The organism is Ramlibacter alkalitolerans, assembly GCF_016722765.1.
GTDB lineage: Bacteria > Pseudomonadota > Gammaproteobacteria > Burkholderiales > Burkholderiaceae_C > Ramlibacter > Ramlibacter alkalitolerans.
Map to the genome: position 1 here is coordinate 37,501 of NZ_JAEQND010000016.1, position 53,350 is coordinate 90,850.

Annotated in this window: 59 protein-coding genes (2 of these 59 running past the window's edge); 27 read left to right on the forward strand and 32 right to left on the reverse strand. The window is 70.4% G+C overall.

Annotated elements, in window-relative coordinates; translation table 11 throughout:
• From JI746_RS23960 to JI746_RS23980, 5 genes are all read left to right on the forward strand, one after another.
• Positions 1–957 carry the 3' portion of a hypothetical protein gene (locus tag JI746_RS23960; protein ID WP_201692814.1) on the forward strand. Its footprint begins 120 nt before the window's first position, so only the last 957 of its 1,077 coding nucleotides appear in the window; its start codon lies off the left edge, out of view; the stop codon is at positions 955–957.
• 83 nt (positions 958–1,040) lie between these two features.
• Positions 1,041–3,047, forward strand: a complete 2,007-nt coding sequence (ftsH, locus tag JI746_RS23965; protein ID WP_201692815.1) for an ATP-dependent zinc metalloprotease FtsH — start codon at positions 1,041–1,043, stop codon at positions 3,045–3,047.
• Positions 3,048–3,059: 12 nt separating this feature from the next.
• A complete protein-coding gene (gene lhpI / locus JI746_RS23970; protein WP_201692816.1) occupies positions 3,060–3,998 on the forward strand; it encodes a bifunctional Delta(1)-pyrroline-2-carboxylate/Delta(1)-piperideine-2-carboxylate reductase in 939 nt (312 codons plus the stop codon).
• A 138-nt stretch (positions 3,999–4,136) separates the two neighbouring features.
• Entirely contained in the window at positions 4,137–4,655 is a 519-nt protein-coding gene (locus JI746_RS23975; RefSeq protein WP_201692817.1) for a hypothetical protein, read from the forward strand.
• Between the two features lie 167 nt (positions 4,656–4,822).
• Positions 4,823–5,344: a hypothetical protein gene (locus JI746_RS23980; RefSeq protein ID WP_201692818.1), complete on the forward strand. Its 522-nt coding sequence runs from the start codon at positions 4,823–4,825 to the stop codon at positions 5,342–5,344.
• Between the two features lie 19 nt (positions 5,345–5,363).
• Here the strand turns inward: JI746_RS23980 and JI746_RS23985 are convergent, their stop codons facing one another.
• The 9 genes from JI746_RS23985 to JI746_RS24025 all read right to left on the reverse strand — a co-directional run bounded on the left by JI746_RS23985 (position 5,364) and on the right by JI746_RS24025 (position 13,882).
• Positions 5,364–6,131 (reverse strand): LOG family protein, encoded by a 768-nt coding sequence (locus JI746_RS23985; RefSeq protein WP_201692819.1) that lies wholly within the window; start codon positions 6,129–6,131, stop codon positions 5,364–5,366.
• Between the two features lie 3 nt (positions 6,132–6,134).
• Positions 6,135–7,115 carry an MBL fold metallo-hydrolase gene (locus tag JI746_RS23990; RefSeq protein ID WP_201692820.1) on the reverse strand — a complete coding sequence of 327 codons (981 nt, stop codon included), beginning with the start codon at positions 7,113–7,115 and terminating at the stop codon, positions 6,135–6,137.
• A complete protein-coding gene (locus JI746_RS23995; protein WP_201692821.1) occupies positions 7,112–8,356 on the reverse strand; it encodes a CoA transferase in 1,245 nt (414 codons plus the stop codon). Before JI746_RS23995 ends, JI746_RS23990 begins: the two co-directional genes overlap by 4 nt.
• A gap of 7 nt (positions 8,357–8,363) precedes the next feature.
• The gene (locus JI746_RS24000; RefSeq protein WP_201692822.1) at positions 8,364–9,407 is read right to left on the reverse strand and encodes an NAD(P)H-dependent flavin oxidoreductase; all 1,044 of its coding nucleotides are present in this window, start codon (positions 9,405–9,407) and stop codon (positions 8,364–8,366) included.
• A gap of 82 nt (positions 9,408–9,489) precedes the next feature.
• Positions 9,490–10,194 carry a TetR/AcrR family transcriptional regulator gene (locus tag JI746_RS24005; protein WP_201692823.1) on the reverse strand — a complete coding sequence of 235 codons (705 nt, stop codon included), beginning with the start codon at positions 10,192–10,194 and terminating at the stop codon, positions 9,490–9,492.
• A 10-nt stretch (positions 10,195–10,204) separates the two neighbouring features.
• Positions 10,205–11,383 carry an acyl-CoA dehydrogenase family protein gene (locus JI746_RS24010; protein WP_201692824.1) on the reverse strand — a complete coding sequence of 393 codons (1,179 nt, stop codon included), beginning with the start codon at positions 11,381–11,383 and terminating at the stop codon, positions 10,205–10,207.
• A gap of 11 nt (positions 11,384–11,394) precedes the next feature.
• Positions 11,395–12,165, reverse strand: coding sequence for an enoyl-CoA hydratase/isomerase family protein (locus tag JI746_RS24015; RefSeq protein WP_201692825.1), 771 nt, complete (start codon positions 12,163–12,165; stop codon positions 11,395–11,397).
• Between the two features lie 10 nt (positions 12,166–12,175).
• Entirely contained in the window at positions 12,176–12,994 is an 819-nt protein-coding gene (locus JI746_RS24020; RefSeq protein ID WP_201692826.1) for an enoyl-CoA hydratase family protein, read from the reverse strand.
• Between the two features lie 138 nt (positions 12,995–13,132).
• Positions 13,133–13,882 (reverse strand): SDR family NAD(P)-dependent oxidoreductase, encoded by a 750-nt coding sequence (locus tag JI746_RS24025; protein WP_201692827.1) that lies wholly within the window; start codon positions 13,880–13,882, stop codon positions 13,133–13,135.
• A 279-nt stretch (positions 13,883–14,161) separates the two neighbouring features.
• On the opposite strand from JI746_RS24025, the gene JI746_RS28275 reads away from it, so the two are divergent.
• The 5 genes from JI746_RS28275 to JI746_RS24050 are packed head-to-tail and all read left to right on the forward strand — an operon-like array spanning position 14,162 to position 19,834.
• Positions 14,162–15,238, forward strand: coding sequence for a CgeB family protein (locus JI746_RS28275; protein WP_201692828.1), 1,077 nt, complete (start codon positions 14,162–14,164; stop codon positions 15,236–15,238).
• A gap of 26 nt (positions 15,239–15,264) precedes the next feature.
• On the forward strand, positions 15,265–16,932 hold the full coding sequence (locus JI746_RS24035) for a TIGR04290 family methyltransferase (RefSeq protein WP_201692829.1): 1,668 nt from the start codon (positions 15,265–15,267) through the stop codon (positions 16,930–16,932).
• 4 nt (positions 16,933–16,936) lie between these two features.
• Positions 16,937–17,788: a PIG-L deacetylase family protein gene (locus tag JI746_RS24040; protein ID WP_201692830.1), complete on the forward strand. Its 852-nt coding sequence runs from the start codon at positions 16,937–16,939 to the stop codon at positions 17,786–17,788.
• Positions 17,785–18,855, forward strand: a complete 1,071-nt coding sequence (locus JI746_RS24045; protein WP_201692831.1) for a glycosyltransferase — start codon at positions 17,785–17,787, stop codon at positions 18,853–18,855. Before JI746_RS24040 ends, JI746_RS24045 begins: the two co-directional genes overlap by 4 nt.
• On the forward strand, positions 18,794–19,834 hold the full coding sequence (locus JI746_RS24050; protein WP_201692832.1) for a GNAT family N-acetyltransferase: 1,041 nt from the start codon (positions 18,794–18,796) through the stop codon (positions 19,832–19,834). The genes JI746_RS24045 and JI746_RS24050 overlap by 62 nt, the downstream gene beginning before the upstream one ends.
• 123 nt (positions 19,835–19,957) lie before the next feature.
• Here the strand turns inward: JI746_RS24050 and JI746_RS24055 are convergent, their stop codons facing one another.
• The 6 genes from JI746_RS24055 to JI746_RS24080 all read right to left on the reverse strand — a co-directional run bounded on the left by JI746_RS24055 (position 19,958) and on the right by JI746_RS24080 (position 24,887).
• Entirely contained in the window at positions 19,958–21,328 is a 1,371-nt protein-coding gene (locus tag JI746_RS24055; RefSeq protein ID WP_201692833.1) for a phosphomannomutase/phosphoglucomutase, read from the reverse strand.
• 65 nt (positions 21,329–21,393) lie between these two features.
• On the reverse strand, positions 21,394–22,356 hold the full coding sequence (locus JI746_RS24060) for a Bug family tripartite tricarboxylate transporter substrate binding protein (protein ID WP_201692834.1): 963 nt from the start codon (positions 22,354–22,356) through the stop codon (positions 21,394–21,396).
• Between the two features lie 154 nt (positions 22,357–22,510).
• Positions 22,511–23,290: a helix-turn-helix domain-containing protein gene (locus JI746_RS24065; protein WP_201692835.1), complete on the reverse strand. Its 780-nt coding sequence runs from the start codon at positions 23,288–23,290 to the stop codon at positions 22,511–22,513.
• 37 nt (positions 23,291–23,327) lie between these two features.
• Positions 23,328–23,717: a response regulator gene (locus JI746_RS24070; RefSeq protein ID WP_201692836.1), complete on the reverse strand. Its 390-nt coding sequence runs from the start codon at positions 23,715–23,717 to the stop codon at positions 23,328–23,330.
• A 181-nt stretch (positions 23,718–23,898) separates the two neighbouring features.
• Positions 23,899–24,150, reverse strand: a complete 252-nt coding sequence (locus JI746_RS24075) for a hypothetical protein (protein ID WP_201692837.1) — start codon at positions 24,148–24,150, stop codon at positions 23,899–23,901.
• A gap of 122 nt (positions 24,151–24,272) precedes the next feature.
• Positions 24,273–24,887: a YbhB/YbcL family Raf kinase inhibitor-like protein gene (locus JI746_RS24080; protein ID WP_201692838.1), complete on the reverse strand. Its 615-nt coding sequence runs from the start codon at positions 24,885–24,887 to the stop codon at positions 24,273–24,275.
• A gap of 44 nt (positions 24,888–24,931) precedes the next feature.
• On the opposite strand from JI746_RS24080, the gene JI746_RS24085 reads away from it, so the two are divergent.
• Genes JI746_RS24085 through JI746_RS24095 form a run of 3 tightly spaced genes read left to right on the forward strand, consistent with a single transcriptional unit; the run spans position 24,932 to position 28,753 of the window.
• Positions 24,932–25,540: a 2Fe-2S iron-sulfur cluster-binding protein gene (locus tag JI746_RS24085; RefSeq protein ID WP_236600101.1), complete on the forward strand. Its 609-nt coding sequence runs from the start codon at positions 24,932–24,934 to the stop codon at positions 25,538–25,540.
• Positions 25,537–26,523, forward strand: coding sequence for an FAD binding domain-containing protein (locus JI746_RS24090; protein ID WP_201692840.1), 987 nt, complete (start codon positions 25,537–25,539; stop codon positions 26,521–26,523). The genes JI746_RS24085 and JI746_RS24090 overlap by 4 nt, the downstream gene beginning before the upstream one ends.
• A gap of 10 nt (positions 26,524–26,533) precedes the next feature.
• Complete coding sequence (locus JI746_RS24095; protein ID WP_201692841.1) at positions 26,534–28,753, forward strand: xanthine dehydrogenase family protein molybdopterin-binding subunit; 2,220 nt, start codon at positions 26,534–26,536, stop codon at positions 28,751–28,753.
• A 22-nt stretch (positions 28,754–28,775) separates the two neighbouring features.
• On the opposite strand, the gene JI746_RS24100 is transcribed toward JI746_RS24095, so the two are convergent.
• Positions 28,776–29,387 carry a DNA-binding response regulator gene (locus JI746_RS24100; protein ID WP_201692842.1) on the reverse strand — a complete coding sequence of 204 codons (612 nt, stop codon included), beginning with the start codon at positions 29,385–29,387 and terminating at the stop codon, positions 28,776–28,778.
• 102 nt (positions 29,388–29,489) lie between these two features.
• Positions 29,490–29,894, reverse strand: a complete 405-nt coding sequence (locus JI746_RS24105; protein WP_201692843.1) for a hypothetical protein — start codon at positions 29,892–29,894, stop codon at positions 29,490–29,492.
• 130 nt (positions 29,895–30,024) lie between these two features.
• Between JI746_RS24105 and JI746_RS28095 the strand changes: the two genes are divergently transcribed.
• The 3 genes from JI746_RS28095 to JI746_RS24115 all read left to right on the forward strand — a co-directional run bounded on the left by JI746_RS28095 (position 30,025) and on the right by JI746_RS24115 (position 32,876).
• A complete protein-coding gene (locus JI746_RS28095; protein ID WP_269129498.1) occupies positions 30,025–30,156 on the forward strand; it encodes a hypothetical protein in 132 nt (43 codons plus the stop codon).
• A 178-nt stretch (positions 30,157–30,334) separates the two neighbouring features.
• Positions 30,335–31,597, forward strand: coding sequence for a glucose-1-phosphate adenylyltransferase (gene glgC / locus JI746_RS24110; RefSeq protein ID WP_201692912.1), 1,263 nt, complete (start codon positions 30,335–30,337; stop codon positions 31,595–31,597).
• A gap of 43 nt (positions 31,598–31,640) precedes the next feature.
• On the forward strand, positions 31,641–32,876 hold the full coding sequence (locus JI746_RS24115) for a multidrug effflux MFS transporter (protein ID WP_201692844.1): 1,236 nt from the start codon (positions 31,641–31,643) through the stop codon (positions 32,874–32,876).
• A gap of 16 nt (positions 32,877–32,892) precedes the next feature.
• On the opposite strand, the gene JI746_RS24120 is transcribed toward JI746_RS24115, so the two are convergent.
• From JI746_RS24120 to orn, 3 genes are all read right to left on the reverse strand, one after another.
• Positions 32,893–33,927: an acyltransferase family protein gene (locus tag JI746_RS24120; protein WP_201692845.1), complete on the reverse strand. Its 1,035-nt coding sequence runs from the start codon at positions 33,925–33,927 to the stop codon at positions 32,893–32,895.
• Positions 33,928–34,016: 89 nt separating this feature from the next.
• A complete protein-coding gene (locus tag JI746_RS24125) occupies positions 34,017–35,528 on the reverse strand; it encodes a DEAD/DEAH box helicase (protein WP_236600089.1) in 1,512 nt (503 codons plus the stop codon).
• A gap of 231 nt (positions 35,529–35,759) precedes the next feature.
• Positions 35,760–36,353, reverse strand: coding sequence for an oligoribonuclease (gene orn, locus JI746_RS24130; protein WP_408004125.1), 594 nt, complete (start codon positions 36,351–36,353; stop codon positions 35,760–35,762).
• Between the two features lie 27 nt (positions 36,354–36,380).
• Between orn and JI746_RS24135 the strand changes: the two genes are divergently transcribed.
• The 3 genes from JI746_RS24135 to trxC are packed head-to-tail and all read left to right on the forward strand — an operon-like array spanning position 36,381 to position 39,094.
• Positions 36,381–37,649 (forward strand): M48 family metallopeptidase, encoded by a 1,269-nt coding sequence (locus tag JI746_RS24135; protein WP_201692848.1) that lies wholly within the window; start codon positions 36,381–36,383, stop codon positions 37,647–37,649.
• Between the two features lie 9 nt (positions 37,650–37,658).
• On the forward strand, positions 37,659–38,582 hold the full coding sequence (rsgA, locus tag JI746_RS24140; protein ID WP_201692849.1) for a ribosome small subunit-dependent GTPase A: 924 nt from the start codon (positions 37,659–37,661) through the stop codon (positions 38,580–38,582).
• Positions 38,583–38,641: 59 nt separating this feature from the next.
• Positions 38,642–39,094, forward strand: a complete 453-nt coding sequence (trxC, locus tag JI746_RS24145; protein WP_201692850.1) for a thioredoxin TrxC — start codon at positions 38,642–38,644, stop codon at positions 39,092–39,094.
• Between the two features lie 131 nt (positions 39,095–39,225).
• Here the strand turns inward: trxC and JI746_RS24150 are convergent, their stop codons facing one another.
• The 6 genes from JI746_RS24150 to rpsP all read right to left on the reverse strand — a co-directional run bounded on the left by JI746_RS24150 (position 39,226) and on the right by rpsP (position 43,210).
• Complete coding sequence (locus tag JI746_RS24150; protein WP_201692851.1) at positions 39,226–40,224, reverse strand: CobD/CbiB family protein; 999 nt, start codon at positions 40,222–40,224, stop codon at positions 39,226–39,228.
• 35 nt (positions 40,225–40,259) lie between these two features.
• Entirely contained in the window at positions 40,260–40,982 is a 723-nt protein-coding gene (locus JI746_RS24155; protein ID WP_201692852.1) for a CoA pyrophosphatase, read from the reverse strand.
• A 72-nt stretch (positions 40,983–41,054) separates the two neighbouring features.
• A complete protein-coding gene (rplS, locus tag JI746_RS24160) occupies positions 41,055–41,435 on the reverse strand; it encodes a 50S ribosomal protein L19 (RefSeq protein ID WP_201692853.1) in 381 nt (126 codons plus the stop codon).
• 131 nt (positions 41,436–41,566) lie between these two features.
• Positions 41,567–42,310: a tRNA (guanosine(37)-N1)-methyltransferase TrmD gene (gene trmD / locus JI746_RS24165; RefSeq protein ID WP_201692854.1), complete on the reverse strand. Its 744-nt coding sequence runs from the start codon at positions 42,308–42,310 to the stop codon at positions 41,567–41,569.
• A gap of 7 nt (positions 42,311–42,317) precedes the next feature.
• On the reverse strand, positions 42,318–42,914 hold the full coding sequence (gene rimM, locus JI746_RS24170; RefSeq protein WP_236600090.1) for a ribosome maturation factor RimM: 597 nt from the start codon (positions 42,912–42,914) through the stop codon (positions 42,318–42,320).
• Positions 42,915–42,922: 8 nt separating this feature from the next.
• Complete coding sequence (rpsP, locus tag JI746_RS24175) at positions 42,923–43,210, reverse strand: 30S ribosomal protein S16 (protein ID WP_201692855.1); 288 nt, start codon at positions 43,208–43,210, stop codon at positions 42,923–42,925.
• Between the two features lie 131 nt (positions 43,211–43,341).
• Here rpsP and JI746_RS24180 point away from each other — a divergent pair, with 131 nt between their 5' ends.
• Complete coding sequence (locus JI746_RS24180) at positions 43,342–43,875, forward strand: GNAT family N-acetyltransferase (RefSeq protein ID WP_201692856.1); 534 nt, start codon at positions 43,342–43,344, stop codon at positions 43,873–43,875.
• Positions 43,872–44,318, forward strand: coding sequence for a TM2 domain-containing protein (locus tag JI746_RS24185; protein ID WP_201692857.1), 447 nt, complete (start codon positions 43,872–43,874; stop codon positions 44,316–44,318). Before JI746_RS24180 ends, JI746_RS24185 begins: the two co-directional genes overlap by 4 nt.
• A gap of 65 nt (positions 44,319–44,383) precedes the next feature.
• Here JI746_RS24185 and JI746_RS24190 read toward each other — a convergent pair whose 3' ends face one another.
• The 3 genes from JI746_RS24190 to JI746_RS24200 all read right to left on the reverse strand — a co-directional run bounded on the left by JI746_RS24190 (position 44,384) and on the right by JI746_RS24200 (position 46,499).
• Positions 44,384–45,394 (reverse strand): inorganic phosphate transporter, encoded by a 1,011-nt coding sequence (locus tag JI746_RS24190; RefSeq protein ID WP_201692858.1) that lies wholly within the window; start codon positions 45,392–45,394, stop codon positions 44,384–44,386.
• A gap of 11 nt (positions 45,395–45,405) precedes the next feature.
• Entirely contained in the window at positions 45,406–46,053 is a 648-nt protein-coding gene (locus JI746_RS24195) for a DUF47 domain-containing protein (RefSeq protein WP_201692859.1), read from the reverse strand.
• Positions 46,054–46,127: 74 nt separating this feature from the next.
• Positions 46,128–46,499, reverse strand: coding sequence for a DMT family protein (locus JI746_RS24200; RefSeq protein WP_201692860.1), 372 nt, complete (start codon positions 46,497–46,499; stop codon positions 46,128–46,130).
• Between JI746_RS24200 and JI746_RS24205 the strand changes: the two genes are divergently transcribed.
• Genes JI746_RS24205 through bktB form a run of 4 tightly spaced genes read left to right on the forward strand, consistent with a single transcriptional unit; the run spans position 46,483 to position 49,776 of the window.
• Complete coding sequence (locus tag JI746_RS24205) at positions 46,483–47,136, forward strand: pseudouridine synthase (RefSeq protein WP_330893066.1); 654 nt, start codon at positions 46,483–46,485, stop codon at positions 47,134–47,136. The genes JI746_RS24200 and JI746_RS24205 overlap by 17 nt on opposite strands.
• 34 nt (positions 47,137–47,170) lie before the next feature.
• Positions 47,171–47,788, forward strand: coding sequence for a dioxygenase family protein (locus JI746_RS24210; protein WP_201692862.1), 618 nt, complete (start codon positions 47,171–47,173; stop codon positions 47,786–47,788).
• A 6-nt stretch (positions 47,789–47,794) separates the two neighbouring features.
• The gene (locus JI746_RS24215) at positions 47,795–48,541 is read left to right on the forward strand and encodes an SDR family NAD(P)-dependent oxidoreductase (RefSeq protein ID WP_201692863.1); all 747 of its coding nucleotides are present in this window, start codon (positions 47,795–47,797) and stop codon (positions 48,539–48,541) included.
• A gap of 50 nt (positions 48,542–48,591) precedes the next feature.
• Positions 48,592–49,776, forward strand: coding sequence for a beta-ketothiolase BktB (gene bktB, locus JI746_RS24220; protein WP_201692864.1), 1,185 nt, complete (start codon positions 48,592–48,594; stop codon positions 49,774–49,776).
• A gap of 140 nt (positions 49,777–49,916) precedes the next feature.
• Here bktB and JI746_RS24225 read toward each other — a convergent pair whose 3' ends face one another.
• A complete protein-coding gene (locus JI746_RS24225; RefSeq protein WP_201692865.1) occupies positions 49,917–50,645 on the reverse strand; it encodes a 2OG-Fe dioxygenase family protein in 729 nt (242 codons plus the stop codon).
• Positions 50,646–50,731: 86 nt separating this feature from the next.
• Here JI746_RS24225 and JI746_RS24230 point away from each other — a divergent pair, with 86 nt between their 5' ends.
• Positions 50,732–51,202 (forward strand): bacteriohemerythrin, encoded by a 471-nt coding sequence (locus JI746_RS24230; RefSeq protein WP_201692866.1) that lies wholly within the window; start codon positions 50,732–50,734, stop codon positions 51,200–51,202.
• A 111-nt stretch (positions 51,203–51,313) separates the two neighbouring features.
• On the opposite strand, the gene JI746_RS24235 is transcribed toward JI746_RS24230, so the two are convergent.
• Positions 51,314–52,219 carry an SDR family NAD(P)-dependent oxidoreductase gene (locus JI746_RS24235; protein WP_201692867.1) on the reverse strand — a complete coding sequence of 302 codons (906 nt, stop codon included), beginning with the start codon at positions 52,217–52,219 and terminating at the stop codon, positions 51,314–51,316.
• A 205-nt stretch (positions 52,220–52,424) separates the two neighbouring features.
• On the opposite strand from JI746_RS24235, the gene JI746_RS24240 reads away from it, so the two are divergent.
• Positions 52,425–53,084: a hypothetical protein gene (locus JI746_RS24240; protein ID WP_201692868.1), complete on the forward strand. Its 660-nt coding sequence runs from the start codon at positions 52,425–52,427 to the stop codon at positions 53,082–53,084.
• 60 nt (positions 53,085–53,144) lie between these two features.
• Here the strand turns inward: JI746_RS24240 and infA are convergent, their stop codons facing one another.
• On the reverse strand, positions 53,145–53,350 hold the 3' portion of the coding sequence (gene infA / locus JI746_RS24245; protein ID WP_201692869.1) for a translation initiation factor IF-1. 55 nt of this gene lie beyond the right edge of the window; only the last 206 of its 261 coding nucleotides appear in the window; its start codon lies off the right edge, out of view — the gene reads right to left on this strand; its stop codon occupies positions 53,145–53,147.

Here is a 53,350-nt window from a genome sequence, read left to right on the forward strand (position 1 = left end):
GAAGGCACGATCGTGCGCTTCCCCGTCAAGGGCCGGGAAGGGCTGGTGGAGATCGCCTCGCGCGACCTGCCCGGCCTCCTGCAGGCCGCCACGCCCGACCAGGTGCAGCCGGAAAGCTTCGACCTGGCGGTGCTGGGCATGCAGGAATCCCAGTACGGCGAGCCCGGCGTGCGCGGCCTGATGCAGCGCATCGCCCAGGCCCGCATTCCCTGCCTGGCGATCATGAACATGCCGCCGCTGCCCTACCTGCGGCGCATCGCGCGCGTGCAGGCGGACCTGCTGAAGGACTGCTACACCGATCCGGAGCTGTGGGCTGCCTTCGACCCGGAACTGGTGACGCTCGCCAGCCCGGATCCGCAGGCCTTCCGCCCGGTGGGCGAGCCGAAGAACGTGCTGCAGGTCGGCCTGCCCACCAACTTCAAGGCGGCGCGTTTCAGCGGCGAGGCGGCCACTCGCCTGCTGCGCCGGCTGGAAGCCGACATCGAGGACGCGCGCTTCGCCGTCGGCGGCGAAGTCCTCGACATCCCGGTGAAGCTGAAGGTGCACGAGTCGCTGTTCGTGCCGCTCGCCAAGTGGCCGATGCTGATGACCGGCAACTACCGCTGCATCCGCCCGCACGGGATGATCGCCATCCAGGAGGCCGTGCACGGCGATATCGAGCGCTCGCGGGCGATCTACGCCTGGGTGGCGGACCTGTGCTGCCGCCTCGGCGCCGACCCGGCCGACCTGGTGCCCTTCGAGAAGTACGCGCAGGCCGCGGCTTCGCTGAAGAAGCCCTCGTCCGCCGCCCGTGCGCTCGACGCCGGCGCGCAGAACATCGAGCGCGTCGACGCGCTGGTGCGCCGCCTCGCCGTGCAGCTTGGCCTGGCGAACCGCGACCTGCAGGAGGTCGTGGGCCTGATCGACGCCCGCCTGGCCGGCAACCGCCTGGCGCGCGAAGAGCGCATCGCAGCGTAGGCGACCTTCGCGCCCGACCGGAAAGCCGCCCGCGGGCGGCTTTCGCGCGTCATGATGGGGGCTCGTCCGCATCGAACACCCGCATGAACGGATTCAAGCTGCCCCCCAAGACGCCCCCGTCGGGCGTGCGCCCGCCGCCCACGCGCATGCCGCCGCGCAAGGTGTGGGGCTTGTTTGCCCTGATCCTGCTCGTCAACTACCTGGTGATGAGCTACCTGTATCCGGCCGGCGATGCGCCGGTGACGGTGCCCTACACCGCCTTTCGCGACCAGGCGGGCAAGGGCAACGTGGCGGCGATCTACAGCCGCGGCACGGCGATCGAGGGCCGCTTCAAGGCGCCCGTCACCTGGCCGCCGGAGGAGATGCGCCAGCAGAAGCTGCCGCCGCAGGCGCCCGCGGCGGAACGCGCCCAGGCCCGCCTGCCCGCGCGCCAGGCGACCATGTTCACCACCGAGCTGCCCGCCTTCTTCGACCGCGATCTCGAACCCTTCCTGATCTCGCACGGCGTGGAGATCAGCGCGGTGCCGATCCAGCAGGGCAGCGGCTGGTCCACCCTCCTGTTCGGCTTCGGCCCCGCGATCCTGCTGATCGCCTTCTACGTCTGGATGTACCGGCGCGCCGCGGGGCAAGGCGGCGGCGGTGGCATGGGCGGCATCTTCGGCATGGGCCGCAGCCGCGCAAAGCGCTACGACGCGGCCGATGCGGAGAACCGCGTCACCTTCAACGACGTCGCCGGCATCGACGAGGCCGAGAACGAACTGGTGGAGATCGTCGACTTCCTCAAGGCGCCGGAGAAGTACACCCGCCTGGGCGGCACCGCGCCCAAGGGCGTGCTGCTGATCGGCTCCCCCGGCACCGGCAAGACGCTGCTGGCCAAGGCGGTGGCGGGCGAGGCCGGCGTGCCCTTCTTCTCCATGAGCGCGTCCGAGTTCGTCGAGATGATCGTCGGCGTGGGCGCGGCCCGCGTGCGCGACCTGTTCAAGCAGGCGCGCGAGAACGCGCCGGCCATCATCTTCATCGACGAGATCGACGCCATCGGCCGCGCCCGCGGCCAGATGTCGATCGGCGGCGCGAGCGAGCAGGAACACACGCTGCAGCAGATCCTCACGGAGATGGACGGCTTCAGCGGGCGCGAGGGCATCATCGTGCTGGCCGCCACCAACCAGCCCGACGTGCTCGATCGCGCGCTGCTGCGGCCCGGCCGCTTCGACCGCCGCGTGGTCGTCAACCTGCCCGACAAGTCCGGCCGCAAGGCGATCCTCGAAGTGCACGTGCGCAAGGTGCCGCTGGACGACGACGTGAGCCTGGAGGAACTGGCGCAGGCCACGCCCGGCTTCTCCGGCGCCGACCTGAAGAACCTGGTGAACGAGGCGGCGCTGCTGGCCGCGCGCCGCAACGAGGCCGCGGTGCACCACAAGGACTTCCTCGATTCGCTGGAGAAGATCGTGCTGGGCCCGGAGCGGCCGCTGCTGCTGGGCCCCGACGACCGCGAGCGCATCGCCTACCACGAGAGCGGGCACGCGCTGCTCGGCATCCTGGTGCCGGGGGCCGATCCGGTGCACCGCGTGAGCATCGTGCCGCGCGGGCAGGCGCTGGGCGTGACCTACCAGCGCCCGCAGACCGACCGCTACAACTACCCCGAGGACTACCTGCGTGCCCGCATCATCGGCATGCTGGGCGGCCGCGCCGCCGAGGAAGTGGTGTACGGCACCCGCACCACCGGCGCGGAGAACGACATCGAGCAGGCCAGCAACATGGCGCGCAACATGGTCACGCGCTGGGGCATGAGCGATGCCGTCGGCATGGTGCAGCTCGCGCCGCCGCAGAACGCCTACCTGGGCACCGGCGGCGCCTTCATGGGCGAGAAGCCCTTCAGCGAGCAGACCGCGAGCCTGGTCGACGCCGAAGTGCAGCGGATCATCAACGAGTGCCATGGCGAGGCCAAGCGCCTGCTGCACCAGAACCGGCGCGCCCTCGACGCGCTGGTGCAGGCCCTGCTGAACAAGGAGACCTTGTCCGAGCAGGAGATCCTGGACGCCACCGGCCTGGCCCGCGCACCCGACCTGGAGACGCGGCCGCTCAAGGCATGATCGTGCGCACCCATGCGCATCTACGATGCCTCCGCCACCGCGGCCGCCCTGCCCTACGAGCGGCTCGTCCCCGCCCTCGAGGCGATGTTCGCGCGCGGCTGCGAGGTGCCCACGCGCCACGTCCATGAATTGGGGTCAGATTCCAATTTCCTCACCTCGCTGATCATGCCGGCGTGGCTGCCGGGCCGCTACTACGGCATCAAGACGATCAACATCGCGCCGGGCAATGCGAAGCGCGGCCTGCCCGGCCTGCATGCGACCTACCTGCTCTACGACGGCAGCACCGGCGTGCCGCTCGCGCTGATGGATGGCGACGTCATCACGGCGCGTCGCACCGCCGCAGCATCGGCGCTGGCCGCGCGCTGGCTGGCCCGCGCCGATGCGCGCCGGCTGCTGGTGGTGGGCGCCGGCCGCGTGGCGCGCGAACTGCCGGCGGCCTACCGTGCCGTGCGTGAACTCGCCGAGGTGCGCGTGTGGGCGCGCTCCCGGGGCAGTGCCGGGATGCTGGCGCAAGCCTGGGCCGACCAGGGCCTGCCCGCGCACGCCGTCACCGACCTCGCCGCCGCCTGTGCGGAGGCAGACATCGTGAGCTGCGCCACGCTGGCCACCGCGCCGGTGGTGCAAGGCGCCTGGCTCGCGCGCGGCTCGCACCTGGACCTGATCGGCAGTTTCACCCCCGCGATGCGCGAGGCGGATGACGCCTGCTTCGCCGGTGCCTCGCTGTACGTCGACACCGCGGAGGCGCTGAAGAAAAGCGGCGAGCTGCTGGGTCCCCTGCAGCGCGGCGTGATCGCGGCCGCCGACGTGCGCGGCACGCTGGAGACTCTGGCGCACGCGGAGGCGACGGGACGGACGCGCGACGATGAACGCACGGTCTTCAAGTCCGTCGGCAGCGCGCTGGAAGACCTCGCGGCGGCGATCCTGGTGTACGAGGCCGCGAGCGCGACCTGAGCGGCGCCGACGCAGGCAACGCAAAACGTTCCCCGGCGCGGCGCTCCGCGCGAAGCGCGCCGAATTCACGGGATTAGTAACCGCGAAGCGGCGCAACACGCTGCTGCAGGCGCCGCCCCCGCGGCCTAGTCTGCGCGCATGGCACGCCACTCCCGCCCCCGGCCCAGCACCGACGACTGGAAGACCGCCCACTGGCCCTACACCATGCCGGCTCCGGACGCCCGCGAGGGCGGCCCGTCGCTGTGGGAACAGTGGCGCGAGGCGGAGCGCGGCTTCGAACTCGGCTTCGCGCCCACGCAACCCTCGCAGGCCGCTGCCATGGAGTGCGCCAGCAGCCCGCCGCCTCCACCGTCCGCGCCCGCCTTGCACCCACTCACCGCGGAAGTGCTCGTGGTCGCGGCACGCCACAACAACCGCGTCTGCCCCCGGCCCGGCGCCTGGGCGCTCCTGTACGAAACCCTGGGCGGCGCACGCTCGCACGACCTGCGGCCGCCGCCCGTGCAGCCGGCGCGATGGGCCGAACTGTCGTCGCTGGAGAAGCGCCTGTACTTTCGCGAGCACATCGAATGGGCTGCGCGGCACCGGCGCCTGAAGCCCGTGGCGCTGTTCATGGAGCGGCTCGCCGAAGCCGACTGGCTGCACATGGGCGAGGCTTAGGACGCCACCCAGGAAGCTGACGCGCAAGGCTGATTGTCAGCCGCGCGAGCACCCGATCGGTGCGGATGTGTCGGATCGTGACGCGCACGCCTTCCAGGGCGGTCCGCGCATCATTCCATTGCAGGTCTTACAGATGACTTGCCCGCCTGCGGCCTTACCCTTGGTGCATGGCACGTCAGCGCGAAACACGGGAGAAAACCAGCTCCGCCGGAGCGGAGAGCTGGTCGTCCCGCCTGCCCGTGCCCGAAGCCCAGGAAGGGGGCGACTCGGCCTGGGAACTCTGGCACGAGGCCTCGCTGCGGCTCGACCTCGCCTTCGCGCCCACCGAGCCCTCCGACCTCGCCGAGCTGCGCACCGGAAGCGGCATGGGCGAAGTCGTCGTCACCGAAGCGCGCCCCCACCTGCTCACCGCCCACACGCTGATGATCCTGGCGCGCCGCAACAATCGTGTCTGCCCGCATCCGCGGCGCTGGGCCGAGCTCTACGAGCTGCTCGGAGGCCAGCACCGGCAGGACCTGCCGGCGCCGCCCCTGCAGGCCTGGCTGTGGCCGCAGCTGTCCGGCCTGCAGAAGCGCCTGCGCTTTCGCGAGCACGTGGAGTGGGCCGAGCGGCACGGCTGCCTGGAGCAGCTGGCGCGCTTCATCCACCGGCTGGACGAAGCCGAGTGGGTGCACATGGGCGAGGCCTAGGCGCCCGCGCCGTCAACCCTCACTCGGGCGTGCGCGAGTGCGCGATCGCGGGCGCGCCGCCGTCACCTTCGCTGTCGATGCCGGCCTGCAGCAATGAAAGCGCCGTGACGGGGTCGTCGGCGTACTGCAGCAGCTCGAGGTCGGCGGCGGCGATCATTCCGTGCCGCACCAGCGCTTCGAGGTTGATCACTTCCTTCCAGTAAGCGGACCCGAACAGCACCATCGGGATGCGGCGCTCGATCTTGCGCGTCTGCATCAGCGTCAGGATCTCCGTCAGCTCGTCGAGCGTGCCGAAGCCACCGGGGAACACCACCAGCGCGCGCATCAGGTGGGCGAACCACAGCTTGCGCATGAAGAAGTAGTGGAACTCGAACCTGAGCTCCGGCGTGATGTACGCGTTGGGCCGCTGCTCGTGCGGCAGCCCGATGTTCAGGCCGATGCTGCGGCCGCCCGCCTCCAGGGCGCCGCGATTCGCCGCCTCCATGATTCCGCCGCCGCCGCCCGTGCACACCACGTACTTGCGGCCATGCGAGGGGAGCTGCGCCGACCAGGCGGTGACCAGCCGGGCGAGTTCGCGCGCCGCGTCGTAATAGGGGGCCAGCGGCCCGTCCGCCGCCAGCCGGGCGGAGCCGAAGAAGACGATGGTGTCGCGCACGCCCTGCTCGCGGAAGGCCCGCACGGGCCCCAGGTACTCGGCCAGGATGCGCAAGGGCCGCGCCTCCTCGCTGTCCAGGAATTCAGGATCGCGGTACGCCAGGGGACGTGCAGGCGGATCGTCCGGGTTCATGGTTCATTGTGCCGCTGCGCCGGCCGGCGCGCTGCCGCTGCCCAGCCAGATGGCCAGCCCTTGCGCGTTCAGCTCCACGTCGGCCTGCACGAGCTGGAGGATCTCGTCGTCGCCGAGCCCCACCTTGCGCGAACGCGCTTCCGCCAGGTAGATCCGGCGCAGGCCATCGCGCAGGCGCGGTCCGAAATCGGGCGCATCGCGCAGCCGCTGCGCCAGCGCCGCCATCGCGTCGCTCTGGCGCAGCACCATGTCCGCCTGTGCCTCCACCTGTGCCACCGCACCGTAGTGGGTGATGAATGCCAGCGCCGGCCGCAGCGAGAGCAGGCGCGCGACGGACGCATGCAAGGCGACCGGGTCGTACTGCACCGGCGAGCTCGAAGGCAGCGCGTAGTGCCAGCGCGCCGTGTGGAACTCGCGATAGGAGACGCCCAGCGTGTCGCCGGTGAAGCAGCCGCCGCTCGCCTCGTCCCACACGCAGAGGTGATGGCGCGCATGCCCCGGCGTGTCCAGCAGGCGCAGGGGCCGCTGCGCCAGGTGCACCACCATCCCGTCCTCGGCCGCGAGCACCCGCTGCGCCGGCACCGGCACCAGTTCGCCGTAGTCGCGCCGCACGGCCTCCTCGCCGTACACCGCCCGCACGCCCGCCATCAGCTGCGAGGGATCGACCATGTGGCGCGCCCCGCGCGGATGCACGAGCAGGCGCGCGTTCGGCAGTTGCTGCATCAGCAGGCCGGCGCCGCCGGCATGATCCAGGTGGATGTGCGTAGGGATCACCCAGTCCACCTGCGCCGGCTCCAGGCCCTGCGCAGCCAGCGCCGCGAGGATGCGCGGCACCGCCGCATTGGTGCCGGTGTCGATCACCGCGGCCCGGCCTTCCTCCACCACCAGGTAGGCGGCATCGAACCGGGGCCGCACGAAGCCGGTGTCGACGACGGTGATCCCGTGCGCCAGGCGCTCGTCGCCGGCCTCCTGCGGCAGCGTCATGCGCAGGGATCCCGCTGCGGCCCCGCGACCACGCCGGCGTCGTGCAGGCGCCCGACCGCACCGGCGTCCAGCCCCAGCACCTCGTGCAGCACTTCGTCGGTGTGCGTTCCCAGCAGCGGCGCACCCGCGGTCGGCGCGCGCTCCATTCCCGCCGCGCGCACCGCAGTGCCGGCCGACAGGTGCGTGCCGACCCCGGGCGTCGCGATCCGCTCGAACACCGGGTTGGCGGCGCTCACGCGCGCGTCGTGCGCCAGGAGGCCGGTGGGCGTGTCGTAGCGGCCCCAGCAGGCCTTGTTCGCCTCCAGCGCCGCCTCCGCCTGCTCGCGCGTGCGGGCGGCGAACCACGGCTCGATGAGGGCCGCGATCGCGTCGCGGGCCTCGAAGCGCTGCTCCTCGTCGCTGCAGTCCAGGCCGAGCCGGCGCTCCAGCGCGGCGATCGGCTCGGCGATGCCGCAGGTGCCCACCAGCGCCTTCCACTGGTTGATCGAGATCGCCGCCACCATGATGCGGGCGCCGTCCGCGGTGCAGAAGTCGCGCCCGAAGGCGCCATACAGGTGATTGCCCAGCGACGGCCGGTCCTGCTGCAGCAGTTCCGCCTCGCCCAGCACGCCCAGGTGCGACAAGGTGGTGAAGGCGACATCCGACAGCGCCAGCTTCAGCTGCGCGCCCTGGCCGGAGCGCGAGCGCGCATGCAGGGCGCTGGCGATGGCCAGTGCCGCCTGGTAGGCGCAGTTGATGTCCCAGGCCGGCAGCACCTGGTTGACCGGGCGCTCCAGCGAGCCGCCGCCGGTGATGGCGGGATAGCCGGTGGCGCAATGCACGGTGTAGTCCAGGGCGGTGGAGCCGTCCGGGTTGCCCTGGATGGTGCAGGTGATCACGTCGGGGCGTTTCGCGGCCAGCACCTCGTGCGCGAGCCAGGGCGTGCCGATGTTGGTGAGCAGCACGCCGGCGTCCGGCCCCGGCGCGGTGGCCAGTTGCTGCACCAGTTCGCGGCCCTCGGGGCGGCGCAGGTCGATCGCGATCGAGCGCTTGCCCTTGTTCAGGGCCGTCCAGTAGAGGCTGCGGCCGCGGCCCTGCCCACGCGGCATGCGCGGCATGCGGCCGTAGTCGATGCCGCCGCCGATCATGTCGACCCGGATCACGTCGGCGCCGTGCTGCGCCAGCGCCAGTCCCGCCAGCGGCGCCGCGATGAAGGCTGAACTCTCGACGACCCGCAGGCCGGACAGGAAGGGATAGGTCATGCCGCCCTCATGCCGCGCACCCGCGCGCCAGTTCGCGGGTGAGGTCGGCGGCCGGGATCTCCTTGCAGCCGCTGGCGTTCTGCCCCGACCAGAGCGGCGAGAAGTCGGACCGCCCCATCGCCTCGGCCTTCGCGCGCAGCACGCCCATCGCGGGCGCCGCCTGCGGAAATGCGGGTGCGGCATCGCTCATGGGACCGAGTTCGCGCACCACGCGGTTGACGATGCCGCGCGCCGGCCGGCCGGTGAAGACGTTGGTGAGCACCGTGACACGGGCGGCCTCGCTCCCGAGCGCCTGCCGGTGCAAGGCGCTGGTGGTCGCCTCCGGGCACAGCAGGTAGGCGGTGCCGACCTGCGCGCCGGCTGCGCCCATGGCCATCGCGGCCGCGACGCCGCGCGCATCGGCGATGCCGCCGGCGGCGATCACCGGCACCTTGACCGCCTCAACCACCTGGCGCACCAGGGCCAGCGTGCCGATCTGTGTGTTCAGGTCCTGCGACAGGAACATGCCGCGGTGGCCGCCGGCCTCGGAGCCCTGCGCGATGACGGCATCGACGCCGCGCTCTTCCAGCCAGCGGGCCTCCTCCACCGTGGTGGCCGACGAGAGCACGCGCGCGCCCCAGGCCCGCACACGCTGCAGCAGTTCGGGCGACGGCAGGCCGAAGTGGAAGCTCACGACCGGCGGGCGGAATTCCGCCAGCAGGTCGGCGGCCTCGGCGTTGAAGGGCAGGCGCCCGGGACCGGTCGGGATCGATGCCGGATCCGCGCCCAGCTCGGCGAAGTACGGCGCCAGCCGCGCGCGCCAGCCGGCATCGCGCGCGACATCGGCCTGCGGCGGCGTGTGGCAGAAGAAGTTGACGTTGAAGGGCCGGTCCGTCTGCGCGCGGATCGCGGCGAGTTCCTTGCGCAAGGCGTCCGGTGCCAGCATGGCGCAAGGCAGCGCGCCGAGCCCGCCGGCATTCGACACCGCGATGGCGAGGGCACTGCCCTGCACGCCGGCCATGGGGGCCTGTAGGAGGGGAACGGAGATGCCAAGCAGTTCGGTGAGGCTCATGGCGGCGCGTGAAGGTCGGTGGAGGAAGGCACGATCGTGCAGCAGGTGGAAAGAGCCTGCCGCACGCGGGGGTGACGTGATGCTACGCGGGACGGCGCGGCTTGCGTGCCTTGGTCGCGGGGCCAGGCGCTGCGGCGGGGCGCGACGCGACCGCCAAGAAGCCGCGCCTGCCGCTCGGCGTGACCACCGGCTCCAGCATCAGCTTCAGCCCGCGGTCCAGGTACGCGTCGATGGTGAGGCGGCCGCGAAAGCGCCAGGACTTCAGCGCCCACGCGTGGCAGAACATCACGATCATGTACGTGAGCATCTCCACGTCCACTGCGTCGAACAGCCCGGCGCGCACGCACGCCTCGATGGCATCGGAAATGAGCTGGTTGCTCTGGATTTCCCGGGCCTTGAGCAGCTCGCGGCGCGGGCGTCCGAGCGACTTGGTCTCGCGGTACACCAGCAGCGTGGCGTCGATGCGCGCGTCGATCACGCGGCCATAGGCGTGCACGGCGGCGCAGAAGCGCTCCATCGGATCGGTGAGCCCTTCCAGGGCCAGGGGGATCTCGCGCAGGTAGGAGTCCAGGACTTCGACCAGCGCGAGGAACAGCACGTCTTCCTTGTCCGCGACGTACTGGTAGATGAGGCCGACGCTCACCTTGGCGCGGTGCGCCACTTCGCGGATGGTGGTGACGTGGTAGCCCTGCCGGCCATACAGCTCGATGGCCGCCTTCAGGATCTGGCCGCGGCGCTTCTCCACCAGCTCCGGGACTTCCACCTTGCTGACGACCTGCAGCGCCATGCGCCGGATTCTATCGGCCGGCCTCGCCGAACGCCGCCAGCGTCTGGCGCGCGATGATCAACTGCTGCACCTCGGTGGCGCCCTCGTAGATGCGCAATGCGCGGATCTCGCGGTACAGGCGCTCCACCGGATGCCCCGAGACCACGCCGAGGCCGCCCCACATCTGCACCGCCGCGTCGATCACCTGCTGCGCCGTCTCCGTCGCCTGCATCTTCGCCATCGCCGCTTCGCGCGTGACCTTGCGGCCCTGGTCGCGCAACCACGCCGCCCGGTACGTGAGGAGCGCCGCGCTGTCGATGCCGGTGGCCATCGTGGCGAGCTTGACCTGGGTGATCTGGAAGTTGCACAGGAGCTGGTCGAACATGCGCCGCGTGGTCGCGCGGGCCAGCGCTTCGGCCAGCGCGCGGCGGGCGAAGCCCAGCGCCGCGGCGGCGACGGAGGTGCGGAAGATGTCGAGCGTCTGCATCGCGATGCGGAAGCCCTGCCCCGGCTCGCCGAGGCACTGCGCTGCGGGCACGCGGCAGCCCGTGAAGCGCAGGCGCGCGAGCGGGTGCGGCGCGATCACCGGAATGCGCTGAGCGATCTCCAGGCCGGGCGCATCGGCATCGACGATGAAGGCGGACAGCCCGCGGGCGCCGGGCGCTTCGCCGGTGCGCGCGAACACCACGTAGAAGTCGGCGATGCCGCCGTTGGAGATCCAGGTCTTCTCGCCGTCGAGGATGTAGCCGTCGCTCTCGGCGCGCGCGGTGCACTGCATGGCGGCGACATCGGAGCCCGAGTCCGGCTCCGACAAGGCGAAGGCCGCGATCGCTTCTCCCGCCGCCACGCGCGGGAGATAGCGCTTCTTCTGCGCGCTCGTTCCGTGCAGCGTGATCGCCCCCGAGCCGAGCCCCTGCATCGCGAAGGCGAAATCGGCCAGGCCGGCATGGCGCGCCAGCGTCTCGCGCAGCACGCAGATCGCCCTGGTGTCGATGGCGTCGCTGGCGCCGCCCCAGGCGATGCCGCCGACCGCGTAGCGCAGCCAGCCGGCGGCGCCCAGCTGGCGCACCAGGTCGCGGCAGGCGGCATCGGTGTCCTGCGGGTGCGCGTCGGGCAGTTGCGTGGTGCACCAGCCTTCGAGGTCGCGCGCCAGCGCGCGGTGGTGCGGCGCGAGGAAGGGCCATTCGAGCCAGCCCTGGTCGTGGTACATGCGGGGCTCCTTCAACGGGCGAGGAAGGCGCGCACGAGCGCCTGGGTTTCGGGCTGCGCATAGAGCAGCGTGGTGCCTTCGAGCTCCGCCGCGAAGCCGTCTTCGTTGCGCTCCACGGCGGCGGTGATGCAGCGCTTGCAGGCGGTCAGCGCCGGTGCAGGGCTTGCGGCGATGCGCTGCGCCAGCGCCCGTGCCTCGTGTTCGATCCGGTCCGCGGCCACGCAGTCCTGCGCGATGCCCCAGGCGACGGCGCGGGCGGCGTCGATCACCTCGGCGGCCAGGATCATCCGCCGCGCCACCGCGTCGCCGCACAGGCGCGTGAGGCGCTGCGTGCCGCCGGCGCCCGGCAACAGGCCGAGCCGCGCCTCCGGCAGGCCGAGCTTCGCGCCGTCGGCCACGATGCGGATGTCGCAGGCCAGCGCGAGTTCCAGCCCGCCGCCGAGCGCGGCACCGCGGATCTCCGCGATCGAGACCTTGCTGCTGCGTTCGATGCGCGCGAACACCTGCTGCATCGCGCGCGTCAAGGCCACCATCTGCGCGCGCCCTGCTTCGCTGGCGAAGCGATCGCGCATGAGCGCCAGGTCGGCGCCGGCGCAGAACGCGCGGCCGCTGCTGCGGATCCACAGCACGCGCACCTCGGCGCGCGGCTCGATCTCGTCGAGGACGGCCTCCAGCCGCGCCACCCAGGCGTCATCGATCGCGTTGACGGGCGGGCGATCGAGGGTCGCGATCGCGATGCCGCCCTCGACCGCGAGCGTGATCGGGTCGCGTGCGGTGTCCATGCGCGGGTCCTCAGTCGCCCTGGAACACGGGCGTCTGCTTCGCCACGAAGGCGTGGTACGCGCGGCCGAAATCGCGCGTCTGCATGCAGATCGCCTGCGCCTCGGCTTCCGTTTCCAGCGCCTGCTCGATCGACTGGTTCCATTCCTGGTGCAGGCACTTCTTGGTCATGAAGTGCGCGAAGGCGGGACCGTTGGCGAGCGTCAGTGCCATCTCCCTCGCTTTGCCTTGCAGTGCGTCGGCCGGAACCAGTTCGTTGAAGTAGCCCCACGCGAGCCCTTCCTCCGCCGTCATCGCGCGGCCGGTGTAGAGCAGTTCGGAGGCGCGGCCATGGCCGATCAGCCGCGGCAGGATGGCACAGGCGCCCATGTCGCAGCCCGCCAGGCCGACCCGCACGAACAGGAAGGCCGTCTTCGTCTTCGTCGTGCCGTAGCGCAGGTCGCAGGCCATGGGCAGGATGGCGCCGGCGCCGGCGCTCACGCCGTCGACGGCCGCGATGATCGGCTGCGGGCACTGCCGCATCTCCTTGACCAGGCCGCCGGTCATGCGGGTGAAGGTGAGCAGGCCGTCCATGGGCAGTCCCACCAGCGGTCCGATGATGTCGTGCACGTCGCCGCCGGAGCAGAAGTTGCCGCCCTCGCCGGTGAGCACGACGACGCGCACGTCGTCGACGTACTGGAAGCGGTGGAAGGTGTCGCGCAACTCCGCGTAGCTGTCGAAGGTGAGCGGGTTCTTGCGCTCGGGGCGGTTGAGGGTGATGGTCGCGACGCGGTCGGCGACTTCGAGCTTGAAGTGCCGCGGGCGGAATTCAGAAGCCTTGAGTTTGTACATGGTGTCTCCTGGGATGGGTGGTGGTGCAGGTAGGCTGGTGGTGAGCTGCGCGAACCCCAGCGCTTGCGCGCAGCGCTGGGGTTCGCGCGCTGTCGCGGCTCACCACCAGCCTACGAATCGCGCCAGGGCGCCAGGGACTCACCCTGCGAGCGTCAAGCCCCCGCTCACGCTCAACACCTGCCCCGTGACGAATGCCGACTGGTCGCTGCAGAAGAACAGCACCGCATCGGCGATCTCCGAGGGCTGCGCCAGCCGCCGCATCGGCGTCGCCTTGACGAAGGCCTCCTGGTGCTTTTCCGGCACGGCCGCGAGCAGCGGGGTCGCGGTGGGTCCCGGGCAGACGCAGTTGACGTTGATGTTGTGGCGCGCCACCTCGCGCGCCAGGCTCTTGGTGAAGGCGATCGCGCCGCCCTTCGCGCCGGAATAGACGGTCTCGCCCAGGCTGCCGACGCGCCCCGCGTCGCTGGCCACCGTGACGATCTTGCCGCCCTGGCCCTGCTCGATCATCCCGCCCAGGAACGCATGCGAGACGGCGATCGGCCCCATCAGGTTCAGGTCGACCACCTTGCGCCAGAAGGCCGGCGTGTTCTCCAGGAAGGGCTGGATCTTCCCCCAGCCGGCGACGTTGGCGACGATGTCGACGTGCGCGGACAGCCGATAGGCCTCGACGCGGAACGCCGCGATCGAGTCGAGATCGGTGACGTCCATGCGCAGGTACTCCGCCTTGCCGCCCTGCGCGCGGATCTCGGCCGCCGCTTGCCTGCCGCCTTCGTCCGCGATGTCGGCCAGCAGCACGAAGGCGCCGGCCGCGGCGAGCTTGTGCGCCGTGGCCTGACCGATTCCCGATGCGGCGCCGGTGACGACCGCCGTTTTCCCCGCCAGTTGCATGAGCGTCTCCTCCAGACCGTGCGTGTGAATGAATGATCGTTCAGTCACTCGGCGGCGATCCTTGCGCCACGTCAAGGTCGCACTTGCGGCGCACCTAGGGATTGCCCGCGCACGCTCCCCGCGCGACAGGGCTTCCGGTCCAGCAGCGGCTGCGTGTCACGACCTCCTGCAGGCGCCCCCGCACGGGCGCGCAACTGGCTATATTGGCCCGGCACGACAAGGACCCCGACCGGGGAAGGTGCAGATGCTCCAGCTGTTTCGCGCGCGACCATGCGGTTCGTGATCTTCGGCCTCACGGTGAGCTCGTCCTGGGGCAACGGCCACGCGACGCTCTGGCGCGGCCTCTGGCGGGCGCTCGCGCGGCGCGGCCACCAGCTCGTCTTCTTCGAGCGCGACGTGCCCTGGTACGCCGGCGCGCGCGACCTGGTGGAGCTGCCCGGCGGCGAACTCGTGCTCTACCCCGACTGGGATGCGACCCGCGCGCGGGGCCGGCGCGAGCTCGCCGCTGCCGACGTCGCGATGGTCACCTCCTACTGTCCCGACGGCATTGCCGCCACCGAGTTGATGGTGGAGGCGTCGTCGACCGCGCTGCGCGTCTTCTACGACCTGGACACGCCGGTCACGCTGGAGACGCTCCAAGCCGGCCGCAGCGTTCCCTACATCGGCGCGCGCGGGCTGCGCGACTTCGGCCTCGTCCTCAGCTATACGGGCGGCGCCGCGCTGGGCCAGCTGCGCCTGCTGCTCGGCGCGCGCCAGGTGCACACGCTGTACGGCCACGTCGACCCGCAGGTACATTGCCGCGTGCCGGCGCGCGACAACTACCGCAGCGCGCTGTCCTATCTCGGCACGTACGCGGCCGACCGCCAGGCGGCGCTGCAGGACCTCCTGATCGAGCCGGCCAGGCTGCGCCCCGAGCGCACCTTCCTGATCGGCGGCGCGCAGTACCCGGCCGATTTCCCCTGGACGGACAACATCCGCTTCGTGCGCCACATGCCGCCTTCGGAGCATGCGGCCTTCTTCTCGTCCTCGCGCCTGACGCTGAGCGTCACGCGACAGGCGATGGCGCAGAACGGCCACTGCCCCTCCGGCCGGCTGTTCGAGGCCGCGGCCTGCGGCACGCCCGTGCTGAGCGACTGGTGGGAAGGCCTGGACGCCTTCCTCGCACCCGGGCGCGAGATCCTGGTCGCACGCAGCACGCAGGAGGCGCTGGCCGCGCTGGACCTGGAGGATGCGCAGCTCGCGCGCATCGCGCGGGACGCCCGCGACCGGGTGCTGGCCGAACACACGTCGGACCACCGCGCCGCCGAACTCGAGCGCCTGCTCGAAGACGCGCGCGCCCCCGCCGCGGCGGCCTGAGAACGACGACACAGGGAGCTTCGACCATGTGGGGCATCATTCCGGCCGCTGGCATGGGCACGCGGATCCAGCCGCTCGGCTTCTCCAAGGAACTGCTGCCGGTGGGCAGCAGCATGGACGGCGAAGTCGAGCGGCCGCGCGCCGTCAGCGAGTTCCTGGTCGAGCGCATGCTGCGCGCCGGCACGACCCGCATCTGCTTCGTCGTGGGGCCGGGCAAGTCGGACATCGTGCAGTACTACGGCTGCGGCCTGCGCTCCGCCGACATCTGCTACGTGGTGCAGCCGCAGGCCGGCGGGCTGTGCGATGCGATCTTCCGCGCCTGTCCGCTGATCCAGCCGCACGAGCCGGTGGTGGTGGGGCTGCCCGACACGATCTGGTTCCCCGAGGACGGCCTGGCGGCCCTGCCGGGCGATGCGCTGTCCTTCCTGCTCTTCCCCGTCGACCGGCCCCAGGCCTTCGATGCCGTCATCACCGACGAGAACGGCAAGGTGCAGGAGATCCAGGTCAAGCATCCGGACGCGAAGTCCAACTGGATCTGGGGCGCCTTCCGCATGCCGGGCGCCGTGCTGCACGAACTCCACGCGCTGTGGCAGGAACGCGAGCGCCGCGACGAATACATCGGCACCCTGGTCAATGCCTACATCCAGCGGGGCGGACGCGCCGTCGGCGTGCGGGCCGGCGAGGCGTATGTCGACGTCGGCACCGTGCACGGCTACCGGCAGGCCCTGACGCTGCTTGCCAGCCGCCAGCCGCGGCAGGAAGATGCCGGACCGCGGCCCACCACGATCTGCAGCCACGACGGCCAGCCGCTTTCGGTGGACAAGGGCGTCGAAGCCGTATCCGCCCCGTGGTCGCCCACCGCCTTGACCGCGCCGCACGGTGACGCGGGCACGCAGCGGCCCGTGACCCTTGCGCGCGCGCGCCGCCAGTTCACCCGCGGCGAGATCGAGGACGGCGTGCGCAGGCTCGGCGACTGGTTCCAGAACCTGGACCTGTACGGCGTGCGCACGGCGCCCGCGCACTTCCTGGGCGACTTCCCGATGATCAAGTGGAAGCGCTTCGCGCACGTGATCCCGCAAGACCTGGCGGGCAAGTCGGTGCTCGAGATCGGCTGCAACGCCGGCTTCTATTCCTTCGAGATGAAGAAGCGCGGCGCGAGCCGCGTGGTCGGCATCGACTTCGACGACTACTACCTGAACCAGGCGCGCTTCGCCGCCGAGGTGCTTGGTTTCGAGGACGTCGATTTCCGCCGCATGTCGGTGTACGACATCGGCGCGCTGGGCGAGAAGTTCGACATCGTGCTGTTCATGGGGCTCGTGTACCACCTGCGCCACCCCCTGCTGGCGCTGGACCTGGTCCACGAGCACGTCGCCGGCGACCTGCTGGTGTACCAGTCGCTGCAACGCGGCAGCCCCGAGATGGAGCCGCTGCGCGAGGACTACGACTTCTGGCAGACCGACATCTTCGAGCGGCCCGGCTACCCCCGGCTGCACTTCATCGAGAAGAAGTATTCGCACGACGAGACCAACTGGTGGGTGCCCAATGCGGCCTGCAGTGCGGCCATGTTGCGCAGCGCCGGCTTCCAGATCGTCGCCCACCCCGAAGAGGAAGTGTTCCTGTGCAAGCGCGTCGACGTGCCGCCGGGGCCGGACGGTCCGCGCGCCGTGTATCCCGCCGCGGGGGCCGGGGGCTGAGACCATGACCATCGTCACCCAGGCCAGCGATGCGGGCGCGGCGCTGATCGCCGCGCTCGCCGCCCCCGAAGCGCAGGCGCCCGCCTCGCTGCCGCGCACCATGGTCGTCGGTGCGCACCCCGACGACGAGACGGCCTTCGCCGGCTTTCGCCTCGCCCGCCTGGCCAGCGCGCAATTCGTCTGCGTCACCGACGGTTCGCCGCGCGACGGCCTGGACGCCGCGCGCTACAACCTGACGCCGGACGAATACGCCCATGCGCGTGCCGGCGAACTGCAGGACGTGCTCGGCTCCTGCGGGATTCCCGCCGACCACATCCGCATCCTGGGCTACACCGACCAGGAAGCGGCGCTGCACCTGGCCGGGATCGCGCGCCTGCTCACGGCCCTGCTGCAGCAGCATGCGATCGAGGCCGTGCTCACGCACCCCTACGAGGGCGGCCACCCGGACCACGATGCCACCGCCTTCGCCGTGCACGCGGCCGCCCGCCTGCTGGCGCAGCAGGGGCGCCGCACGCCGGCGGTCGTGGAGATGGCCTGCTACCACGCAGGCCAGGAGGGCTTTCGCGCCGGCACCTTCGTGGGCGTCGGCCCCGAGGACACGGTGCTGCACCTGACGCCGGAGGAACAGGAACGCAAGCGCGCCCTGCTCGATCGCTTCGCCACGCAGCGCCACACCCTGCCCTACCTGCCCGTCGCGGTGGAGTGCTACCGGCGCGCCGCAGGCTACGACTTCCTGCAGCCGCCGCACGCAGGGCCCTTGCACTACGAGCGCCAGCCCTGGGGCATGACGGGCGAGCGCTTCCGCTCGCTCGCGGCGCAGGCGCTGCAGGAACTGGGACTGGAGCGCACGGCGTGAGCTTCACCGTCCTCAATGTCGCCTATCCCTTCGCCGCAGTGGGCCCGGACGCGGTCGGCGGCGCCGAGCAGGTGCTGTCGCAGCTCGATGCGGCACTGGTCCGGGCGGGGCACCGCTCCATCGTCGTGGCCGCCGAAGGTTCGCGCGTGCAGGGCACGCTGCAGGCCGTGCCGGCGATCCCGGGCCCCATAGCCGACGCGCAGCGCAGCATCGCCTGGGCGGAACACCGGCGCGCCATCCGCGCGGCCGTCGCCCGCCATGCGCCGGACGTGATCCACCTGCACGGCGTCGATTTCGCGGCCTACCTGCCGCCGCCCGGTGCGGCGCCGCTCCTGGCCACGCTGCACCTGCCGCCTTCCTGGTACCCGGCGGAAATCTTCTCCTTGCCGCGGGAGGACGTGCACCTGCACTGCGTCTCGCACGCGCAGCACGCGGCCTGCCCGCCAGGCGCGCGCCTGCTGCCACCCGTTCCCAACGGCGTGCCGGTGCAGGCCCTCGACTGCCGCGTGCACAAGCGGCGCTACGCGATCGCGCTGGGCCGCATCTGCCCGGAGAAGAACCTGCACGTCGCGCTGGAGGCCGGAAGGCTGGCGAACTTCCCGGTGCTGCTGGGCGGCGCGGTCTTTCCCTACCAGGCGCACCAGCAGTACTACTGGGAGCACATCACGCCGCGGCTCGATCGGGAACGCCTGTTCCTCGGTCCCCTGGATTTCGCCCGCAAGCGGCGACTGCTGGCGGGCGCGCGCTGCCTGCTCCTGCCCACGCTCGCGCCGGAGACCAGCTCCCTGGTCGCGATGGAGGCGCTCGCCTGCGGCACGCCGGTGGTGGCGTACCCGAGCGGCGCGATTCCCGAGATGGTGGACCCGGGCGTGACGGGATTCCTGGTGCGCGACGCCGCGGAAATGGCAGCCGCGATCGCGGCCTGCGCGCAGCTCGATCCCGAGCGCTGCCGCGCGGTGGCGCGCGAACGCTTCACGCTGGAACGCATGGTCGCCCGCTACTTCGATGTGTACCGACAGCTCGCCCGCCGCACGCAGCACGACGTCGCCGCCGACGCGACCCGCTGAAGCGCGCGCGCAGGCGATCGCGTCGCCGGCCGCGCTGGAGCGGCTGCGCGCCGAGTGGGAGGCGCTGTGGGCGCAAGTCCCGGACGCCACGCCGTTCCAGCATCCCGCCTGGTTGCTGCCCTGGTGGCGGCACATCGCCCGCGGCACCCTCGCGGCGACTGCCGTGCGCTCACCGGCGGGCGAACTGGTCGCCCTCGCGCCGCTGTACGTCTACCCCGATGGCGAGCGGCGGCAGCTGTTTCCGCTGGGCATCGCGACGAGCGACGACCTCACCGTGCTGGTGCGGCCCGGATGGGAGGCGCAGGCCTTGTGCTGCATCGCCGCGCAGCTCGCTGCGCGCGCGGACTTCGATGCCATCGCATGCCCGCAGCAGCGCGCCGGCTCGCTGGTGCTCGATCTGCCCTGCCCCCCGGGATGGCAGCAGGAGATCCGCGCCTGCGAGCCGCACCCCGTGCTCGACCTGCGCGCTGCGCAGGCGATGCCCAAGGCGATGCGCGACAACGTGCGCCATTGCCGCAGCCGCGGCGAGCGCGCCGGCACGGTCACCTGCGAGACGGCCGGCGCGCAGCACATCGAGGAGTTCCTGGCCGCGCTCGAGCGGCTGCACGCGCAGCGCTGGGCTGGCCGCGGCGAGTCGGGCGTATTGCAGGATGCGCGCGTGCGGGCAATGCACCGCGAAGCCGCGCCGCAACTGCAGGCCGCGGGGCTGCTGCGGCTCCAGGCCTTGCGCGTGGACGGCCGGATCGTGGCCGTGCTGTACTGCCTCGCGCACGGGCGGCGCTGGCAGTATTACCTCGGCGGCTTCGATCCCGCGCAGGCGGCGATCAGCCCCGGCACGCTGCTGGTTGCGCACGCGATCGCGCAGGCGCGCGCGGAAGGCGCGACGGCCTTCGATTTCCTGCGCGGGCAGGAGGCGTACAAGTACCGGTGGGGGGCAGTGGACGAGGCGAGGTTCGCGTTGCGCCGGTGGCGTTCGTAGGCTGGCGGTGACGCGCGAAGCGCCGGAACCCCAGCGATGCGCGAAGCGCCGCCACCGAAGCGATCCGCGAAGCGCTGGGGTTCGCGCTTCGCGGCTCACCACCAGCCTACATCCGACAAGCAATCATTCCACCCGCGCATCCGGCTTCACCTCCCGCAGCAACGCCAGCATCGTCGCCTCGATCCGCTCCATCGCCTCGCGGGTGTCGCCCTCGAACCGCAGCGTCAGCACCGGCGTGGTGTTGGACGCCCGCACCAGGCCGAAACCATCGGGCCAGTCCACCCGCAGGCCGTCGATGGTGGACACCTGGGCCTCCGGAAAGCGTGCCCGCTCCACCAGTTGCGCGGCGATGCGGTGCGCCTCGCCCTCCGCACAGGGCACGTGCAGTTCCGGCGTCGCCACGCTGGAAGGCAGCGCCTCCAGCACGGCGTTGGCATCCGGATGGCGCGACAGGATCTCCAGCAGCCGGCAGCCGCCGTAGGTGGCGTCGTCGAAGCCGTACCAGCGCTCGCCGAACACGATGTGCCCGCTCATCTCGCCAGCCAGCGGGGCACCCAGTTCCTGCATGCGCGCCTTCAGCAGCGGATAGCCGCTGCGGTACATCACCGGCTGCCCGCCCGCCGCGGCGATGGCCGGGGCCAGCCGCTGCGTGCACTTGACGTCGAACACGATGGACGCGCCCGGCACGCGCGTGAGCACGTCCTGCGCGAGCAGCATCAGCTGCCGGTCCGGGAAGATCATCCTGCCGCTGCGCGTGACGACGCCCAGGCGGTCGCCGTCGCCATCGAGCGCCAAGCCCAGTTCGGCGCCGCTGTCGCGCACCGCGGCGACCAGGTCCTGCAGGTTCTCCGGCCGGCTCGGGTCGGGATGGTGGTTCGGGAAGTTGCCGTCCACCTCCGCATGGAGTTCGATCACCTCGCAGCCGACGGCCCGGAACACCGCGGGCGAGGTCGCGCCGGGCACGCCGTTGCCGCAATCGAGCACGATCTTCATCCTCCGCGCCAGCCGGATGTCGCCGGCGATGCGCTCGCGGTACGCCTCGAAGACGTCGGCCCGCCGGACCGTCCCGGGCTGCGCCGCCGGCGGTGCGGCCTCGTCCTCGATCGTGCGGCGCAGCTGCTGCAGTTCCTCGCCGCAGACGGCGCGGCCCTGCAGCATCAGCTTGAAGCCGTTGTGGTCGCGCGGGTTGTGGCTGGCGGTCACCTGCACGCCGACGCGGGCGATGGTGCTGGCGGCGAAGTACAGCATGGGGGTGCTGGCCATGCCGATGTCGATCACGCCGATGCCGCTGGCCGCGAGGCCGCGCACCAGGGCCGCGTGCAAGGCGGGCCCGCTCAGCCGACCGTCCCGCGCCGCCACCACGGTGGACTCGCCATGCGCCTGCGCCAGCGCGCCGTAGGCCCGGCCGAGCGCTTCGGCAAGCTCCGCATCGAGGCTGGTGGGGACCACGCCCCGGATGTCGTAGGCCTTGAACAGGCCGGCAGGGATGCGCATGGGGTCCTTCCTGGGGCCGCGCCATTCTAGGCAGGTCCCGCCCTTGCTCCGGGGAGCGCGCAGCCTCAGTCGGGCCTGCGCATGTGCGCTTTCTCGACCACCGGCCCCCAGGTGGCCAGCTCGGACTTCAGGAGCGCGCGGAATTCGTCGGCCGAAGTGGCCGCGGGCTCCATGGAGCGCTTGCGCAAGGCCTCCATGACCGCCGGCTTGTGCAAGGCAGCCGCGATCGCGCCGGAGAGTTTCGCCGCCACCGCGGGCGGCAGCCTGGCCGGGGCGAAGAAGCCCGCCCAGCCCGTGACGACGACACCGGGCAGCGGGTCGGCGATGGCCTGCACCGAGGGGAAGCCGGCAACGCGCGTCGCGTCGGCCACGGCGATGATCCGCAGCTTGTCCTGGTGGGGGGCAACGGTGGCCAGCGGCGTGATGACCATGCCGACCTTGCCGGCCAGCAGGTCCTCGATCGCGGCGGCAGACCCGGCATAGGGTGCGTGCGCCAGGGGGGCGCCGGTGCGCTGCTTCAGCAGCTCGCCGATCAGTTGCTGCGGCGAGCCCTCGCCCATGGTGCCGAAGGACAGGCCGCCCGGCCGCGTCCTCGCCACCTGCAGCAGGCCGGGCAGGTCCGTCACGGGCACGACGGCCGGGTTGACGGCGATCGCCATCGTGGTGCGCACGGCCAGGGTCAGGGGGGTAAAGTCGTTCACCGGGTCGTAGGCGACCTTCTTCTTCATCAGGGGGATCGTGACGTGCGTCGCCTCGACGCCCAGGCCGATGGTGTAGCCGTCCGCCGGCGCCTGCGCCAGGCTGCCGGTGCCCACCAGGCCGGTGGCCCCGGGACGGTGTTCGATCTCCACCGGCTGCGCGAGGATGGCCTTCAGTTCGTCCGCCACGACGCGGGCCAGGACATCGGCGGCGGTGCCCGGCGCGAAGGGAACGATGATGCGGATCGGCTGGCGCGGGAAGTCCTGCGCGCGCGGCGCTCCCGCCGCGAGCGCGAGGACCATTGCCAGCAACCACAGGACCCGCTTCATTTCGCCCTCTCCAGATTCGTTGCTGAAAATCTAGCCGCAGGCGGAGTGGCTGTCTGCAGGCGAAAGCATTCATCGCCGCAGATCGCGACCTTGGTTCCGCGGCGCCGGAACTTTCGTTCCTCCGCGCCGGAAAACTGTCGCCCAGGCCCGTGAATCAGTGCACCTGGCCGTCGAAGATCGCCTGCAGCCCCTCGAGGTCCAGGATCTTGACGTGCTTCTTGTCCACCTTCAGCAGGCCCTGCTGCTGGAAGGCAGTGAAGGTGCGGCTCACGGTCTCGAGCTTCATCCCGAGGTAGCTGCCGATGTCCACGCGCATCATGCGCAGGTGGAATTCGGTGGCGGAGTAGCCGCGGGCCTTCAGGCGCTGGCTGACATTGAGCAGGAAGGCGGCCAGGCGCTGTTCCGCGTTCATGCTGCCCAGGAGCATCATCAGGCCGTGCTCGCGCACGATCTCGCGGCTCATCATGCGCGACATCGCGATGTGCAGGTCGGGGCTGACGGTGGCCAGCTCCGTCAGGTGCGCGTAGGGGATGGCGCAGATCTCGGTGTCTTCCAGCGCGATGGCGCTGCTGGCGTGCTTGCCGGAGGCCAGGCCGTCGAGGCCCAGGAGTTCGCCGGCGATCTGGAAGCCGGTGACCTGCTCGCGGCCGTCCTTCAGGTTCAGCGTGGACTTGAACGTGCCGCTGCGCACCGCGTAGACGAACTGGAAGCGGTCGCCCTCGTGGTACAGCGCCTCGCCTTCCTTCACGCGGCGGCGGGCGAACTTCAGGCCGTCGAGCCGCTGAACGTCGCTGCCCGTCAGGCCGCAGGGCAGGCACAGGTCCTTGAGGTGGCAGGTCGAGCACAGGGTCGACACGGCGGCGGGAGCGGACGGCGTGCGCAGCGCGGTCTCGCGCGGGACGAAGCGGACCGGGGCGGCGGGGGCGGTTTGCATGGCGGCGTTCATGGAAGTTCCTGCGGCGGTTCGTGGTTCAGTGGACGGTGCTGGCGCCGGCGCTGGCGACGGCCTGCGGCAGCTGGTCGAATTCGGTGCTCTTGTCGACGAAGCCGGCCGCGCCTTCCTTCAGGTAGCGGCTGCGATAGACGTTCGTGGAGTTGTTGCTGAAGACCACGAAGGCGACCTTGGGGTCGGCCTGGCGCACGGCCTTCAGGACCTGCATGCCCGTGCCGCCTTCCAGCTGGATGTCCAGCACGACGACGTCGGGGTGCAGGGAGAGGATCTGGTCGATCGCACCTTCGGGCGTGGCGGCCTCGCCGACCACGTCCATCCGGGCGCGGGCGAAGACGCCGTGCAGCCGTTCGCGGATGGGAGCGGAGTCCTCGGCGAGGAAAACCTTCAGGGATGCGTTGCTGGTGGACATGCATGAATGATGCGGTCCACCGCGTTTTTCACCCATCGGCGCCCACTGAATGGGGGCCTAGTCCACGTCTGAATCGCGCCCGGGGCAGGCGCCGAGGCGGACTCGGACTTTTCCGAGGCCGGGGCAGGCGAGGCTCGGCAGTTGCGCGCGGCCGGCGAGGCCGCGGCGCCCGGTCAGGGCTTCAGCGCAGGCCCAGAGTCACCGCCGGCACGGCCGGCTTGCGCACCATCAGCAGGTCGCAGCCGCGCAGTTGCTCGCTGGTGCCGATGGTCACCGATTCGTAGCCCATGTCGGCAAGGTCGCTCTCGATGCGGCGGACGCCGTCGGCACCGCGCATGATGATGCGGGCGTAGACGTGGAACGACTCGTCGCAGACCCCGATTTCGAAATCCTGGTCGAATTCGTCTTCGGTGTGGGAGCCAGCGCTGGTCATGGAAAGCTTCCTGATCGGTGGGGATGGCTCAGTATCCGAAGCACGCCGTCCATCGAGGGTAGGACGCGGTCCTACATGGGGGTAGGCGTGCGGCGACCGCGGCAGGGACGGATCGGCTGGGCTCAGGCTGCCACCGCCGCGCCGGTACGGATCTTCTCCGAGCCGTCGCGCTCGTAGGTGCCGATCAGGATGCCGCTGGCGAGGCCGCGCTCCTCGATCGCCTTGAGCACGTCGGAGCGCCCCGGCTTGTCCGGGAAAGGGTCGCCGGCGGCCAGGGCGAAGAGCTGGAACGCATAGCGGTGCGTGCCGTGGCCGGTGGGCGGGTCCGGCGGCAGCCAGCCGGAGCGCAGGTAGGAGTTGCGGCCCGCGTGGGCGCCGCTGCCGTCGTGCTTCGGGCTGTTCAGTTCGCCTTCGTGCAGGGCGCCGTCGGCGGCGGGCAGATCGACCACGATCGCATGCACCAGGGGCTCGGGCGTGGGCGCGTCGGCGTCCTCCACGATCAGCACCACGCTGGCAGCCGCGGGCGGCACGTCGTTCCAGTGCAGGGGCGGCGACACGCCCTCGCCATCGGCCGTGTAGCGCGCCGGGATGGGCGCATGGTCGGCGAAGGCGAGGCTGCCGAGCTTGAGCGAGCCGTGGCCCGCGCGCATCCCGCAGCGATTGAAGACCAGCTTGTCCATGCCGGCGCGGGCATCGCGCAAGGCATGGCCGAGGGGCTCCGGCAGTTTCTCCAGCATGCAAGGCTCCAGGAAATGAACCCGAGCGTAGGCGCTCGCCCGCCCTGTCGGCTGGCGCCCGGCGCCGACGCGGCGTGTCGGACGCGTCCTGCGTCCCCGCCTGCGGCGCCCTGCCTAGAGTGGCGGGCTTCGCAGGACGGCCCATGCACTCCCTCCACCTGAACGTCAACGGCACCGAGCACCGGCTCGAACTCGATGAACGCACCACCCTGCTCGACGCCCTGCGCGAGCACCTGGGCCTGACCGGCACCAAGAAGGGCTGCGACCACGGCCAGTGCGGTGCCTGCACCGTGCTGGTGGAAGGTCGCCGCATCAATGCGTGCCTGAGCCTGGCGGTGATGCATGACGGCGACGCGGTCACCACCATCGAAGGCCTGGCCGAAGGCGAGCGCCTGCACCCGCTGCAGGCCGCCTTCGTGGCGCGCGACGGACTGCAGTGCGGCTACTGCACGCCGGGCCAGATCTGCTCGGCGCTGGGCATGCTGCGCGAGCTGCGGGCCGGCATGCCCAGCCACGTCACGCAGGACCTTCTGGCCGCGCCGGAACTGGCCGACCAGGAGATCCGCGAGCGCATGAGCGGCAACCTGTGCCGCTGCAGCTGCTATCCCAACATCGTGGCGGCGATCCGCGACGCCGCGCAGGACGTGCGATGAAGGCCTTCAGCTACGAACGCGTGGACAGCGCCGAGGCCGCGGCGCGGGCGGTGGTGGAGCGCCCGGGCGCGAAGTTCATCGCCGGCGGCACCAACCTGCTGGACCTGATGAAGATCCAGGTCGAGGCACCGGCCCACCTGGTCGACGTCAATCGCGTCCCCGACCTGGCTCGCATCGAGCAGACGCCCGCCGGCGGGCTGCGCATCGGCACGCTGGTGCGCAACAGCGATCTCGCCGCCGACGCCCGCGTGCGAGAGCACTATCCGGTGCTCGCCCGGGCGCTGCTCGCGGGCGCCTCGGCGCAGTTGCGCAACAAGGCCACCACGGGCGGCAACCTGCTGCAGCGTACCCGCTGCTACTACTTCTACGATCCGGCGCGGCCCTGCAACAAGCGTGCGCCCGGCAGCGGCTGTTCGGCGCGCGGCGGCTTCAACCGCAATGCCGCGGTGCTCGGCGCGAGCGAGGACTGCATCGCCACGCATCCGTCCGACATGGCGGTGGCCCTGCGCGCGCTCGATGCGCAGGTCGAGACCGTCTCGGCGCAGGGCGGCCGGCGCGTGATCCCGATCGCCGATTTCCATCGGCTGCCCGAAGATCGCCCGCAGCAGGACACGAACCTGCGGGCCGACGAATTCATCACCGCGGTGGAATTGCCACCCCCGCTGCCCGGCGTGCACCTGTACCGCAAGGTGCGCGACCGCGCCTCCTATGCCTTCGCGCTGGTTTCGCTGGCTGCGGTGATCGAACTGCGCGAGGGTGCCGTCGCCTCGGCCCGGCTCGCCTTCGGCGGGCTGGCGCACAAGCCCTGGCGCGTCGAGGCGGCGGAAGCCCTGCTGCGGGGTGCGGGCGATCCGCGCGAGCGCGTCGAGGCCGCCGCCGATGCCGTGCTCCAGGGCGCGCGGGGCCAGGGCCACAACGATTTCAAGATCCCGCTGGCGCGCCGCGTGCTGGCCGGCGTGGTTGCCGAGGCCCTGGGCCGCTGAAGGAGCACGCATGGACATGAACCAGCCGGCGCCGCCCAATGCGCTGGACGAGAACGCCCACGGATGGATCGGCAAGGACCTCGACCGGGTCGACGGCCGCCTCAAGGCGACCGGCACCGCGCCTTATGCCTACGAAGTGAAGGAAGCCGGGCCGGCCGCGTATGGCTGGATCGTCGAAGCCACGATCGGCAAGGGCCGCGTGCGCGAGGTCGATACCGGCGAGGCCGAGCGCATGCCCGGCGTGCTGCTGGTGCTGACGCACCGCAACGCGCCGCAACAGGCCGGCTTCACGCTCGAGGCCCAGGACCGCTTCTCGCGGCCCTGGCCCGAACTCGACGACGACGAAGTGGCGTACTACGGCGAGCCGGTCGCCTTCGTGGTGGCCGAGATGCTGGAGCAGGCCCGCGCGGCGGCACTCGCGGTGCGCGTCACCTACGAGCCCGCCGAGGCCGCCTTCGACCTGCATGCGCAACTCGATGCGCTGGAGAAGCCGGACGACGAGGGCAAGCCCGACTCCGCGCTCGGCGATTTCGACACCGCCTTCGCCGCCGCGGACGTGCGCATCGATGCGACCTACACCACGCCCTTCCACATCCACGCCCAGATGGAGCCGCACGCGGCGCTGGCCTGGTGGGAGGACGAGCGCCTGGTGGTGCACTGCTCCACCCAGATGCTGGAAAGCGCGCAGCGGCGCGTGGCCGCGACCTTGCAGCTGCCGCTGGAGAAGGTGCGCATGGTCAGCCGCTACATCGGGGGCGGCTTCGGCGGCAAGCTGCCGGTGTGGAGCGACGTCGTCCTGTCGGCGCTGGCCGCGCGTGAACTGCAACGCCCGGTGAAGACGGCAATGACGCGCCAGCAGATGTTCCACCTCACGTCGCACCGCACCGCGACGATCCAGCGGCTGCGGCTGGGCGCCGGTCGCGACGGCGTGCTGCAGGCCATCGGCCACGAGGCGTATTCGCACAGCGCCCGCTTCGACGACTTCTTCGAGACCGCTGCCAACCAGACCCGCTCGCTCTATGCCGCACCGCACCGCATGACGCGCCACCGCGTCGCCCGGCTGGACCTGCCGCTGGCGGATTCGTGCCGTGCCCCGGGCGAGGCGGTGGGCATGCTGGCGCTCGAATGCGCCATGGACGAACTGGCGCACGCTCTCGGGCTCGATCCCGTCGAACTGCGCCTGCGCAACGAGCCGAAGGAGGACCCGGAGAAGCACGTGCCCTACTCCACCCGCCAGCTGGTGCAGTGCCTGCGCGAGGGCGCGCGCCGCTTCGGCTGGGACCGGCGCAATCCGCAGCCCGGCGCCGTGCGCGAAGGCCGCTGGCGCATCGGCCTCGGGATGTGCGCCACCACCCGCAGCAACATGCTGCGCGAGGGCAAGTGCCACGTGCGCCTCGACGAGAGCGGCACGCTGCACGCCCGCATGGCCATGACCGACATCGGCACCGGGACCTACACCGTGCTCACGCAGATCGCGGCGGAGATGCTGGGCCTGCCGCCGGAACGCGTGCGCATCGCGCTGGGCGACAGCGATTTCCCGCCCACACCGGGCTCCGGCGGCTCCTTCGGTGCGGCCACTTCCGGCTCGGCCCTGTACGACGCCTGCGAGAAGCTGCGCGCGAAGCTCGCGCACAGCGCCGGGATCGATCCCGCGCAGGCGCGCTTCGGCGACGGCCGCATCACGGGGGGCGGCAAGACGGCAACCCTCGCGGTGCTGGCGCGCGACGGCGGCGTCGAGGCCGACGGCGAGATCGAGCCCGGCGAGATGGCGCAGAAGTATTCGCACCAGGCCTACGGCGCGCAGTTCGCCGAAGTGGCCGTGGACGGCGACAGCGGCGAGGTGCGGCTGCGGCGGCTGCTGGGGGTGTTTGCCGCCGGCCGCATCCTCAACCCCAAGACGGCGCGCTCCCAGGTGCTGGGCGGCATGGTCTGGGGCGTGGGCAACGCCCTGCACGAAGAAGCGGTGCTGGACACGCGCCACGGCTTCTTCGCCAACCACGACCTGGCGGAGTACCACGTGGCGGCGCACGCCGACATCCCGGAGATCGAGGTCGTCTTCCTGCCCGAGATCGACGACAAGGCCAATCCGCTGAAGATCAAGGGCATCGGCGAGCTGGGCATCTGTGGCGCCGGCGCCGCCGTGGCCAATGCGATCTTCAATGCCACCGGCGTGCGGGTGCGCGACTATCCGATCACGCTCGACAAGATCCTCGCGGGACTCGAGCCGTAGCAGTCTGCGGCCTGCAGCACGTTCAGGTCTTGGCCAGCCCCAGTTTCGCCAGCTTCATCCGCAGGCCCACGCGCGTGAGCCCCAGTTCGCCGGCCACGCGCGTCTTGTTGCCCTGGTGGCGCTCCATCGCCTGCCCGATCAGTCGCGCTTCCACCCGCTCGACGTGCTCGCGCAGCAGGCCTGCGGCGGCCGGCGCGGCGGGCCCTGCGTCGCCACGCTCCAGCGCCAGGCGCCCCATTTCCTGCTGCAGGTGCCACACCTGCGCGGCGCCGAGCAGCGTCAGCAGCAGTTGCCCGGGGCGCCAGGGCTTGGGCAGGTACTGCCAGAGGCCGGCTGCGGCCATGCCGCGCACGACGTCTTCAGCGTCCTCGGGATCGCAGAGGAGGATGCGAAGCGTGTCCGGCCAGCGGGCCCGCACGGTGCGCAGGAAGTCCAGCCCCGACAGGCCCGGCATGCGCTGCTCGCACACCACGATGGGCAGGCACGCCTGCTCCAGCAGCAGCAGGCCCTGCTCGCCGCAGCGGGCCGTGAAGATCTCGAAGCGGTCGTGCAGCGCGCCGCGCAGCGCGTCGAGCGGGGCCGGTTCAAGACCCACGAGCAAGGCGGCGTCGCACGGGGCGCGGATCACGTTCATGGCGGGCAATCTACGCAGGCGGCCTGCGGCCTTCCTTGCGCTGCGTCAAGCGCGCTCGGCGCAGCGCCGCCGCCGTGGCGCGCCAGCCTCCGGCACGTCGCTTCAGCTGACGTGCGGATCGCTCGGGCGGGTGTTCTCCTTCCACGCCGCCTCGCGGGCTTGCGCGCCTTTCCGGACGGCGGCCAGGTAAGCCTCGGGCACTTCGCCGGGGCGCGCTTCGCGCACGCGGAAGGCGCGCTTGCGGGCCGGCAGCGCGGGCAGCGGTTGGACGGGCAGCGGTTCGACCGGCAGCGGCGGCAGCAGGTCGCCCAGTTCCTGCTCGGCCTCGCGGGCGAGCGACCACGCCAGGGCGACCCCGGCCACGGCGACCACGCCGGTGAGTGCGACGCTCAGGGCCAGCAGGCCGGAGCCGAGTCGCAGCAGGCTGTACGCGGCCACCCCGGTGAGGACGAGCAGCACCGCGGCGAGCACGCCCACCAGCGGGCCGGGGCGCAGCAGACTCTTCATCGCAGCCTCCCTGGAATCGGGGAAACGATCCTAGCGCCAAGCCCAGTCGAGTGGAACAGGAGGGGGACCGCCGGCTGCGGATCACGGGGATTTCCTACGAACCATCCTGCGGCCGGGATCCCCAACGGGCATGGACATTGCAAACACCTTCATCCTCTGGGTGCTCGGCTCCGCAGCTTTCCTCGGCGTCGCCGCGCTCGTGCAGAAGCGCACCCACCGCGAGCGCGAGCTCGCCCAGCAAAGCAGCAACCACGCCTCCTGACCGCCGCCCCGCGCGGCCGCTGCCACCGGGCCGGAAAGGCGGCTGCGTCCTACATGGCTGGTGCTGGCCCTGACCGACAGTGATGGCAGGGCTTACAGAGGGAAACAAGGCCATGAAGGAAAACCTGAGCATCCTCGAAGCGGTCGGCGGCCTGGGCAGCGATACCGCCATGGAGCGGATGATCCTGGCGCGCGAACTGCCCAAGCGGACCATCGCACTGGTCCTGGCCGGCGGCCGTGGCTCGCGCCTGATGGACCTGACCGACCGGCGCGCCAAGCCGGCGGTCTATTTCGGCGGCAAGTTCCGCATCATCGATTTCGCGCTCTCCAACTGCATCAACTCCGGCATCCGGCGCATCGGCGTGCTGACGCAATACAAGTCGCACTCGCTGCTGCGCCACCTGCAGCGCGGCTGGAACTTCCTGCAGGGTGCGCACAACGAGTTCATCGACCTGCTGCCGGCGCAGCAGCGCGTGAACGAGGCCTTCTGGTACCGCGGCACCGCCGACGCGATCACGCAGAACATCGACATCCTGCGCGCCTACGAGCCCGAGTACATCCTGGTGCTCGCCGGCGACCACATCTACAAGCAGGACTATTCGCTGATGCTGCTCGATCACGTGGAGAGCCGGGCGAAGGTCACCGTCGGCTGCATCGAGGTGCCGCGCATGGAAGCCACGGCGCTGGGCGTGATGCACGTGGACGAACACCGGCGCATCACCGATTTCCTGGAGAAGCCGAAGGACCCGCCGGCCATCCCCGGCAAGCCGGACCGCGCCCTGGGCAGCATGGGCATCTACGTGTTCGACGCCGAGTACCTGTACAAGCTGCTCGAGGACGACCTGCACGACGACAAGTCGGAGCACGATTTCGGCAAGAACCTGATCCCGAAGATCGTCGGCGACGGCGGCGCCATCGCGCACCCGCTGAACCTCTCCAGCATTCCGGCCCACACGCGCAACAAGCCGTACTGGCGCGACGTCGGCACGGTGGACGCGTTCTGGGCCGCCAACCTGGACCTCGCCGGCGACATGCCGGAGCTGAACCTGTACGACAAGGACTGGCCGGTCTGGACCTACCAGGAGCAACTGCCGCCGGCGAAGTTCGTGCCGGACGAGCGCGGCCTGAACGGCGAAACCTCCAACGTGCTGATCTCCGGCGGCTGCATCGTGGTGGGCTCCAACATCCGGCGCTCGGTGCTGTTCTCCAACGTCAAGGTGCTGTCCTGCTGCACGATCAGCGAGGCGGTGATCATGCCGGACTGCGTGATCGGCCGCGGCGCGCGCCTGTCCGGGGTGGTGATCGACCGCGGCTGCACGATCCCCGACGGCATGGTGATCGGCGAGGACGCCGAGACCGACAGCCAGCGCTTCCACCGCAGCGAGACGGGCGTGGTGCTGGTCACCAAGGAGATGCTCGATCGCCTGCCGCCGGCCGCGTGAGGCACGGGAGAGCGGGGTCTGGTAAAACCCCGCTCTCCTTGCGATGAATCCCGACGCTAGCCAGATCTGGACCGCCCCGCGCTGGGCGCTCGCCCTCCTGCTTGCCCTGCTGGGCATGCTGGGGCCATTCTCGATCGACACCTACATCCCGGCTTTCTCCGGCATCGCGCGGGCGCTGCAGGCCACGCCGGTGCAGATGCAGCAGACCCTGTCTGCTTACCTCTTCGGGTTCGCGTTCATGAACCTGTTCCACGGCGCGCTGGCGGACAGCTTCGGCCGGCGGCCGGTGGTGCTGTGGGGGATCGCGGTCTTTACGCTCGCATCGGTCGGCTGCGCGCTGTCGGAGAGCATCGGCTCGCTGGTGTTCTTCCGCGCGGTGCAGGGCCTGTGCAGCGGCGCGGGCTGGGTGGTTTCGCGCGCGGTGATCCGCGACATGTTCCCGCCCGAGCAGGCGCAGAAGGTCATGAGCCAGGTGACGATCTACTTCGGCGTCGCGCCTGCCGTCGCGCCCGTGGTCGGCGGCTGGCTGTTCGTGCATGCCGGCTGGCACAGCATCTTCTGGTTCCTGACCGGCGTGGGCGTCTTCCTGTGGGTCGCCAACTACCGCCTGCTGCCCGAGACGCTGCACGTCACGCAGCGCCAGGCCTTCAACGTGCGCAACCTGATGCGCGGCTACTGGCAACTCGGCGCGAGCCCGCGCTTCCTGCTGCTGGCGCTGGCGAGCGGCATTCCCTTCAACGGCATGTTCCTGTACGTGCTGTCGGCGCCGGCCTTCCTGGGCGAGCACCTGAAGCTCCAACCCACGCAGTTCTTCTGGTTCTTCCTGCTGACGATCAGCGGAATCATGGCCGGCTCCTTTGCCAGCGGACGCCTGGCCGGTCGCATCCAGCCGATGACGCAGATCCGCTGGGGCTTCGTCGTGATGTTCTTCGTCTCGATCGCCAACGTGGCGGCCAACTTCCTGTTCACGCCGCACGTGCGCTGGGCGCTGATCCCGATCGCGCTGTTCTCGTTCGGTTGGGCCTTGATGGTGCCGGTCGTCACGCTGCTGGTGCTGGACCTCTACCCGGCCCGGCGCGGGATGGCCTCGTCGCTGCAGGCCTTCATCGGCTCCGCCGCCAACGGCTTCGTCGCCGGCGCGATCGCGCCGCTGGTGATGGACTCGACCCGGGCGCTGAGCGTGGCCTCGCTCGCGATGATGAGCATCGGGCTGGTGGCGTGGGTGCTGGTGAAGAAGAAGTGGCCGGAGACGGGGCGCTTGCAGGCGCAACCCGTCTAGCCGGCGCCTTCGCGCGTCAGGCGCGCGCCAACCGCGGCAAACGGCCGGCGAGTTGCCGGCACGGTTGTTCCACCACGTAGTAGGTCAGCGTGGAAACGACGGTGGCTGCCGCGGCGATGAGCAGGAAGGCCGAGAGGCCGCCTCCCTCCACGCCCATCATCGCCTTCAGGGGAAAGTGCGAGAGGTAGACGCCATAGCTGATCGCCCCCAGGAACAACGCCACCCTGTTGGTGAAGAGAGCGCGGCAGATGACGCTTTGCCCGGAGCCGATGCAGATCAGCGCAAAGGTGACCACCGAGACGGCAATGAAGGGGTCGATCCGGTCAGGCGGCACGAACACGTACGCCACCGCAGCGGCAAGCACGATTGCAATGGACACGTCCCCTGCGGGTCTGCGGATCTTGTAGGCGCAGACACCGAGACAATACGAAAAGACGTAGGGCAGCGGGCTCCAGCGGATCGCGAGCGCCGCGTCGTCCGGGGAAAGCGGAAGAAAACGACCGAGTTCGCGCACCGCGAGGTAGGCGCAGAAGGATGCGACGAGGGCGACCGGCACCCCAAGCCGATGACGCATGATCAGCCGGAACAGGAAGGGCAGCACGAGGTACCAGAACACCTCCACCGGAATCGACCATTCGACGCCCAACACCGAGTTCGCCACCCGGTAATCGAGAAAGCTCAGGAAGGACAGGTGCATGAACCAGTTGTACGGGTCGAGGTGGACCCTGAACTGGTGGCCCCAGTAGGACAATCCGGCGGTCGCCGCGGCAATCAGCAGCCACACGTAGTACAGCGGCGCGATGCGCAGCAGCCGGCGTGCCAGGTACTCAGGATAGGAAGCGGACGCGTTGTAGCTCGCCGCCACGCTGAACCCGGAGATCACGAAGAAGACGTAGACACCGGTCGCGCCGAGGCCTGCGATGTGCTGGCCGAGGCTTCCGAGCTGCCGCAGGCCGGCGCCGCCGCTATGGACCAGGATCACGGCGAACGCGGCATACGCGCGCAGGCCGGTGATGAAATCCGTGTCCCCGTAGGACTTCCAAGGGTGCATCGTCGAATGCTAGCAGTCAGGGCTGACGCGGCTGGGTGCCTGGCCGCGCAGCGCTGCCCTCTCCCTTGAGGGAGAGGGCCCGAGCCAGCTTACCGGCCGCTGCGCGAGGCGCGCGCGCCGCCGCCGTAGTCGCGGTGCTGGCCGCCGCCGTTGTCACGCCCGCCGAAGCCGCCGTCGCGGCGATCGAAGGACTTGGCGCCGAAGCCGGAGTGCTTGCCGTAGCCGTTGGACGGACGACGCTCGCCCGGACGACCCGGCTTGCCGCCGAAGCCGGTCCGCGCCGGCGGACGCTGCTCGAAGCGCTGCTTCGGCTCCAGGCCCGGGATGGTGTGGGCGTCGAAGCGCTGCTTGCTGTAATGCTCGATGTCGCCGATGCGGCGGCGGTCGCGGAATTCCGCGAAGGTCACGGCCAGGCCGTCGCGGCCGGCGCGGCCGGTGCGGCCGATGCGGTGCGTGTAGTCCTCGCTCTTCATCGGCAGGCCGTAGTTGAACACGTGCGAGATCGACGGCACGTCGATGCCGCGCGCGGCCACATCGGTCGCCACCAGGAACTGGATCTGGCCGCGGCGCAGCGCCATCAGGCGCCGGTTGCGCAGGCCCTGCGACAGGTCGCCGTGCAGCGACACGGCGGCGAAGCCGGCCTGCTGCAGGTCTTCGGCGAGGGCGTCGCACTCGACCTTCGTGCTGGCGAAGACGATCGCCTGCTCGATGCTCGTGTCGCGCAGCCAGTGATCCAGCAGCTGGCGCTTGTGCTGGGCGTTGTCGGCCCAGAACAGCTTCTGCTCGATGTTGGCGTGCTTCTCCTGCTGCGAATCGATCTCCAGGCGGCGCGGCTGGCGCATCACGCGGGTGGCGAGCTGCTGCACGCGCGGCGCGAAGGTGGCCGAGAACATCATCGTCTGGTGGCGGTTCGCGGTGAGCTGGTGCACTTCCGCCAGGTCCTCGGCGAAACCGAGGTCCAGCATGCGGTCCGCTTCATCGACCACCAGGAACTGCACCTTGTCCAGCTTGATCTGGCCGGAGCGCTGCAGGTCCAGCAGGCGGCCCGGCGTGGCGACCACGAGGTCGGCGTTCTGCAGCTTGGCGATCTGCATCTGGTAGGGCATGCCGCCCACCACGTTGGCGATGCGCAGGCCGCGGCAGTGCTTCACCAGGTCGATGGCGTCGCTGGCGACCTGCTGCGCGAGTTCGCGCGTCGGGCACAGCACCAGCGCGCCGGGCGTGGCGGCCTTGAAGTGGCGCGGGCTCAGCGGATTGCGGCGCGCGCGCTTGGCGGGGGCTTCGCCGCGGGCGACAGCGTCGAGGCGCGATTGTTCCTCGGCGGCCGCTTCGGCGGCGTTCTGCGCCAGCAGCGTATTGAGCACCGGCAGCAGGAAGGCCGCGGTCTTGCCGCTGCCCGTCTGGCTGGAGACCATCAGGTCGTTGACGGAGGCGCCGGCCGCATCCTGCGCCATGGCCAGGCCGATGGCCTGCTGCTGCACGTTGGTCGGCTGCGTGAAGCCGAGATCGGCGACCGCGGCGAGGAGTTCGGGGGCGAGGCCCAGCGCGGCGAAGCCGTTGGTCTGGGGGGTGGTGTCTTGCTCTTGCAGGAGTTCGGTCATGAAAAAGTCCATGCGACGCTGCCCGAAGCGGGTGCGCCGTCGTCGAAAGGGTTGGGATACATCAACCGTTCCAACGACAAACAGGACTTTCGGCCTGCGGCCCATTGCGCTCCGAAAGGAGCAGGCCAGTGCAAGAAGGCGGATGCGCGATTCAGCCGCGAAGTTGCGGCGAAAGACGGATTATCGCAGGTTTCTCGTTTTCCCGCATGGGGAGCCGAAAAGCCGCAAGCTTCAGGGTCCCAGCTTCAGGAAGTGCTCCCGGTAGTGCGCCAGTTCGTCGATCGACTCGTGCACGTCGGCCAGCGCGGTGTGCAGCTGGCGCTTCTTGAACGAGGCATAGACCTCCGGCCGCCAGCGGCGCGACAGTTCCTTGAGCGTGCTCACGTCGAGGTTGCGGTAGTGGAACCAGGCCTCCAGCTTCGGCATGTACTTCACCAGGAAGCGCCGATCCTGCCCGATGCTGTTGCCGCACATCGGGCTGCCGTTCTTCGGCACGTAGCGGGCCAGGAAGTCCAGGATCTGCTGCTCCGCGTCGGCTTCGGTGGTGGTGGAGGCGCGCACCCGCTCCGTCAGGCCGCTCTTGCCGTGGGTGCCCTTGTTCCAGGCATCCATCAGGTCCAGTTGCGCATCGGTCTGGTGGATCGCCAGCTCCGGGCCCTCGATGCGCGGCTCCAGCGCCGGGCCGGTGACAACCACGGCGATCTCGATGATGCGGTCCCGCTCCGGGTCGAGCCCGGTCATTTCACAGTCGAGCCAGATGAGGTTCTGGTCGCTCTTGGCCAGCGTCGCTGGCGGCGTTTCGGATGCGTCGGCCATGGCGCCCATTCTCGCCCATGCCCTAAGATCCCGGACATGCAAGCCTCCGCCGCGCTGACCTTCGCGTTCGCCGCCTTCCTCCTCGCCGGCCTGGTCGTGAAGTTCTGGCTTTCCACGCGCCAGGTGCGCTTCGTGGCGCAGCATCGCAACCAGGTGCCGGACGCCTTTGCCGGCACCGTTTCGCTGCGGGCGCACCAGAAGGCGGCCGATTACACCGTGGCCAAGTCGCGCCTCGGCCTGCTCGAAACCGCGTTCGGTGGCGCGGTGCTGCTCGGGTGGACGCTGCTGGGCGGCCTCGACACATTGAACCAGGCGCTGGTGCAGTGGCTGGGCACGGGCATGATCCAGCAACTGGTGCTGCTCGCCTGCTTCGCCGCCATCAGCGGGCTGCTGGACCTGCCCTTCTCGCTCTACCAGACCTTCGTGGTGGAGCAGCGCTTCGGCTTCAACAAGATGACGTGGAAGCTGTGGCTGGCCGACATGGTCAAGGGCACGGTGCTGGGCGCGCTGATCGGCCTGCCGATCGCGGCACTGATCCTGTGGCTGATGGGTGCCGCCGGCCCCTGGTGGTGGCTGTGGGCCTGGGCCGTGTGGATGGGGTTCAACCTGCTGCTGCTGGTGGTCTATCCGACCTTCATCGCGCCGCTGTTCAACAAGTTCCAGCCGCTCGAGGACGAGACGCTGAAGGCGCGCGTGACGGCGCTGATGCAGCGCTGCGGCTTCGCGGCCAAAGGCCTGTTCGTGATGGACGGCAGCAAGCGCAGCGCCCACGCGAATGCGTATTTCACCGGCTTCGGCGCCGCCAAGCGCGTGGTGTTCTACGACACCTTGCTGGCCAAGCTCTCGCCCGGTGAGGTCGATGCGGTGCTGGCCCACGAGCTGGGTCACTTCAAGCACAAGCATATCGTCAAGCGCATCGTCGCCATGTTCGCGCTGAGCCTGCTCGGTTTCGCTTTGCTCGGGTGGCTCGCCACCCGCGTCTGGTTCTACAGCGGGCTGGGCGTGGTGCCCAACCTCGACGGCCGCAACGACGCGCTGGCGCTGCTGCTGTTCATGCTGGCGGTGCCCGTCTTCACCTACTTCGTCTCGCCGCTGATGGCGCAGTTCTCGCGCCGCCACGAGTTCGAGGCCGATGCCTTCGCGGCCACGCAGACCAGCGGCCGCGACCTGGGCAACGCGCTGCTGAAGCTGTACGAGGACAACGCCTCGACGCTGACGCCCGATCCGGTGTTCGTGAAGTTCTACTACTCGCACCCGCCCGCCTCCGAACGGCTCGCCCGCCTCGGCGCGGGAGCAGCCGCATGAGGGCCCGCCTTGGCTGAGGCCGCCGCCCAGCCGGGACTGGTCGTCGCGAGCCACGGCCGCCACTGCCTGGTGGAGTCGCCCGACGGCACGCGCCGCCTGTGCCACGGCCGCGGCAAGAAGAGCCAGGCCGTGGTCGGTGACCGCGTGAAGTGGCAGACCAGCGGCGACGAAGGCGTGGTCGTCGCGGTGGAGCCGCGCCACAACCTGTTCTATCGCCAGGACGAGATCCGCACCAAGTCCTTCGCCGCCAACCTCGACCTGGTGCTGGTGCTGATCGCCGCCGAGCCCGAGTTCTCCGAGATGCAGCTGGCGCGCGCGCTCATCGCCGCCGAAGCGGAGCACATCGCGCCGCTGATCGCCTTGAACAAGAGCGACCTGGTCGAGCCTTTCGAGCGCGCCTGGGCCCGGCTCATGCCGTACCAGCACATGGGCTACGGTGTGCTGCCGCTGTCGCTGCGCATGTCGGGGGACACGGACCACGAGCACCTGCTCAAGCACCTGCACGGCAAGACCACGCTGGTGCTCGGCCCCTCCGGCGCCGGCAAGAGCACGCTGATCAACCTGCTGGCGCCGCAGGCGCGCGCGTTGACGGGCGAGATCTCGCAGGCGCTGAACTCGGGGCGCCACACGACGACGGCGACGACCTGGTACTGGGTCGACGAAGAACGCAGCACCGGCCTCATCGATTCGCCGGGCTTCCAGGAATTCGGCCTGCACCACATCGACAGGATGCAGCTCGCCGGGCTGATGCCGGACTTCAGGCCGCACGTGGCAGGCTGCAAGTTCTACAACTGCACCCACCTGCACGAGCCCGGCTGCGGCGTCATCGCGGCCGTCGCGCAGGAGCCGGGCGCGCCTGCAACGCAGATCGCGCCGAGCCGCTACCGCATCTACCGCACGCTCTTCGAGGAGCTGTCACAAGCCCGTTACTAGGCTCAGCCCTTGAGCCTGCCGGCGCCGCCCTCACCTGGGGACAAAGGGGGCAAGCCACAATGAGCCAGCTGCACGTCGTCTGTCCGCACTGCCACACCACGAACCGCGTTCGCGAGGCGGACCTGGAGCACGCGCCCGATTGCGGCAGCTGCCATGAGGCCCTGTTCACCGCCCATCCGGTGAACCTGAGCGCGACCGCCTTCGAGCGGCACATCACGCGCAGCGACCTCCCGGTGCTGGTGGACTTCTGGGCGCCGCGGTGCGGCCCCTGCCGCATGATGGCGCCGGCCTTCGAACAGGCCGCCACCACCCTCGGGCCGCGCGTGCAGCTGGTGAAGGTGAACACCGACGAGGCGCAGGGCCTGGGCGCGCGGCTGAACATCCGCAGCATTCCGACCATCGCCCTGTTCGTCGGCGGGCGCGAGGTGGCGCGCCAAGCCGGCGCGATGGGCGCGAGCGACATCGTGAAGTGGACGCGGGCGCAGCTGGTGCGGGCGACGACGGCGGTCTAGGTTTTTCGCAGCTTGTCGCGGTTTTCGTAGGCTGGCGGTGAGCCGCGCAGCGCGCGAACCCCAGCGTTCGGGGAGCACTTGATCGCTGGGGTTCCGGCGCTTCGCGCGTCACCGCCAGCCTACGAGCGACGCTAGCCTAGTAGACGCGCCAGCGTCAACAACGCCAGCAACACCATCCACAACACCACCGAGCGCCACACCAGGCCGACGATGCTGCGCAAGTGCGCGACCTCCGCCTCGCGGCCCGGCGTGCTCGCCGTGCCCAGGGGCGGCTCGGCGCCCATGCCGGCGGTCTGGAAGCCCTGCGAGCCGGTGGGCGCGAACACCGGCTTGAGCGTTTCGCCGCCCAGGCGCACGTTCACCGCACCGGAGGTGGCTGCAAGGATCACGCCGTCGTTGTCGTTCGGGAAGCGCTGCGCGTAGTTGCGCCAGCAGTCGATCGCTTCCTCGAAGCTGCCGACCACCGCGAACGCGATGGCGGTGATGCGCGCCGGCAGCCAGTCCACCGCCGTCCAGGCGCGCGCGGCCGCCGATTGCAGGGCCTCGCTGGCGGGCTGCAGCTGCATGCGGCTGCGATAGCGCCAGTAGCGCGCCACGAATTCGGCCATGCGGTACAGCACCGCGCCGGCCGGCCCCAGGCCGAAGGCGGCCAGGATCGAGAACCAGGCCAGCACGCCGAACACGTGGCGGTGCGCGGCCAGCACCGAGTACTCGATCACGTGGCGCACGATCTCGCTGCGCGGGAGTTCACTCGCATCGACGCGCTGCCACTGCGCCAGCAACTGGCGCGCGCGCGTCTCGTCGCCGGCCTCGAGCGCGTCGCGGATCGCGGTGAAATGGTGGCTGAACTGGCGAAAGCCCAGGGTGACGTACAGGACCAGCACGCTCCACACCATGGCCGCGGGCCATCCGAGCGTGAGCGCCAGGGCCCAGTGGATGCCGAGCGCGAGCAGCGCCGGCGCGGCCACCGCGAGCAGCCAGCTCACCCAGCCATGCTGCGGCTTGCCGGCGTCGAAGTTGCTGCTCACCCAGCGCGCCCACACGCGCAAGCCGGTGTGGATCGCGTTGTGCGCTCCCAGCGGACGCACCTGCTCGATCAGTAGCGCGAACAGGATCGCGAAGAAGCTCATGGCCCCGGATGATAACGGGGCGGTTCAGGGGCCCTTCAGGCGGCCAGGAACCGGTACAGGTTGCGCAGCATCCCCGCCGTGGCCCCCCAGATGAAACGCTCGCGCCCGGCCTCGTCGCGGTACGGCATCGAGAACCACTCGCGCCGCGTGCCGCTGAATTCGATCGCATGGCGGCGATGGTGGGCCGGGTTCATGAGGAAATCGAGGGGCACCTCGAAGGCGTCGTCGACCTCGTGCGCGTTGAGCGCCAGGTGGTAGTCCGCGTGCACGAGGGCGATCACCGGCGTGACGATGAACATCGTGCCGGTGGTGTACGTGGGCAGCATGCCCAGCACTTCGGCCAGCGAGCGGTCGAGGCCGATCTCCTCGTGGGCTTCGCGCAAGGCCGTATCGGCCGCATCGACGTCCGTGTCGTCGCGCTTGCCGCCCGGGAAGGCGACCTGCCCCGAATGCGTGGACAGGTGCGCGGTGCGCTGCGTGAGCAGCACCATGGGACGTTCGCGCATCACCACCGGCACCAGCACCGCGGCCGCGGCCGTCTTGCGGTCGGTGAAGCGCGGCTCGTCGCGCAGCTCCGGCTCCCACACCGGCGGCCAGGCGAAACGCTGGCGCAGCGCCTCGGGCGTCAGCCGCTGCGCATCGACGGCCGGCAGGTGGTCGTCGCGGGCGACGACCGGCACCTCGCGCGGGTCGAAATTGGGCAGCTTCGACAGCGGCGTGTCCGGCGGGATGGCGGCGGAAGGATCGATGGGCGGCATGGGGGCGGCAGGAAAAGAAAAACCGCCGCGAGCTCTTCGAGCCGGCGGCGGTTGTTCGCGAGGGCGCTGCGTTTACTCCGCGGCAGGCGCCTTCTCGCGGTGGGCCAGCTTTTCCTTGATGCGGGCCGACTTGCCGGAGCGCTCGCGCAGGTAGTACAGCTTGGCGCGGCGCACGTCGCCGCGGCGCTTGACTTCGACGCCGGCGATCAGCGGGCTGTAGGTCTGGAACGTGCGCTCCACGCCTTCACCGCTGGAGATCTTGCGCACCGTGAAGGCGCTGTTCAGACCGCGGTTGCGCTTGGCGATCACCACGCCTTCGTAGGCCTGCACGCGCTTGCGGTTGCCTTCGACGACGTTCACCGAGACGATGACGGTATCGCCGGGGGCGAAGGCCGGGATGTTCTTGCCCAGGCGGGCGATTTCCTCTTGTTCGAGGGTCTGGATCAGGTTCATGGCTGCCTCAGCGATCTTGCCCGCGCTGCACCGCAACGCGAAAGGCGTTGCTTCTGGCTGTGTCCTGGCTTCGCTGCATCCACAGGGGAAAGCGGCTCGGACGGCCGGGTAGAGGATCGGAAAACCCGCGATTATAGCGTGCGCAGGAAATCCTCGTCGGCGCGGGTCAGCCGGCCGGCGGCACGGGCGGCGGAAAGCAGGTCCGGCCGGTGCCGGGCGGTGATCGCCAGCCGCTGCGTGCGCCGCCAGTCGGCGATGCGGGCATGGTGGCCGGAAAGCAGTTCTTCCGGCACCTTCAGCCCGTTCCATTCTTCCGGACGGGTGTAGTGCGGGCAATCGAGCAGGCCGTCCAGCGCCGGATTGAAGCTGTCTTCCTGGTGGCTGCCGGCGTCGTTGAGCACGCCGGGCTGCAGGCGGGCCACGGCGTCCAGCAGCGCCATGGCGGCGATTTCGCCACCGGACAGCACGAAGTCGCCCAGGCTCAGCTGCAGGTCGACCTCGGTATCGACGAAGCGCTGGTCGACGCCTTCGTAGCGGCCGCACAGCAGGACGGCGCCGGCACCGGCGGACCAGCGCTCGACGCCCGCATGGTCGAGCCGCTCGCCGATGGGGGAAAAAAGCACGACCGGCGCAGCGTCGTCGCGGTCCGCCTTCACGGCGGCCAGGCAGCGCGCCAGGGGCTCGGCCAGCATCACCATCCCGGGACCGCCGCCGAACGGACGGTCGTCGACGCGCCGGTAGTTGCCCTCGGCGTAGTCTCGCAACTGCCACAGGCGCACGTCGACCTGCCTCGTCTCGAACGCGCGGCGCGTCACGCCGGCGGCCAGGAAGGGCGCGAACAGTTCCGGAAACAGGGTGACGACGTCGAAGCGCATGTTCGACTCAATAGTCGGCCTGCCAGTCGACCTCGATGCGGCGGGCGTGCAGGTCGACCTTGTCGACGTAGGCACTCACGAAGGGCAGCATGCGTTCCTGCGGCTTGCCGCCCTCCTCGTATTCCACCACCAGCACCGTCTGCGGGCCGGTGGACATGAGGTCCTTGACGCGGCCCAGGTGCACGCCCTCGCGGTTGAACACCTCCAGGCCGAGCAGGTCGACCCAGTAGAACTCGTCCTCGGGGGCGGTGGGGAAGGAGGAGCGGGGCACGAAGATGCGCGCGCCCTTGAGCAGTTCGGCGGTGGCGCGGTCCTCGATGCCGTCGACGCGCGCCACGATGGAGTCGGAGTGCTCCTTGGCCTCGCGCACGCGCAGCAGCAGCGTGCCGGCGAACGCCTGCGGCCCGCGCTCGGTGGGCTGCAGGTACCAGCGCTTGGTGGAGAACAGCGCCTGCGGATCGGCGCTGTGGGGCAGGACCTTGAACCAGCCCCTGACGCCCCAGGCGTCGAGGATGCGCCCGACTTCGATGGCATCCGCGGGCAGTTCCGCGGGCTCGATGTCCGAAGGCAGCCTCGGCGCTGCCGGACCGCCGGGCGCGGCCAATCGAAACCTCAAGCCGCGGCGGCGGCGGGGGCTTCGGCAGCGGCGGCCGGCGCCTGGCCCGCGGCGTCCTTCAGCAGGCGCTCGACGGTCGGGGAGGCCTGGGCGCCCACGCCGCGCCAGTACGTCAGGCGGTCCTGCGCGATGCGCAGCTTCTCTTCGCCGTCCTTGGCGACCGGGTTGTAGAAACCCAGGCGCTCGATGAAGCGGCCGTCACGGCGCACGCGCTTGTCGGCGACGACGATGTTGTAGAACGGACGGTGCTTGGCGCCGCCGCGGGAGAGTCGGATCACGACCATGATTTATCCTTCGGGTGGATGAGCGCTCCATCCCGGAGCGCAATGAATTTTTTCCCGGCGTTGAGACACGCGACTTGACCACCCGGCCAGCGACACGCCGAAAAGCCCGCGATTATAACTTCTTCTTCCCTATGCTGAATTTGCGGCCGAGCACCGAAGCCGACGTCCCGGCGATCACCGCCATCTATGCCCACCACGTCCTGCACGGAACCGGCACCTTCGAGACCACGGCGCCCGCCGAGGCCGAGATGGCGGCGCGCCGCGCCGACGTTCTTGCCAAGGGCCTGCCCTACCTGGTGGCCGACCAGGGCGGGCGGGTGCTGGGCTTTGCCTACTGCCAGTGGTTCAAGCCGCGGCCGGCCTATCGCTTCTCCGCCGAGGACTCGATCTACCTCGACCCCGACGCGGCCGGCCAGCGCATCGGCAACAAGCTCCTGGGCGAACTGACCCGCCAAGCCGAGGCCGTGGGCCTGCGCAAGCTGATCGCCGTGATCGGCGACTCCGACAACGTGCGCTCGATCGGCGTGCACCGCGCCGTGGGCTTCCGCCATGTCGGCACGATCGAATCCTGCGGCTGGAAATTCGGCCGCTGGCTGGACATCGTGCTGATGGAGAAATCGCTCGGCGAGGGCAACCGCACGGCACCCGAGCCGCAGCCGAAGTGAAGAGCAAGACGCTGGCGGCGTGGCTCGCCTTCCTGGGCGGCCCGCTGGGGCTGCACCGCTTCTACCTGCACGGATTCGGCGACTGGATCGGCTGGCTGCTGCCGATCCCCACCGCGCTGGGCCTCTACGGCGTGGAGCGGGTGCAGCAGTTCGGGCAGGACGACGTCCTGAGCTGGTGGCTGGTTCCGCTGCTGGGCTTCACGATCGCCGGCTGCTGCCTCAACGCGATCGTGTACGGCCTCATGCCCACGGAGAAGTGGAACGCCCGCTTCAACGCCGCTGCGGCGCCGGAAGCGGAGTCCGGCGCCACGCACTGGGGAACGGTGTTCGCCATCGCGCTGTCGCTGGCGATCGGCGCCGGGGTGCTGATGGCGAGCCTCGCCTTCAGCTTCCAGCGCTATTTCGAGGTCCAGGTGGAGGAAGGGCGGCGGATCAGCGAGTAGGCGCGGAGAAGGGGCGCTCGCGCCCCTCCCTGGGTCCCCGCCTGCGCGGGGATGACGCTTTCGCCTCAGAACATCTGCAGGCTGACCCAGTACGCGATCGCGGCGACGAAGGCGCTGGCGGGGATGGTGAAGATCCAGGCCCAGATGATGTTGCCGGCCACGCCCCAGCGCACCGCGCTCATGCGCTGCGTGGAGCCCACGCCCACGATGGCGCCGGTGATGGTGTGCGTGGTGGACACCGGAATGCCCAGCCCGGTGGCGATGAACAGCGTCATGGCGCCGCCCGTTTCGGCGCAGAAGCCGCCCACCGGCTTGAGCTTGGTGATGCGCTGCCCCATGGTCTTGACGATGCGCCAGCCGCCGAACATGGTGCCCAGGCCCATCGCGGTGTAGCAGCCGGCGATCACCCAGGTCGGCGGCGTGCCCGCGCCCACCGCCACGTGGCCGGTGGCGATCAGCAGCATCCAGATGATGCCGATCGTCTTCTGCGAGTCGTTGCCGCCGTGGCCCAGGCTGTACGCCCCGGCCGAGAGCAGCTGCAGGCGGCGGAACCACTTGTCCACGCGCGAGGGCCGGGTGGAGCGGAAGATGTTGGACACCACCGCCATCATGAAGGAGCCGAGCACGAACCCCATCAGCGGCGAGACGAAGATGAAGATCACGGTCTTCCAGATGCCGGCGGCGATCAGCGCGTGCGCGCCGGTCTTGGCGATCACGGCACCGCAGATGCCGCCGATCAGCGCATGGGAGGAACTGCTCGGGATGCCGTACCACCAGGTGATCACGTTCCAGGTGATGGCACCGGCCAGCGCGCCGAACACCACGTGCGTGTCGACGATGCCCGGCTCGACGATGCCCTTGCCCACCGTCGCCGCCACGCTCAGGTGGAACATGAAGACCGCCACCACGTTGAAGAACGCGGCGAACACCACGGCCTGCGTCGGCTTCAGCACGCCGGTGGAGACCACCGTCGCGATCGAGTTGGCGGCGTCGTGGAACCCGTTCATGAAGTCGAACAGGAAAGCGACGACCACCAGCATCACCACGACCCAGAGGGCCGTCTGCGTCACTACCATCGGGTGCCGCCTCAGGAGTTCTCGAGCACGATGCCTTCGACGACGTTGGCCACGTCCTCGCACTTGTCGGTGATCGTCTCCAGCAGCTCGTAGATCGCCTTGAGCTTGATCACCTCGCGCACGTCCGGCTCCTCCCGGAACAGCTTGCTCATGGCGGAACGCATCACCCGGTCGGCTTCCGATTCGATCTTGTCGATCTCCTCGCAGGTCTTGAGCGCCGCCTGCGCCGTGTTGTGGTCGGACAGCTTGGACAGGTGCGACACCGCCTCCTGCACCTGCTCGCAGCAGCGCACGCTGAGCTCGGTGAGGCGGGTGATTTCCGCCGTCATGTGCCGCACGTCGTACAGCGCCATCGTCTCGGCCGAGTCCTGGATCAGGTCGGCGACGTCGTCCATGGTGTTGATCAGCGTGTGGATCTGCTCGCGGTCGATGGGCGTGATGAAGGTCGAGTGGATCAGGCGGTTGACTTCATGCGTCACCTTGTCGGCCGAACGCTCCGCGTGGTCCACTTCACGATTGTGCTGGTCGCGCAGGTTGGCGTCGTTGTAGTTGGCCACCAGGCGCGCGAAAGCGTGGGCCGCCTCGACGATCCGCTCCGCGTGCTGGTTGAACATTTCGAAGAAGTTGCCTTCTTTCGGGAGCAGTTTCTTGAAGAGCATGGGTGCTCCGGGAAGGAGAGGTGTTGTTGTCGGGTCCGCGGGCGAGTTTACCCGCCGCCCCCCGGGCTGCCCCTTTACCCGTTGCGGAATATGAAATACACGGCGCCGACCATGCACAGCGCCGCCCAGAGGTAGTCCAGTTTCAGCGGCACCTTCAGGAAATAGACGGAAAACGGCAGGAACACGCCCAGCGTGATCACTTCCTGCATGATCTTGAGCTGGCCGACGCTGTAGCCGGCCCGCTGGAAGCCGATGCGGTTGGCGGGCACCTGCAGCAGGTACTCGGCCAGCGCGATGCCCCAGCTCACGAAGGCGGCGACGTACCAGGGCGCCGTCGCGAGGCTGCGCAGGTGGCCGTACCAGGCGAAGGTCATGAACACGTTGGAGGCGATGAGCAGCAGGATGGTCTGCAGCGACAGCGGAACGAAGGTGGAAAGCGCGGCCATCCCGCCATTATCCGAAGGCCTGGTGTATGTCGACGAGCACCTGCTGGTGCTGGACAAGCCCGCGGGCCTGCTCGCGGTGCCCGGACGCGGCGAGGACAAGCAGGATTGCCTGGCGGCGCGCGCGCAGCGCCTGTGGCCCGACGCACTGGTGGTGCACCGCCTCGACATGGCGACCTCGGGCCTGTTCCTCATGGGCCGCGGGCTGCACGTGCAGCGGGTGCTGAGCCGCGCCTTCGCCGAGCGGCGGGTGGACAAGCGCTACGAGGCGGTGGTGGCCGGGCGCGTCGGCGCCCTGCACGAGGAAGGCGTGATCGACCTGCCGCTGGCCGCCGACTGGCCGAACCGCCCGCTGCAGAAGATCGATCGCGAGCAGGGCCGTCCGAGCACCACGCACTGGCGCGTGACCGGGCTGGAAGAAGACAGCACGCGCCTGGCGCTCGCGCCGGTCACCGGCCGCACGCACCAGCTGCGCGTGCACCTGCTGGCGATCGGCCACCCGATCCTGGGCGATGCCTTGTACGCGCCGCCGCCGGTGCGCTCGCGCGCGCCCCGCCTGCTGCTGCACGCGAGCGCGCTGCGGCTGGCGCACCCCGCCGGCGGCGAAGCCCTCGCCTTCGACAGCCCCGCGCCCTTCTGAGACACTGGCCCGAACGCTTTCCGGGGAGCCCACTATGCGCAAGCACCTCAGCCGCCGTACCGTCGCCGCCGCGCTGGTCGCCCTGCCCGCCTGCTGGACGGGCGTGCGGGCGCAACCGGCACCGGCGCGCCGCGCCACGCCCGCGCAGACCGAAGGCCCGTTCTATCCCGTCGCCCTGCCCGCCGACACCGACGCCGACCTGCTGCGCAACGGCCGCCTGCAGTACACGCGCGGCGACCCCGCGTGGGTCGAAGGCACCGTGACCGACCTCGCGGGCAAGCCGCTGGCGGGAGCGCAGGTGGAGATCTGGCAGTGCGACCACGCGGGCCACTACCACCACCCGGGTGACGGCGGCCGCGCCGATCCGGACTTCCAGGGCTTCGGCCGCGTCACCGTCGGCAGCGACGGCCGCTACCGCTTCCGCACGATCCGGCCCGTGCCCTACACCGGCCGCGCGCCGCACATCCACGTGAAGGTGAAGATGCAGCGGCGCGAGTTGCTCACCACCCAGCTCTATGTGGAGGGCGACCCCGGCAACCCGCGCGACTTCCTCTGGCGCAACCTGGGCGCCGACCGCGACCTGGTGACCGTGGCCTTCCGCCCGGGCCCGGAGGGCGTGCAAGCCAGTTTTCCCATCGTCATCGCCACCTGAGATTCCATGACCCACCTCACCATCCTCACCGGCGCCTCGCGCGGCATGGGCCTCGCCATGGCGCGCCAGCTGCTGGACGCCGGCCACGACCTCCTGTGCATCTCGCGCAAGACCAGCGAGGAACTCGCGCAGCAGGCCACGCGCCTGGGGCGCCGCTGCGAGCAATGGCCGCAGGACCTGGCCCGCGCCGAGAACGCCGCCGAGCGGCTGGCCACCTGGCTGCAGGCGCGGGACGCGGCCGACTCGGTGACCCTGATCAACAACGCCGGCCTGATCCCGCGCGTCGCCCCGCTGGACGACATCCCGGCCGCGCAGCTCGCCGAGGCGATGCGGGTCGACCTGGAAGCGCCGCTGCTGCTCACCGCCGCCTTCCTGCGCGCGACGGCGGCCTGGACGGTGCCGCGCCGGATCCTGAACATCTCCTCCGGCCTCGGCCGGCGGGCGATGGCGGCCCAGGCCGCCTACTGCGCCGCCAAGGCCGGCATGGACCATTTCAGCCGCTGCGTCGCGCTGGAACAGGCCCGCTTGCCCCATGGCGCGAAGATCTGCTCGCTGGCGCCCGGCGTGATCGACACCGACATGCAGGTGCAGCTGCGCGGCGCCGACAGCGACCGCTTCCCGGACCGGGGCAATTTCGTCGGGCTGAAGGAAAAGGGCCTGCTCAGCTCGCCCGACGAGGCCGCGGCGCGCGTGCTGGCCGTCCTGGCGCGGCCCGACTTCGGCGCCAACCCGGTTGCGGATGTAAGGGACTGAGCAGGGACGCTTGCTACAGTGGACGACTTTCCCCTCTCCTGGAGCGAGACATGACCCGTGAAGTGGTTGCCGTCAGCGCAGTGCGCACGGCCATCGGCACCTTCGGCGGCAGCCTGAAGGATATCCCTCCCACCGAACTCGGCGCGCTGGTCGTGCGCGAGTCGCTGGCGCGCGCCAGCGTGGACGGCGCGGACGTCGGCCACGTCGTCTTCGGCCACGTGGTCAACACCGAGCCGCGCGACATGTACCTGTCGCGCGTGGCCGCGATCAACGGCGGCTGCGCCGAAGGCACGCCGGCGATGAACGTCAACCGCCTGTGCGGCTCGGGCCTGCAGGCGATCGTGTCGGCGGCGCAGAGCATCCTGCTGGGGGACACCGACATCGCGATCGGCGGCGGCGCCGAGAGCATGACCCGTGCGCCCTATGCCGACCTCACCGCCCGCTGGGGCGCGCGCATGGGCGACGCCAAGCTGGTCGACATGATGGTGGGCGCGCTGCACGATCCCTTCCACAACATCCACATGGGCGTGACGGCGGAGAACATCGCCGCCAAGTGGGGCATCACGCGCGAGGACCAGGACCGCCTGGCCGTCGAGAGCCACAACCGCGCCGAGCGCGCGACGGCCAACGGCTGGTTCAAGGAGCAGATCGTCCCCGTCACGCTCAAGTCCCGCAAGGGCGACACCTACTTCACGGTGGACGAGCACTTCCGCGCCGGCACCAAGCTGGAGGACATGAGCAAGCTCAAGCCGGTGTTCCAGAAGGAGAACGGCACGGTCACCGCGGGCAATGCCTCCGGCCTCAACGACGCCGCCGCGGCGGTCGTCCTGATGGAGCGCAGCGTGGCCGAGAAGCGCGGCCTGCAGCCGCTCGCGCGGCTGGTCGGCTGGGCGCACGCCGGCGTGGACCCGAAGTACATGGGCATCGGCCCCGTGCCCGCCACGCGCAAGCTGCTGGAAAAGACCGGCATCGGCGCCCACCAGCTCGACGTGATCGAAGCCAACGAAGCCTTCGCCGCGCAGGCCTGCGCGGTGGTGAAGGACCTGGAGCTCGATCCGGCCAAGGTCAACCCGAACGGCTCCGGCATCTCGCTGGGCCACCCGATCGGCGCGACCGGCGCGCTGATCACCGTCAAGGCGCTGCACGAGCTGAAGCGCACCGGCGGCCGCTACGCCCTGGTCACGATGTGCATCGGCGGCGGCCAGGGCATCGCGGCGCTGTTCGAACGGGTGTAAAGGCGGAAGGCGGAAGCGGACAGCCGGAACGCAGAAGCCGCAAAAGTACGCAAAAGCCGCAAAAGGAACATCCTTCCAAGGGTGCCCTTTTGCGGTTTTTGCGTACTTTTGCGGCCTTTGCGTTCTGGTTGTCCGGTCTCCTACGCGTCTTGGAACGCGCCGGCACGGCACGTGACCACCAGCGTGTCGCGGTAGCCGGATTCATGCACCGGCTGGATCGGGGTGGTTTCGTGGATCACGCGCTCGTCGTCGAGGAGCAGTGCGCTCCAGGGCTCGGTGAGCGTGAAGCGCTGGCCCGCGGGGCCGTCGGACTGGAACACGCGCGTCTCGCCGCCCTTGATGCCCTCGCGCGCCACCAGGAACACGGCCACCAGGTCCACCCCATCGCGATGCGCGCCCTCCGGCGTCGGCCGGCCGATGCCGCCCGCGGTGTCGATGCGGAACTGGTGCGCCTCCACGAACCAGGGCTGCGCACCCTTCAGGCCACTGGCCACAGCCGCCAGGGCCTGCAGCAGGCGCGTCCAGGCGGGCTGCGTCACGATGTCGGGCTGCACCGGCTCGAACCAGCGCTGCATGCCGCCATGCAGTGCGTTGTATTCCACCGGTTGCCAGTGCGCCCGGTGCGGCACCTGCGCCACGCTGCCACCCTCCACCACGAAGGAGGCATGGCGGCGCTGGCGGTAGTGCCCGCCATCCTTGAGGTAGGCGTCCGGCGCCAGGGCGTGCCACGAAGCGCGAAGCGCCTCGAGCTCCGCCGGTGCGCAGCCGGCCAGTTGCGCCACCCCCTGGGCAGCGAGCACGGCATAGCCCTGCTGGCGCAGTGCGGGAAGGAGCTGTTCGGGATCCGTGGTGGCGGGGTGCAGCAGCATGGGGCGAGCTTACCCAACCCGGCTCGCTGACCTGCATCAAGCCTCGGTCGCGGCGCCGCTCCTAAGCTGCCCTCCAGGAGACCGCCATGCCCGCACTGCCCTGGACCGATGGCCTGAAGCTCGGCCTGCCCGTGATGGACGACACCCACCAGGAGTTCGTCGACCTGCTCGCGCGCGCCGAAACGGCGGACGACGCGACGCTGCCCGCGCTGTGGCGCGAGCTGGTCGAACACACGACCGAGCACTTCGCGCGCGAGGACGAATGGATGCTCGCCACCGGCTTCGCGCTGGGCAACTGCCACGCGACGCAGCACAAGTCGGTGCTGCAGGTGCTGCGCCACGGCGCGGCGGAAGCCGCCCAAGGCCGGCTGGCGCCGATCCGCAAGGTGATCCAGGAACTCGCGGTCTGGTTTCCGCACCACGCCCAGACCATGGACGCCTCGCTCGCCCTGCACCTGCAGGGGGTGGGCTACGACCCGTACACAGGGCTGGTGAGCCGGCCGGAAGCGCTGCCGGCCGAGGCGATCAGCAGCTGCGGTGGGGTGGACTGCACGTAAGTTGAGCAGGCTGGTATTCGTAGGCTGGGGTGACGCAAGGAACCCCAGCGATCAGCGTCGCGCAGCAAGCTGGGGCTCGTCGCTTCGCGGCTCACCGCCAGCCTACGGGATTCAGCGGCCCTCGCGCAGCAGCCGCAACTCGTTCGTGCCCTGCTCCGAGCCGTTGGCCGGCACCATCTCGCCGCGGCGGTCGCGCACCGCATCCAGGCGCGCGAGCCACTGCTCGGGGGCGTCGGCACCGGCACCGATGAAGGCGCCGTGCGTCAGGGTGATGTTCGCCGCCTCGAACGAGCCGCCGCCGGCGCACAAGGTCGTGCGCGTGGGCGCTTCGTCGCTTGCCAGCACCAGCATCGCCGGCACCACCGCCTCCGGGCCGAAGGCCTGCAGCATGTCCGGCGGCAGCAGCGATTCCGTCATGCGCGTGACCGCGGTCGGCGCCAGGCAGTTGACCCGGATGTCGTTCTTCGCGCCTTCCTGCGCCAGCGTCTGCATCAGGCCGACCAGCGCCAGCTTGGCGGCACCGTAGTTGGTCTGGCCGAAGTTGCCGTAGAGGCCGCTGGACGAGGTCGTGAGCACGATGCGGCCGTACTTCTGCGCGTTCATGATCGGCCACAGCGCCTTGCAGCAATGGACGGCGCCCATCAGGTGCACTTCCAGCACCTGGCGGAAATCGGCCAGGTCCATCTTGGCGAAGGTCTTGTCGCGCAGGATGCCGGCGTTGCTGACCAGCACGTCGACACGGCCCCAGGTGGCTATCGCCTGCTGCACCATGCCTTGCACGGCGGCGAAGTCGGTGACCGAGGCGGCATTGGCGATCGCCTCGCCGCCCGCCGCCCGGATCTCCTCCACCACGCGCTCGGCGGCCGTCGCCGAGCTGCCGCTGCCGTCCACCGCGCCGCCGAGGTCGTTGACCACCACCCGGGCGCCCCGCGCGGCCAGCGCCAGTGCATGCGCGCGCCCGAGCCCGCCACCCGCTCCGGTGACGATCGCCACCCGTCCGTTGAAATCCAGTGCCATTCGGCCTCCGTGCTGTTGGGCTGCGAATGTAGCGCAAGCGGCTGACGGCCGGCTTGTGGCCGGCCAGCCACGGCTTTTTCCGCCAGGCGGCTGCTTTTGCCGGTCCGCCGGGCTGGCCTATTTGCATCAACATGTAAAACTGCGGGCGACGCGGTCCGGCAGCGCATTCGCCTGCCCCGCCCCAATCAGGAGAGGGAGCCTGCCCATGGGAATGTTCGACATGCTGCTCGGGCGCAAGCCGGCGCCGGCCGCGCGACCGCGCCATTCCCGCCCCGCACCCAGCACCCAGTTCGACTCCCAGCACACCCAGGCTGGCAGCAACTCGCAGTCGGTCCGCAAAGACCTGCTGAAGATGGTCCTGCGCGAGACCCTCACCCGCAACGGCATCCCGCCGACCTGGATTTCGGCCGACATGCTGCGCACCACGAGCCCGGCCCGGCGCGAAACAGGCCTGCACGTGCGTTTCCTGGTGCGCCACTGGGATCCGCGGCTGATGGAGCACGCCGTGGCCTTCGAAGCCGAATTCACCGATCGCCTCCAACTGCTGGACCCGCTCGCCAACAACTGGCTCATGGGCTTCTCCTGGCAGTTCACGATGGAGGACCGGAGCGTCTGCCCCGCCTTGCCGCATCCGGCCACGTGGACGGCGCCGCCGCCGCCCAGTGCGCCGGCACCGCTGCAGCCCAACGCCGAGCCGAGCAGCTACGGCGACGTGATCGCGGGACCGACGGCGCTGGAACAGCCGCGGCCGCTGGACGACGTCCGCGCCGACCTGGAGCGGCTGCTGGCCCTGCGCGACGAGGACATGCGCAAGCACGGCACGGCCGACCGGGCCTATGCGGCCACGCGCCCGGCCAAGCTGTAAGCACGGGCCGTCAACAAAAAGGCTGCCCTGGGCAGCCTTCGCATGGATCGGGTGACGTGTTCAACGTCGGCGCTGCGGCGGCGGGCCGCCGGCATTGCGGTTCGGCAGGTGGCGGAACATGATCCGGCCCTTGCTCAGGTCATAAGGCGAAAGTTCGAGGCTCACCACGTCCCCCGCGATGATGCGGATGTGGTTCTTGCGCATCTTGCCGCCGGTATAGGCCACCAGCTCGTGGCCGTTGTCGAGGATCACGCGATACCGCGAGT

Excerpts from the sequence above, each read along its gene's own strand:
- ftsH (WP_201692815.1), top strand. The coding sequence starts at position 1,041 with ATGAACGGATTCAAGCTGCCCCCCAAGACGCCCCCGTCGGGCGTGCGC.
- lhpI (WP_201692816.1), top strand. The coding sequence starts at position 3,060 with ATGCGCATCTACGATGCCTCCGCCACCGCGGCCGCCCTGCCCTACGAG.
- JI746_RS23975 (WP_201692817.1), top strand. The coding sequence starts at position 4,137 with ATGGCACGCCACTCCCGCCCCCGGCCCAGCACCGACGACTGGAAGACC.
- JI746_RS23980 (WP_201692818.1), top strand. The coding sequence starts at position 4,823 with ATGGCACGTCAGCGCGAAACACGGGAGAAAACCAGCTCCGCCGGAGCG.
- JI746_RS23985 (WP_201692819.1), bottom strand. The coding sequence starts at position 6,131 with ATGAACCCGGACGATCCGCCTGCACGTCCCCTGGCGTACCGCGATCCT.
- JI746_RS23990 (WP_201692820.1), bottom strand. The coding sequence starts at position 7,115 with ATGACGCTGCCGCAGGAGGCCGGCGACGAGCGCCTGGCGCACGGGATC.
- JI746_RS23995 (WP_201692821.1), bottom strand. The coding sequence starts at position 8,356 with ATGACCTATCCCTTCCTGTCCGGCCTGCGGGTCGTCGAGAGTTCAGCC.
- JI746_RS24000 (WP_201692822.1), bottom strand. The coding sequence starts at position 9,407 with ATGAGCCTCACCGAACTGCTTGGCATCTCCGTTCCCCTCCTACAGGCC.
- JI746_RS24005 (WP_201692823.1), bottom strand. The coding sequence starts at position 10,194 with ATGGCGCTGCAGGTCGTCAGCAAGGTGGAAGTCCCGGAGCTGGTGGAG.
- JI746_RS24010 (WP_201692824.1), bottom strand. The coding sequence starts at position 11,383 with ATGTACCACGACCAGGGCTGGCTCGAATGGCCCTTCCTCGCGCCGCAC.
- JI746_RS24015 (WP_201692825.1), bottom strand. The coding sequence starts at position 12,165 with ATGGACACCGCACGCGACCCGATCACGCTCGCGGTCGAGGGCGGCATC.
- JI746_RS24020 (WP_201692826.1), bottom strand. The coding sequence starts at position 12,994 with ATGTACAAACTCAAGGCTTCTGAATTCCGCCCGCGGCACTTCAAGCTC.
- JI746_RS24025 (WP_201692827.1), bottom strand. The coding sequence starts at position 13,882 with ATGCAACTGGCGGGGAAAACGGCGGTCGTCACCGGCGCCGCATCGGGA.
- JI746_RS24035 (WP_201692829.1), top strand. The coding sequence starts at position 15,265 with ATGTGGGGCATCATTCCGGCCGCTGGCATGGGCACGCGGATCCAGCCG.
- JI746_RS24040 (WP_201692830.1), top strand. The coding sequence starts at position 16,937 with ATGACCATCGTCACCCAGGCCAGCGATGCGGGCGCGGCGCTGATCGCC.
- JI746_RS24050 (WP_201692832.1), top strand. The coding sequence starts at position 18,794 with ATGTGTACCGACAGCTCGCCCGCCGCACGCAGCACGACGTCGCCGCCG.
- JI746_RS24055 (WP_201692833.1), bottom strand. The coding sequence starts at position 21,328 with ATGCGCATCCCTGCCGGCCTGTTCAAGGCCTACGACATCCGGGGCGTG.
- JI746_RS24060 (WP_201692834.1), bottom strand. The coding sequence starts at position 22,356 with ATGAAGCGGGTCCTGTGGTTGCTGGCAATGGTCCTCGCGCTCGCGGCG.
- JI746_RS24065 (WP_201692835.1), bottom strand. The coding sequence starts at position 23,290 with ATGCAAACCGCCCCCGCCGCCCCGGTCCGCTTCGTCCCGCGCGAGACC.
- JI746_RS24070 (WP_201692836.1), bottom strand. The coding sequence starts at position 23,717 with ATGTCCACCAGCAACGCATCCCTGAAGGTTTTCCTCGCCGAGGACTCC.
- JI746_RS24075 (WP_201692837.1), bottom strand. The coding sequence starts at position 24,150 with ATGACCAGCGCTGGCTCCCACACCGAAGACGAATTCGACCAGGATTTC.
- JI746_RS24080 (WP_201692838.1), bottom strand. The coding sequence starts at position 24,887 with ATGCTGGAGAAACTGCCGGAGCCCCTCGGCCATGCCTTGCGCGATGCC.
- JI746_RS24090 (WP_201692840.1), top strand. The coding sequence starts at position 25,537 with ATGAAGGCCTTCAGCTACGAACGCGTGGACAGCGCCGAGGCCGCGGCG.
- JI746_RS24095 (WP_201692841.1), top strand. The coding sequence starts at position 26,534 with ATGGACATGAACCAGCCGGCGCCGCCCAATGCGCTGGACGAGAACGCC.
- JI746_RS24100 (WP_201692842.1), bottom strand. The coding sequence starts at position 29,387 with ATGAACGTGATCCGCGCCCCGTGCGACGCCGCCTTGCTCGTGGGTCTT.
- JI746_RS24105 (WP_201692843.1), bottom strand. The coding sequence starts at position 29,894 with ATGAAGAGTCTGCTGCGCCCCGGCCCGCTGGTGGGCGTGCTCGCCGCG.
- JI746_RS28095 (WP_269129498.1), top strand. The coding sequence starts at position 30,025 with ATGGACATTGCAAACACCTTCATCCTCTGGGTGCTCGGCTCCGCAGCT.
- glgC (WP_201692912.1), top strand. The coding sequence starts at position 30,335 with ATGATCCTGGCGCGCGAACTGCCCAAGCGGACCATCGCACTGGTCCTG.
- JI746_RS24115 (WP_201692844.1), top strand. The coding sequence starts at position 31,641 with ATGAATCCCGACGCTAGCCAGATCTGGACCGCCCCGCGCTGGGCGCTC.
- JI746_RS24120 (WP_201692845.1), bottom strand. The coding sequence starts at position 33,927 with ATGCACCCTTGGAAGTCCTACGGGGACACGGATTTCATCACCGGCCTG.
- JI746_RS24125 (WP_236600089.1), bottom strand. The coding sequence starts at position 35,528 with ATGACCGAACTCCTGCAAGAGCAAGACACCACCCCCCAGACCAACGGC.
- orn (WP_408004125.1), bottom strand. The coding sequence starts at position 36,353 with ATGGGCGCCATGGCCGACGCATCCGAAACGCCGCCAGCGACGCTGGCC.
- JI746_RS24135 (WP_201692848.1), top strand. The coding sequence starts at position 36,381 with ATGCAAGCCTCCGCCGCGCTGACCTTCGCGTTCGCCGCCTTCCTCCTC.
- trxC (WP_201692850.1), top strand. The coding sequence starts at position 38,642 with ATGAGCCAGCTGCACGTCGTCTGTCCGCACTGCCACACCACGAACCGC.
- JI746_RS24150 (WP_201692851.1), bottom strand. The coding sequence starts at position 40,224 with ATGAGCTTCTTCGCGATCCTGTTCGCGCTACTGATCGAGCAGGTGCGT.
- JI746_RS24155 (WP_201692852.1), bottom strand. The coding sequence starts at position 40,982 with ATGCCGCCCATCGATCCTTCCGCCGCCATCCCGCCGGACACGCCGCTG.
- rplS (WP_201692853.1), bottom strand. The coding sequence starts at position 41,435 with ATGAACCTGATCCAGACCCTCGAACAAGAGGAAATCGCCCGCCTGGGC.
- trmD (WP_201692854.1), bottom strand. The coding sequence starts at position 42,310 with ATGCGCTTCGACGTCGTCACCCTGTTTCCGGAACTGTTCGCGCCCTTC.
- rpsP (WP_201692855.1), bottom strand. The coding sequence starts at position 43,210 with ATGGTCGTGATCCGACTCTCCCGCGGCGGCGCCAAGCACCGTCCGTTC.
- JI746_RS24180 (WP_201692856.1), top strand. The coding sequence starts at position 43,342 with ATGCTGAATTTGCGGCCGAGCACCGAAGCCGACGTCCCGGCGATCACC.
- JI746_RS24190 (WP_201692858.1), bottom strand. The coding sequence starts at position 45,394 with ATGGTAGTGACGCAGACGGCCCTCTGGGTCGTGGTGATGCTGGTGGTC.
- JI746_RS24195 (WP_201692859.1), bottom strand. The coding sequence starts at position 46,053 with ATGCTCTTCAAGAAACTGCTCCCGAAAGAAGGCAACTTCTTCGAAATG.
- JI746_RS24200 (WP_201692860.1), bottom strand. The coding sequence starts at position 46,499 with ATGGCCGCGCTTTCCACCTTCGTTCCGCTGTCGCTGCAGACCATCCTG.
- JI746_RS24210 (WP_201692862.1), top strand. The coding sequence starts at position 47,171 with ATGCGCAAGCACCTCAGCCGCCGTACCGTCGCCGCCGCGCTGGTCGCC.
- JI746_RS24215 (WP_201692863.1), top strand. The coding sequence starts at position 47,795 with ATGACCCACCTCACCATCCTCACCGGCGCCTCGCGCGGCATGGGCCTC.
- bktB (WP_201692864.1), top strand. The coding sequence starts at position 48,592 with ATGACCCGTGAAGTGGTTGCCGTCAGCGCAGTGCGCACGGCCATCGGC.
- JI746_RS24225 (WP_201692865.1), bottom strand. The coding sequence starts at position 50,645 with ATGCTGCTGCACCCCGCCACCACGGATCCCGAACAGCTCCTTCCCGCA.
- JI746_RS24230 (WP_201692866.1), top strand. The coding sequence starts at position 50,732 with ATGCCCGCACTGCCCTGGACCGATGGCCTGAAGCTCGGCCTGCCCGTG.
- JI746_RS24235 (WP_201692867.1), bottom strand. The coding sequence starts at position 52,219 with ATGGCACTGGATTTCAACGGACGGGTGGCGATCGTCACCGGAGCGGGT.
- JI746_RS24240 (WP_201692868.1), top strand. The coding sequence starts at position 52,425 with ATGGGAATGTTCGACATGCTGCTCGGGCGCAAGCCGGCGCCGGCCGCG.